Raw genomic sequence first — 42,376 nt, forward strand, 5'->3', positions numbered from 1 at the left:
CACCTGTCTATAGAAGAGAAGACTTACAACCAGGAGATTGTATTTTCAGTCCCGCGATCGTCGCGGAAGCCACGGGGACGAATATCGTCGAACCTGGCTGGCAAGCCGAAGTGACACAGAGAAATCATTTGGTGTTGAGCAGGGAGCAGGGAGCAGGGAGCAGGGAGCAGAGGGGCAGAGGGGCAGAGGAGCAGAGGAGCAGGGGAGCAAATACCAATTACCAACTACCAACTACCAACTACCAACTACCAGATCCAGTCATGTTGGAAATTTTCAATAATTTATTTCGGGCGATCGCGGAACAGATGGGTATAACGTTACAAAATACGAGTTCTTCGGTCAATATCAAAGAAAGGTTGGATTTTTCCTGTGCCATTTTCGATTCTCGCGGACAGTTGGTGGCAAACGCGCCTCACATTCCGGTTCATTTAGGTTCTATGAGTGAAAGCGTGACGGCGTTGATTGCCCAGAAAGGAAATAGCTTGCAACCTGGCGATGTCTACGTATCGAATAATCCTTATAATGGCGGAACTCACCTGCCCGATATTACTGTAATTACTCCTGTCTTCCCCGACTCCCCTGTACGGGCGGGTTTGGAACGAAGATTTCTGGTTGAGGCTGACAATCTATCCGACTCCCCTGTACGGGCGGGTTTGGAACGAAGATTTCTGGTTGAGGCTGACAATTTATTTGCTAAACCCGCCCCTACACCCATCTTCTACGTTGCTTCCAGGGGACACCATGCCGATATTGGCGGGATTACTCCTGGTTCGATGCCACCCAACAGCACAACTGTGGAACAGGAAGGGGTATTAATTAATAATTTTCTGCTGGTATCTCAAGGAGAGTTTCGCGAACCGGAGTTAATGCAACTCCTGTGTAACGGGTTGTATCCCGTCCGCAACCCGATGCAAAATCTTGCCGATCTCAAAGCCCAAATTGCTGCAAACGAACGCGGCGTGCAAGAACTCCACAAAATGGTAGAACACTACAGCTTGGAAACAGTCCAAGCCTACATGGGTTTTGTCCAAGATAATGCTGCCGAGTCGGTGCGAAAAGTTATAGAAGGACTCAACAGTGGAGAGTTTGCTTACCAACTCGACAATGGCAGTGTCATTCAAGTGGCGATCGCGATCCATAAATCTACCCGTAGCGCTCGAATCGATTTTACTGGCACTTCTCCCCAACTAGAAACCAATTTTAATGCTCCGGCTGCGGTGTGCAAAGCTGCGGTGTTGTATGTCTTCCGCACGCTGGTAGATGATGATATTCCTCTGAATGCTGGCTGTCTCGAACCTTTGGAAGTTATCATCCCTGAAGGCTGTATGTTGAATCCTCGCTATCCGGCGGCGGTGGTGGCGGGAAATGTAGAGACTTCTCAAGCAATCACCGATGCTTTATATGGTGCTTTGGGTGTGATGGCAGCAGCGCAAAGTACGATGAATAATTTTACTTTTGGTAGCGATCGCCATCAATATTACGAGACGATCTGCGGCGGTTCGGGTGCGGGTGCAGATTTTGACGGCACGGATGCGGTGCATACTCATATGACAAATTCCCGCCTTACCGATCCTGAAGTCTTAGAATGGCGATTTCCAGTCTTGTTAGATAGTTTTAGCATTCGTCCCCACAGTGGTGGTGAAGGCTTGCATCGCGGTGGTAATGGTGTAATTCGCCGCCTTCAGTTTCGCGAACCAATGACAGCTGCAATTCTCTCTGGACGTAGGGTTGTACCTCCCTTCGGCTTGCATGGTGGTAAGCCTGGGGTAGTGGGGAGAAACTACATTCAACGCCAAGATGGTACGTTGGAAGAATTAGGTAGTACGGCGATCGCACAGATGCAGCCTGGAGATATTTTTGTGATTGAAACTCCAGGTGGTGGTGGCTTTGGTGCTTCTAAGAGTCTTTAGGCGATCGCAAAAATCCCCTAAATTTAGCTACCACGCTATCTAAATCTCAACTACTGACAAAAGTAAGATTTAAAGTCAAATTCACATTATTCGTAATCTGTAAATAGATTGATGGCTGCTTGCTCGTTCGTAAAGATAATTAAACACTAATAGGGCAAGAAAATTTAAGCAGGAATAATTTTTTACTCATGTCTGAAGAATTTAAGCAAGGCGATAAAGTTGAGTGGAAAACATCTCAAGGTAAAACTACTGGTGAAGTAGAAAAGAAACTCACTTCTCCTACAGAAATTAAAGGACACCACGTTGCTGCATCGAAAGATAATCCTGAGTATCTGGTAAAAAGCGAAAAAACTGGGAAAGAAGCAGCTCATAAACCAGATGCTTTAGACAAAGTAGAGGAGTAGAATTGAGTTATGAGTCAAGATGTCAAATCTGCGATCGCAGACTTTCATCAAGTCGTCAATATGACTGCTCAAGAGCTTGAAGCTTGGTTAGAAACTGAGGAGTCACAAGCGGTAGGACAAAAAAAGGATGATGACGAATCAACCGGACATAAATCTGGACGACAAATCGTTGAGTTATTGCAAAAAAAAGAGGATGAATATACCGACGATGATATTTCTCATATGAAGAAAGTCGTCAGTTACGTCCACCGTCATAGCGCCCAAAAACCATCGCACAATCTTGAGAATTCGCGTTGGTATTATTCCCTAAAAAATTGGGGTCACGATCCGCTGAAGAAGTGATGTATATGGTAGGGTGCGTCAACAACACACCCTATTGTTAATAGATTCAGAAGTCCTATATATAGCTCGACAATTAAAAAATTATTTAAGCATTTGCAGACAAGAAAGGAATATTTTCAGCCAAAGCATCTTTCACAATTGTTCCTTGTTTGCTTGCCCAATATTGACTCAAAAAATGAATTTGTCTCAAACCGACAACTAAATTCAAGCCAGGTACAAATATCCACCAAACAGTTAGCGGTTCTTTCATTCCTGCTTCTCGATACAGCGCATTCACAGTTTTATACAGCTTGAACTGCACGATATAAATCCAAACCACCCCCAGCAGTGAAAACCAGCCGAACCAACCTGGTACGTCAGGATCGTAAATCCGTAACAATTGGGGAACGACAATCCCTAGTACAAAAGGTGCTAAGCACAGCGTCCCAGACCAGCCATAACCGTTGTAGCGGCGTAATTCCTCTTGAATAATCCATTTATACCAGCCGTAGTACAGCATCAGAGTAGCAACAGACAGTAAAATGACACGCCAAAGAGGACGGGGTTTACCTATGAATCGGTCAGACATATTAACGTAGAACTGATTATTTACATTTCTTCATAATAAATGAAATGATACTGTCTCGATCGCCCATTCTGAGCCAATTTGTGATGTCTCTTGTGTACTCTTGCTTGTTGCAACCGAAAATCTACTGAATATATCCCTTTGAGAGAAATCTAATAACTCGGTTTTTCCGTGAAATTACGGTTGGTCTCATCGTAGGCTAGCAGTATTACTATTTATCAACAAGACGACCAGCTCCGCTTTGCTATCAACTCGGTCGTGCTAGCAACCACTCGCAACACGGATTCCCAGTAAATCCAAGGTTTTGAGTGGTTTTGTCTTAGGGAGTTTGATTGAATAAAGTAAGGTGTTTCCTGCACTCTACGAAGCACGACGCACGAAAGGTAAAAGGTCTTGTAGAATATCTTCGGCAAAATGCTCTTGAGGATAATGCCCCGCTTTTTCAAGTTTGACAATCTCTGCTTGGGGTAGGTTGCTGGCAAATTTCTGTGCGATTTCAACAGGAAGCCAAGGATCGTTTACACCCCAGACAATTAAAAGTGGTTTCTTCCAGTCTTGAAAGCCATCAGCAATTTCTGTCATAGACGGGGACATTTTCAGATTGCGTACTGTCGTCATCAGCGATCGCCCCGCTTTTGAACTTTTCAAAAAAGGCTTGCGAAATACGTCTAAATCTGCATCTGAAATCTGGTAACGGCTACCACCTTCTAGAGTACGATCCACCAATAAAGGATCTTGCGTCGCCATGTCTCCCGCAAAAGGTAGTCCCCACTGTTGCATCTGCCAAGGTAGTTTAGCAGCCGTAGTCAAGGGAGTATTGAGAATGGCAATATTTTCAACGCGATCGCTATGGTGTAAAGCATACTGCAACCCTACCGAACCCAAAAATCCTTGTACGACCAAACAAAAGCGATCGATCTCCAAAGCTTGAATAAACTCATCTAATGCTTGAACAAAAGCATCGGGAGTGTATTTAAAATCCCGCACTTGAGGTTTTGCTGACGAACCAAAACCAATCAAATCAGGGGCGATCGCCCTAGTTCCCTGACTCCCCAAAGCAGGCATAACGTGTCGCCAACCGTAGCTATGGGAAGGTAGACCGTGTAACAGCACCACTGGCAGCAGATCGCTCATTCCAATGGGGGCAACCTCGCGGTAAAACCATTCTAGGGAACCAACATTAATTTGATGTTCTGCAATGGACACGATTTAACTAGGGGTAAGGGGTAAGGGGTAAGGGGTAAGTAAGGAATTAGGAATGAGAACCAACTACCAACTACCAACTACCACTCTTAACCAGAAGATAATATCATTTTGCGGATCGCTTGTGCGGTGGCAGGCGCAAGTAAAACACCGTTGCGATAGTGTCCAGTTGCTAAGAGGATATTGCTAAATCCTGACAGGTAGTCGATTATAGGAGCGGAACGACCTTCAGGACGGGGACGCAAACCAGACCAGGTTTTGATAATATTGGCTGTCGCTAAAGCAGGACAAAAAGCGATCGCCTGTTGCATGACTTCCTCTAACAAGGCTGGTGCTGCCTCGATTTCTCGTCCAATGGCAGGAAATTCCACCGTTGCTCCTACCCAATATTCAGTTGCTTGTTGACCCCTATTTAGAGGGACGATATGCACGTCGTTACCCGTGATGACGGGTTGAAAATCTGTGTTACCCAAAGGGCGATCGAGCTTGAGGTGAATAGCTTGACCTAGTACGGGTACGATGTCAAATTCTAGTTGAGGTGAAGTTTCAGTTGGCAGAGATGGTAACGAGCCTAATCCAGCCGATACAACTAGCCAATCAACATCCAAATGCGATCGCTCTCCAGAAATTGTTATTTGTCTGATGCGGCGATCGTCGGGCAAACCACCTTTAGCATAACTAGAACTGAAATGAGATTCCTCTATTTGCGTTCCAAAGTAGAATTTGACACCGTTGCGTTTTGCCCCCTCAACTAGAGCTAAAGTTAAACTCACCGGATCGACTTGCCGATCTTGGGGCGAGTAAATTGCCCAAGTCGAGGAATTGCAGTTAATTTGCGGACAATAAGACTTGACTTTTGCCCCATCCCAAATTTCTAAAGCTAAGCCTTGAGAGGCGCGAGTAGCGACGAGTTTCTCCCAAGAACCGAGTTCTGCTGCCACGCACAACATCAAAATTCCCTGCCGATTAAAAGGGATATGATGCCCTGTCAGTGCCTCTAATTCTGGAATGAGGGTGTCGTAGCGTTGGATACTTGCCTGTCGCAACTGCCACGCCCTACCCTTAGTTTTATGGCTGATAACACCCATCAAAACGCCCAAAGCCGCTTTTGTTGCTGCTTGCGCTGGCAATTGGCGATCGAAGACAGCAACCTGTAACCCTGGAACTTGGCTCAGTTCGTAGGCGATCGCTGCCCCCACTACACCGCACCCGATAATTACTACTTGAGTCATATGTGAGGAGTGAGGAGTGAGGAGTGAGGAGTGAGGAGTGAGGAGTGAGGAGTGAGGAGTGAGTGATTTGTCTCCCCCAACTTCCCCAGCTCAAGAGTAGCTCTCTTTTCCCGACTCCCGACTCCCGACTCCCTACTCTGCTGTTTGGGGAAGCAACTGAAGAAAGTTGTCGATGTCTGCTATGGCTTCTCTAGCGTTGAGCAAGGCTTTTTTCGCATCACCTTGTTGAGCAGCTTGATCGACCCCTACTAGGTTGTTGAAGAAGTCTCGCGTAATCTGCTTTGCTTTAGATTGATCTTGCGGCAGCAGATTGCGCGTCATGTAGTTCATGGTCAACCGCAGTTCTCCTAAAGGTCCGTGGACGAAATTACCGACATCGATCCAATCTTTTCTTTGTATTAAAGACGGAATTTCTCTGCTGGCGCGATCGCGCAAGCTTTGGATATCGGGAATGTACTGCTGGATCTGCTGAATTTGAGCCGAGCTGTAGGTCGGGGGTACTGTGGCAGTGCTGGGACTACTACAGCCGATGAGAAATGTTGCCAAAATTACCAAAATCAGGGATAAGAACGAGCGATGGCGCAACATAGAATCAATTGCTTGTAACTGCTACTAATCAGTGTCATTTTAGATCGCTAATGGTAACAATCAATCCTAGCTATGGGAGTGAATTCAAAGATTTTAGATTTAAGGCAGAAGGCGAGAGGTGAGAGGTAAGAGGTGAGAGGCGGTAAATCCGAGCTAGAGGGGCGTTGATTTAGCTGTAGTGCCAGCCCTGCCATGCAGCGCCAAGTATCTGACTGTCGATCTTTGCTAGTTCTCGTATCGGCATCTAATTGCCATTGGCTCTAGGGTCGTCAATTCCAGTAAGGTGAGGAGCGTGAATTTTGATTTACCGGAGAGGTCAACTAGTAAAAAATAATTGGAGATTACGTCAATTATTCTTTTTAAGAAAGTCGTTTTGAGTACAGCAGAAAAGCTTTTTGTGTCGAGGACAAAAAAGCTGCGATCGCAGTATACGACTCAGAACCCATACTGAGATTTCTTCAATAACCAAACCAGAAGCCTATATAACCTTCGCTGTAAATGAATGTTGGTGATTTTTGTTAGTACTTCTCTATATTTACCATAGAATAGCTTTATAGTAAAGATTAATTTTTTGCCCCCATAATTTGGTAAATTTCCTAATCGTTGGGTCTGTTGTTTGCTAGATTTTTTGCAAGTTAGTTTATTTTAATTTTGCAGATTTCCAAGTCAAAGCGAAATTAGGTCGTGCGACTACAAACGCAGCAAACATAGAAGTTTACTGTGCTGATTTCTCCTGTTTTATCAGGCAGAAATCAGCAGATATCTTTGATTGAGGTGCGGTAATGACTCGAAAAAATGGATTTGTTGGACGGCGCAATTTGCTCAAACTAGTGGGTGTAGGAGGAGCTAGTTTAGCTGCTACGAGTGCTGCTGGTAACTTTATTTGGGGCGCACAATCTGCTGTAGCGCAACCTGCAAAAATTGAAGACAAGCCTCAGCCAGTCGATCCTAATATGGCTTTGCAAAAGCTGTTAGAAGGTAATAAGCGATTTGTCAATGGCAAACGTCAAAATCCCAATCAATCTCATCTACGCTTGCAAGAAACAGCAGTAGCACAATATCCTTTTGCATCTATACTTGGCTGTGCTGATTCGCGGGTTCCAGCAGAAATTGTTTTCGATCAAGGGTTGGGAGATTTATTTGTCGTGCGCGTGGCTGGTAACGTTGCTAGTCAAACGGCTATCGGCAGCTTAGAATTTTCTACAGCAGTATTGGGTTGTCAACTGATTGTAGTTTTAGGACATAGCAAATGCGGTGCGGTACAAGCAGCAATTAAAGGCGATCCATTACCTGGTAGAATCGGCATTTTTGTTGAGGAAATTAAACCATCTGTAGAACTAGTCAGGCACAAAACAGGCGATATGGAAAAGAATGCCATCATCGCTAACGCACAACATCAAGCACAACAGTTGCGAGAATCATCAACAATTTTAGCTGGACTGATGAAGGAAGGTAAATTAAAAATTGTTCCTGGTCGCTACGATCTAGCAACTGGAAAAGTTACTCTTCTGACTTAGTTAGAGATTAGATAAGAGTGCGATCGCCTACTTTTTTTTGGCATAAACAGCTTCATCAGAACCAATAGAGCTGTTTATTCATCAATGGCGATCGCTCTCAGTAACATCATTTATAGGAAATGTCATGAAGGGCAAGCTTTAGCTGTATATTTAGTAACGAGCACTCTCCGAACGAGCGTCCTACGATTGCGATAAAACTGTTGGCTACTCGTGAATTATTTAGGATGGTTGTAGAATAATATACTTAATTTTAAATGCTGATTTGAAATAACTGTAACTCAAACTAACCGATGTTGAACCGAGTTATATATTATATCTAAATAAGAGTATAATCACTAACATTTATATTGTTACTGTGTAGAAATATTAAAAAATTCTTTAATTAGGTATACTGCGAAAATAATTATGGTAGAAATTTACGCATTACTATGCGTTAAACCTTTATGATTCATCCAGACACGGAGCTACGTCTTGTCAATGAAATTATTGGTTACGGTGTATTTGCTACCAAATTTATTCCTCAAGGAACGATAACTTGGGTAGTCGATGAACTCGATCGAAAAATTGACGAAGCTTATGTATTGTCTCTAGATCGACTTCAGCAAAATCACATTTTCAAATATTCTTTTCGTGACAGAAACGGTGACTACATCTTGTGTTGGGATATTGGTAGATATGTCAACCACAGTTTCCGCGCTAATTGTATATCTACAGCTTATGATTTTGAAATAGCTGTTAGAGACATTTATCCTGGTGAAGAATTAACCGACGACTATGCATGTTTTAATTTAGACGAACCTTTTGAATGCCTTCCAGAACCAGGGTTCGCTAAAACCAAAGTCATGCCTGACGATTTCTTGCTGCTATATCCAGAGTGGGATAGGAAAGTTGCTAATGCAATGAACTACTTCAATCGAGTTGAACAGCCATTGAAGAAGTTTATTTCAAGTAAGTTTATCGATAAAGTGAATGCAGTTGCCGCTGGAGACGAGCGACTTGACTCCATGCTTAATTGCTATTACAACCGTCATCATAAACTAGTGACCGCATAGAATTCATCAAATTATTACGTTGTTTTCTATGTTGCAAAAAAATCTCAAAATCTTACTTTACAGTAGTAACATCTGGTACTTGGGCGAGGGCATGTTTGCTCCAATTTTTGGTTTATTCACTCAAAAAATTGGAGGCAACATTCTTGATATTAGCGGAATTTGGGCTGCATATCTGGTTGCTACAGGAATTTTTACTATCCTAGTTGGAAAGCTATCAGACCGGAATATAAGTAAAGCCAAACTCATGATAATTGGCTATGCTTTAAATGCCATTTTCACATTTTGCTATCTATTCGTATCTTCTCAACTAAGTTTGTTTCTCGTTCAAGTAGGGTTGGGAATTGCTTCTGCTTTAGCAACTCCTACCTGGAATGCTTTATATGCACAATATGAAGATCGAGAAAAGGCAGGACAAATTTGGGGCATGGCTGACGGACAATCAAAAGTCATGACTGGTCTTGCTGTAGTGCTTGGGGGAGTAATTGTTAATTGGTTGTCTTTCAATACTTTATTTATCACAATGGGAACGATTCAAGTTATTGCTACCTTGTATTCCATTCAACTGTTAAGGCAACAGGGACGTGCAGCAACAACTACCGATCGAAAGCATTTGCTAAGAAGACATCAAATAAATCCAAGCGATTGACAAAAGCAAAAGATGATAAATTGCTAGATAACTAAAACTCAAACCACACGCCATAAATTGCCCAAACTGCCATTGCTCGCAAATAATAGCTTGCCCGAAAAGTACCAACAGATGTAATTGCTTCTGGAGTCCGGAATTGCAAGCCATTTTCATAGATTTGATTGACAACTGTTTCTGTTAATTGCAGTGCCTCAGCTTTCATTCCCATTTGCAAGAGAAAAGCCGCCAATCCGAAATTAATTCCCGTCCATACTTCTAATGGATGGGTAGCATTAGGATTTTCAGGAGAACCATTCAGTTTTAAACCGTTCGCTGCCCCAAATTTTCCCTGATGAAATTTCAAAAAGCAAGCATCGTATATAGTTTTGAGAGCAGATAAAGCACATTCTTGCGGTACAATGTCAGGTAGTTTTAATAAACGAGCGTAAAATTGTCCGCAGAGTTGATCTGCCATCACGACATCAGAACCGCTATTGCTATCTAAGCGATAATATTGTCCGTTCCAAAGTTTTTCTTGGTAGATTGGGCGCGATCGCGATAACCAAGTTTGATAAGTGTCGATTGTTTCTTGTAGAGACGTTACATGTAACGTCTCTACAGAATTGAGTAAAATTTTACCAATGGCGATCGCGGCTTCTAAAGCCGCCAACCACAATCCCCCACAATAAGCACTAACACCCTGCAACTTCCAATCATCAAAAGTTTGATCTGGCGCACCAGAATTTTCAGGAATTCCATCGCCATCTTTATCGAAAGTTTTCAAATAGTTGAGGGCTTGAACGATCGCCTCCCAACATGATGCTAAAAACTCTACATCAGTCGCACCTGTCAGTAAATAGTCTCGATATACCTGCAAGACAAAATCGCTGGGTAAATCCTTCCACAAATTGCAATCCTGATATGCCGTGTAATTTGTTTTTTCCCAGACGTGTTCGTTAGGTGCGCCTAAATCGTGAGGTGTTGCACCAGCAACTTTACGCGGTGCGAGGGGCATTTCTGCCCCGATGGTAAGGTAATATCCAATTAGGCGAGGATTGTTGTCACTAGCAGGAATAGCCCGTGCAAAAGCACGCATCACAGCCTTTTCTAACTCTGGAAATAAGATTAATAGAGCAAACGAACCGTAAAGCCGCACGTCAAGGCTTTCATACCAGCGATAATCAATACATTCTAAAATGGCAAACTGACCGATCGGATCGCGCTCTGTTGCCGCACTCCACAGCGTCCCACCGCTGGTAAGATCGTAAAGTTCGTTAAACAGTGCCATCTTAAACCAATCAGGCAGATCGGTTTTATTTAGAATTGGTTGCTGCCAAGCTTGAATTTGGGATTGCCAAGTTCGATCCGAATGTAAAGCTGTACGAGCGATCGCCCAAGCATTTTTACCCGTGCGATCGAAAAAATCTGTATAGCGACGATAATATTTGACCCCAGCAGCAAATTCCGTAACGGGAAAATCCCAAGTTAAGACAAAGGGAATCGTGCGAGTTTCCCCTGGTTGAAGTGTAAAACGAATGGCGATCGCACCTGCAATTTGTTCTCCCTCTACCGCTGGTGTCTCATCTTGTATGTTGGATAAAGCACCTGATTGAGCAAAACTTGTCCATATGTCTTCTCCCGTACCGACAGGATTCCAACGGGTATGATGAAAGACTTCTACACCAGGCTGTTTTGCCGTAGCAATGCACCACTGTCCGTCCCCTTCTTCTGCATCCTCGCTACGATCTCGCCCTAATACGCATCCGACAGACTCGGAATCTTCCACCAACCGATTAAAATTTCCTTGGCTTTCTTCCCAGCGCGATTTATATTCATACACTGGGCTACCATCATCTCTAATTTTTACTTCAGAAGATTTACTGGCATTGGTAAACCACCCCGTCATATTCTGCCAGGACAGCATAATACTCAGAGTTATAGGGGCATTAGTAGGATTATGGGCAGTCCAGACAAATACACCCACTGGATAGCTGCTTTCCTGATAGTTATTTGCCCAAATTGGCGAAAACTGTTCGCAGGTTAAATGAGATTGAAACACACCCTCATACACAAACCAGCTACGAGGATACAACGCATGATACGTGCCTGTGTGGGCGTGTTGTTCGCCCATACTTGGATACCACTGCCAATTCTGCAACTTTCCATCTTCAGGTGCTTCCGTACACAAAGCGTAAGCCTGACGAGATGCACTCTGTTCAAACACGCTTTCAAACACGCCAAACTGACAAGCAGGCATCGGCTGAAAAATATGCTCGCCGCCATCCACCTGCCACAAATTAAAATCACCTCTAGAAGACCGACCGATACAACCCGCACCAAAGCCCCCTAAAGGCATACCGTGCCAGGGACCATCATCTAAATTACTTGCGGTACGGACAGTATAAGGCTTATCCCAGCCCAGACCGATAGGGCGCTGCCAGGTACAGTTAGGAATGTTCATCATTAAGGTGCTGAATTGCATCCCATAGATTTTACTCTTGGATTTGGTAATTGGTAATTGGTAGTTGGTAGTTGGTAGTTGGTAGTTGTAAATTTTGACTCTTGTACAGGTGGGTTTTGACTAAAGATTTATTGCCTCAGTTGTCAATTTATTTGCTAAATCCGCCCCTACGACTTACGACTTATAGTCCTGCATACCACTCGTAGCCTTGGTCTTCCCAGTAGCCTTTGACGGGTAGGAGGCGATCGCTGAGGATGATGTTAGTGACCCATTTACTTTGCTTGTAACCTAGTTTAATTGGCGAGGCGAGACGTAAAGGCGCACCGTTATCTATCGGTAGAGGTTGCCCGTTTTTCTGATATGCCATCAACGTTTGCGGATGCATACACGAAGCTAAATCCCAGCTTTCGTAGTAGCCATCAGCGGATTTAAAATAAACGTATTTTGCCTCGGGTTTAGGTTGGGCAAGATTAATAATATCTCGCAATCGAACTCCACCCCACTGCACGATCGCCGCCCACCCTTCCACGCAGACGTGACGAATCACCATTGAGGCAAGGGGCATTTGTTGAATTTCTGTCATGCTGAGGCTGAGGAATTTATTGACTGCACCATCGACAACGAGGCGAAACTTAGTTGGATCGATTTTTGGAGTAAAGTTAAATGAGTTAACAATTAATGCTTCTGGTTCAATCTCGCTAATTGGAAATTCTGGTGCGAGTTTTTCAGAATTGAAAATTAAAGTTTCAACTTTTTGGTTCAATGGTTCGGAAACTTTACCGACTATATCTTCAAGTAAAGGCGTGCCGCACCCACCTAATAATAAACTGAAGCTGGAAAGCCCAGAAAGTTTTAGAAAGTGACGACGTAATAGTCTCTGGCGGGGGATTTGAATCTGATTCATATTATTATAAATAAGCTTACCAAAACATCGATTCTAAAAGGCGATCGCCACCCACTTTTCGTCCTAATAAGGCGTGGATTGTGGCAAAGACGATCGCGATTGGTACTGTGGTGAAGTGAACGATTCGCAACGCTTGCCAATCGCCAAAACAATCGACAATCCAATGAAATTGAGCGGGTTTGTACATACCCAAGCCGCTAAATATAGCAAGTAATAAAATGGGAACGATCGCCGTATAAGCGATCCGATGCCATGCATAAGCACGACGCTTTTGGTTTTGACTCAATTTCAGTGCTTTGATGTCTTTATCGCTGACAAATCGATGTTTCCAACGACGGGAAACGAGGATATAAATTCCATAAAACACCAAGTTGAGCGAAAACAGCCACATTGCAGCAAAATGCCAGTGTCTACCACCAGCCAGCCACCCTCCAAGGGTAAAAATTGGCGGAATATGCCAGCCTGCACGCCCGCCAAATACGGGGTTAGCATTGTATATTTGCAGTCCACTGGTCAGCATGATAAACAAGCTAACAATATTTACCCAATGAAAAATTTTGGCTGCAATATCTTGCCTGGGAAGTCGAGACAGAGATTTCATGTCAGTTATCAGTTATCAGTTATCAATTATCAATTATGACTTAACTACCAATGACCAATGACCAATTACTAATTACCAATTACTAATTACCAATTACCAATATTATGACCCTTCATCTAATAACAGATTTTATTGGCTTGGACTACGTTGCTGGTGACTCACCTGTCAGTTATTGGTATGAAGGTTATTGTCCTCAGACGGGTAAATTATTGACCCTACCCCGCACTCCTTTTGTAGAAGCGATCGCCTCTGGGTTGAGGCAACAGCTTGCTACTGACGCGCGGTATTCCCATGAGGGGAAAATGTATGGCGTGTTGCTTGTCGAGACTGCTGCTGGGGAACAGCGAGTGCTGAAAGCATTTTCTGGGCTTTTGCATGGTCGTAGCACGGTTGCAGGTTGGGTGGGGGCGATCGAGGGCAAAGAGCTGGCTTTAGAAGAAGCCCGTACCCTGGATATGTTAGCAGCAATGAAACAAGAGCTAATTGCCTTGCAACAAATCCCAGAGCGACAAGAGTATGCAACGTTAGTGCAGGATTTTGAAACGCGCTGGCAGCAACTTACAATCCTACATCGCGATCGCAAGCAACAAAGGCAATCTCAGCGCCAGGTATTTCAAGATACCCTCGCAGGCGTTGCTTTAGTAGAAGTGTTAGCGCAACTGGACGAACAAAGTCGTCAGGATGGGATCGATCGCAAGCTATTTAAGCGTCAACGAGATCGTCTGTTACAACCGCTCCAACAGGCGATCGAGCAAGCAGATAAGAGAACGCACGAGTTGAAACAACAGCGGAAAAGTTTATCTAGGCAGCTGCAAGCACTGATGCACGCTAGCTATAGGTTGAGCAATTTTGCAGGGGAGTCTCTGCCACTACAGCAGTTGATGGCGGGTTCGCTACCTACTGGAACTGGGGCTTGTTGTGCGCCAAAGTTGTTGCATTACGCAGCAACTCATGACTTGAAGCCACTGGCAATGGCGGAGTTTTGGTGGGGATCGCCTTCGACTAATGGCGAGAAAGTGCAGGGGGAGTTCTATGGAGCCTGTGCGGAGCGCTGTCAGCCGTTGATGGGGTTTTTGTTGTCAGGTTTACAGCGTCGATCCCCCCAACCCCCCTTACAAAGGGGGGCAATGAGATCCCCCCATCCCCCCGAAGATCGGGGGGCAATCAGATCCCCCCAACCCCCCTTACAAAGGGGGGCTAAGAACGGCTTTGTTTCTCCCTTTTCAAGGAGAATTAAGGGGGATCTTCAAGATCTGTGCATCCAAACCAAGGAATCTATTCTTTATGAAGACGAGTGGCTGATTGCTGTAAATAAACCGCCAGGACTGCTCTCCGTTCCTGGTCGTTACAGCGATCGCTACGATAGCGTCGTGTCTCGCTTACGTTATTTGCTACCTGATGGGATGGCGATCGCCGCCTCACATCGTTTAGATTTAGAAACATCAGGTATTTTGCTACTAACTCGCGATCGCGCCTCTTATCGTCATCTGAGCCAGCAATTTCAACAGCGGCGAGTGCGTAAAGTTTATGAAGCGGTACTTGCCGGATGCGTGAGGCAAGAAAGCGGTACGATTCAACTGCCACTTTGGGGAGATCCCAGCGATCGCCCTTATCAGAAAATTGATGCACGGGGAAAACCTAGCTTAACGGAATTCCAAGTCATAGCAAGATCGAAGGATTCTACTCGGATTCAGTTCTTTCCATTAACAGGACGAACTCATCAGCTTAGGGTTCATGCTGCCGATTCTAGAGGTTTAGGAATACCCATTTTGGGCGATCGCTTGTACGGTTGTCGCGCCCAAGTAGAGCGTTTACACTTACACGCGAGAGAACTTTGCTTCGAGCATCCATACTCAGGCAAAAGTATTTCTTTATATGCAGAAACTCCATTTTGACAGCTATCACTTATTAGTATGATTCGACCGATCGCACCAGATGAAATGACCGCACTGATTGCCCTAGCCGAGACGACCGGACTGTTCGAGCCGAATCAACTTGAGGAACTTAGCGAAATGCTGTCCGATTACTTCGGCGGTGACCGCAACAGCGATCGCTTCTGGATCGTCGATGACGACAATGGACTGGTGGGGGTCGCCTACTGCGAGATGGAACGGATGACTGATGGGACGTGGAACCTACAATTGATTGCTATCCGACCCGATCGCCAAGGACAAGGACGTGGTGCAACCCTGCTACACTATATCGAACAAATGTTGACGGCAAACGGCGGGCGCGTGCTGCTGGTGGAAACGTCGGGACTGCCGGACTTCGAGCGCACGCGAGCGTTCTACCGCAAGTGCGGTTATGACGAAGCAGCGCGAATCCGCGACTTCTACAAAGCAGGCGATGACAAGATTGTTTACCGCAAAGCATTATCCGCTCAAGTGTAGTAAGCTGGCGCAGTGGTTTCCCTCACTCCTCACTCCTCACTCCTCGCTCCTTACTTTTCACCCTGCTAAATCCTAGTAGGACTGCAAGAACGATCGCTGCTACTACTGCGGTTATTGAAATGGCAGGATTATTGAGAGATAAATGACGAATTGCGATCGCCACATACGCCCAAACAAATACCAGCGTAAAGGCGATATCTGCCCGTTGAATCGCAACTACAGAGGCGATCGCTGCACCGACAAGTAACATAATTACAGTCCATCCTAGAGGGCTTATGCCCCAACCATCCCAATTAGAGATATAAAGAGCAGAAGCAATATTGACAATTGTTGCCACAGAGATCCAACCTAAATAAATACTAAATGGGGCGTGTACCAGCCATTTGAATTCGCGCGATACTCTTGTGCCAATGTCTAATTGCAAGTAAGCTCCAATTAATGAGATTAGAATTGCTAGCATTGCTATTACTGAAAGCCAAAATAGCTGTAGGGTGAAGAGATATACCCAAGCAATTTGAGCTAGACAAGCAATAATTAGCAAGACATCAACTCGATGCAGAGTTGAATTTTGGCGCTGTGCTGGAAGAAACTGATAAATGCCATAGGCAATTAGTCCGAGATAAATTAATCCCCAAATGGCAAAGGCATAATTTGCTGGCGTAATTTGCACGCCTTGAAGAATGGTGTTGGCAATTTCACCAATATTTAATCCTCGAACTGGAAAGAAATTTGACAAGACGTTAACGCCGAGTGTCGCCAGGATAGCGAACAGCGTTGCTAAAGATAGTATGCCTTGCCTACCAGAACCTTGTGTGGATGCTTTCATAGATGTTTTCTCAAGCCTCGATCGCAGATGCACGCTCTTATACTGGCTCTCTTATACTGGCTTTATATTTGGAAAAGATTGCCCCTCTACGGTTGGATCGCTCGATCCTGCTACGGGTTGAATATCGCAGTGCGTGCTATTAGCTGCTATGTTAGCCACGATTTCTGCAACTACATCTGGTTGAGCAGATGAGACAAGCGTAGAAGGATAAACCGCTTTTCCCCAAGTTGGATGGACGATCGCGGCACACTGACCGCTACGATCGATTGTATAGCCCAGGGTAGCGCCAACAACTTTCACATCGCTCAACCGCACTTGACCAGGAGGAGAAGTCATAGGAAAACCAGTGCGTGGGTCAAACATATCTGCTAAGTATCCCATTGTTCCCAGTTGGGCAATGATTTGGCTGCCAAATTCTAGAAAATGTTGCCGAAATTCGTTCTTATAGATTTCTGTCTCAACTGTCCGTTCCAAGAAAGCAAATTGACACAGTTGTAAAACTACAACTACAGATAAAACTGGCAACGACCAACTCGGTAAAAGCCGGTTTAAATGAGTGCGAATGAATCTAGGAGCTGGGTGAACTGAGTATTGCAGCATTTAATCAATTAATATGCTTGCTGAATATCTTCTAGAGCTTTTTGTAAATCTGGTGCGTGCAGCCAACCAACAAAGCCTGCATACACACATTCTCCGGTAGGAGAGGCAACAAAGACACAATCAATACCAAATAAGTTCTTGCAAGTGCGAATAGTAGCACCATTTGGCAGTGCGATCGCAATTTGGGCTTTCTCAAAATCGCGGCGATGACCGTCTGTCATGCCTGGTACTGCCTGCAACCGTTGTACGATATCGTCATAGACGATCGCCTCACCGACATTAGCATCCATCCAAAAGTCTTGAATGATGGTGGCAACCGTAGGATAATTTCGCAAAACAGCATGAGCTAGCCCTGGCAAGCAGATAAACCGAGCATTTTGAAATTTGGTAGATTCTACTGGAACTGTGCCATCGCTACCACCATCAATGTCTCCGGCAATAACTAATGTGGGAATTATAGAGGCGATCGCGGCTGCAATTGGCTTACGATTTTTTCCCAGATCGCCAGCAATCCCAATTCCCCAATTTAAAGGATCGATCGCCCGTGCCAAATCTGCGCCACCGACTGGCGATGCAATCAAAACCAACGAGTGAATTCTAGACCACCACTCGGGATGACGGTGCAACACTTCCAACCAGATCAAACCACCCATTGAATGACCGATAATCTTCAGCGGTACGTCTGGATATTTGGCAATCTGTTCGCTAGCCAGCTTTTCCACTGCCTGAATCAAAGGCTCAATTCTCACCCAAGTTTGAACGTAACCCAGACTCGGCGCAAAAACTGGAATTGTATCTGTGACCAACCGACGCGCCAGTAGCATCATGGCACGGTTATCATCTGCCCAGCCGTGCTGCACGAATAAAAGAAATGCCGGATCGACCAATTACACCAATCCCCTACACGAATATGTCTGTAAGGGTGGGTTTACGGTAAAACAAAATTTTTGACCGATCGATACTTTAAACAAATCCACCCCTACCACTAACCACGACTTGCTGAATAATTGCAGCCTCCATCTCTGCTAGTTTAGCTCCCGCGATCGCGAGATTGTAGGGAAAAGGACGGGGACGAGGAATATAATCTCGCGGTTGCGTCGGACGATGGCGCAGAACGGCATTAACAATCGTGCAGGGTTCGGAATCTAGATTTATTGCACCGTGTAGCACGCCTGGGGGAATTTTAACAACTTGAGGCAGGCGATCGCTCAATGGAGTATAGCGATACTGCTTATTTTCTAAAGTCACGAGGGCTAAACGCCCTCTAACAACTAAAATCTGGTCTGTCTGAGATTTGTGAACGAACAGATCGTCAATCGTGTGCGGTGGAATTTGTACCAACATTGTCTCGTGGCTGGACTGGGGAGTATAAAACTGAGCCATTCCCCCTTGAATTGAAGCTAGCGGATAGATCTCAATACCCCGATGAGCAGCCATACCAAACCCGTTTAGACTAAGTGGTTCGCTCCTAATCTAACCCAGTTTTCTGTAAAAAAGTGTTGCGCCAGCAACAGACTGTAACCAAGTGTGATATAGAAATTGTCGAGACGTTACATGTAACGTCTCGACAATTCTCAATTGGCAGAAAACGTCAAACTATCAGGGTGGGCGGGATCTCCTTGCATTGTCACCCCTCTCCTATTTGCTTGCAGGTGGCGCAGAATTTTATAAATTGCCTCAATTTGGTCTGTGGCTGCGGCTTTCTCGGCAATTTGTGCCAGAGATAAAGGAGTTTTAGCCTCTTGCAGGACTTGCAAGACTTGTTTTTGCAAATCTAACACCACGGCGGCTGCTTTTTTGCCTGCTTCTACGCCAGGTTGGTGGTAGGCGTTAATATTCACTAGCGAACCATAAAAACCTACAGCTCGTTCGTAAAGGGCAATTAATGCGCCTACTGTGTGGGGGTTGACTTGGGGAATGGTAATGGTAATGGAATCGCGCTGTTTTTCATACAAGGCTTGGCGAGTTCCTTGGAGGAAGCCAGAGAGATAATCTCCAGCAGTTGCGCCTGGATCGATTTCTGGCGAGGACCCCGAACGGTCTTCCAAGACTTCGATAAAGGTAGCAAAGAAGTTAGGTACGCCTTCGCGCAATTGCTGGACGTAGGCATGTTGGTCGGTCGAACCTTTGTTACCATAGACGGCGATTCCTTGGTGGACGATGTTACCGTCAAGGTCTTTTTCTTTACCCAGAGATTCCATCACCAATTGCTGCAAGTAACGGGAAAATAGTAAGAGGCTGTCTTTATAGGGCAGCACCACCATATCTTTTTCACCGCGTCCGTTTCCAGAGTAATACCAACTGAGGGCAAGTAGGGCGGCGGGATTGGTTTTGAGATCGGCAACGCGGGTTGCTGCATCCATTTCTTTTGCGCCAGCCAGCATAGCGCGGATATCAATGCCCTGCAAAGCGGCTGGTAGCAAGCCGACGGCGGACAGTTCTGAAGTGCGTCCTCCCACCCAGTCAAACATGGGGAAAGTGGCTAGCCAGCCTTCTGATTTTGCCTGTCGATCGAGTTTGCTATCGGGAGTCGTGATGGCGATCGCGTGTTTGGTAAAGTCCAAATTGTGACCTGCATAGGCTGCTTTGAGTTCAATCGTGCCGTTACGCGGTTCTGGCGTGCCTCCAGATTTGGAAATGACGATAACTAAAGTGCTGGTGAGACGATTTCTCACCCGCGTTAACACGCGATCGATCCCCGCCGGATCGGTGTTGTCAATAAAGTGAATCGCCAGGGGGGGAAAATCAGGAGCCAAAGCTTCAGCGACAAATTCGGGACCGAGTGCCGAGCCGCCAATACCAATAGAGATAATATCAGTGTAGCGGGGTGCTTGGGGCGGATGAATTGCTCCGCTATGAATTTTTCGGGCAAAGGTTTCAATTTGGTCTACAGATTCAACAATCTCTTGTTTAATTTCTGGAGTTGGAGCCAGATCGGGATCGCGCAGCCAGTAATGTCCTACCATCCGATTTTCGTCAGGATTGGCGATCGCCCCTGCTTCTAAAGCCGCCATATCCGCAAATGCTTTCTCTAACTTGGGCTGCAACCCCTCTACAAATGCATCGTCAAATCGCATCCGACTGATATCTACGTAAAATCCGAGTCCGGCGTGATAATAGAGCCAGTCTTGATAGCGTTGCCAAAGTGCCGCAGCATCCATAACAATTCTCTACTTACTGTTTGCGCTAATAACAAGTTTTAGTTTAAAGGAAGCTGTTGCTTGCATTTTGCAGTCTTATATAGTTTTTAGTGTTGACTAGATAGCTGGCTTGCGGCGTACTCCTTTAGTTCGATTTCCCATCGCTACCAAAGTATTCTCTGTAGCTGCAAATTTTGTTCCCCCGCACAAAGATGCGATCGATACTGACTCCTGCCTTCGTTAGGTTAAAATCTTTTAGCACAAAAGCAAACATTCCCTAGTGTGGCGATTGGTTTAGCAACGCTTATGTTAGATTTAAATGCCCTGATGAACGACCCAGCAATTATCGGTTGGGTTGCCTATATCTTGTTTCTGACAGTTTCTACAGCAATTTTTGCCCTGTTTAGCTTGGGGTTAAACTTGCAATGGGGTTTAACGGGGTTAATTAACTTTGGTCTGGTTGCTTTCATGACTTTGGGAGCATACACGACTGTATTATTAAGCATGTATGGCGTGCCCCTAATAGTAGCAACGCTAGCCGGAGCTTTGGTAGCGGCTCTACTAGGATGGTTAATTGGTTTATCAACACTAAGGTTGCGAGAAGACTACTTAGCAATTGTCACGATTGGGGTATCGGAACTCATTCGCTTGGTGGTCAACAATCAAGATTTGCCAACTCCTAATACTCCCACACCTGGGGCTTTTGGATTGCAGGGATATCCTCTACCATTAACAGATTTTAACCCCGACACGGTGATGAAATGGATAATGGTAGGGCTACTAACATTAGTTGTTGGTGTGTGTTACTGGAAACTTTGGAAATGGGTGATTAAGGGGCGAGGAGTGAGGAGTGAGGGGCGAGAAGATAAGAAAAAGCTGTCGATACTAAATCTAGTCATGAGAATAATTATAGGTTTAGTGACGACGCTGTTAATTTTTGTTCCCTACGCATCTGGAGCTATTGGACTATACAACTTCACCGACTACGAAAAATCGGGATTGATGCTGATCTCTGTGTTGGTGTTAGCTTTTGTCGTGTGGCGGTTGGAAGTGCTAGCGCGATCGCCCTGGGGAAGGGTATTAAAAGCAATTCGCGAAGATGAGGAAGTTGCCCGCGCTTTAGGAAAAAACGTCTTTTGGTATAAATTGCAAGCGTTAATGTTAGGCGGGGCGATCGCTGGGATTTCTGGTGCTTTGTATGCATGGCAGCAAACTTCAGTTTACCCGAATGATTTTCAGCCGCAGACAACTTTCGATGCTTGGATTATGGTGATCTTAGGTGGTGCGGGTAACAACTTCGGTACGATCCTCGGTGCAGTTGTTTTCTTTGCTTACGACAGCGCTACCCGTTTTGTCTTACCTAAAATCGTACCCCTCGATGACGTGCGCCTGAGTGCGTTTCGGATTATGGTTATCGGCTTACTACTGATGATATTGATGATTTGGCGACCACAAGGAATATTAGGTAAGAAAGAAGAATTGACACTTGGAAAGTAGTCACTGGTCACTGGTCACTGATAACAGCTCCCTACTCCCTCACAAAAATGGAAGCAAAAGATATACAATCCCAACCAATGCCACTATTATCAGCTAGCGGTCTTACCAAAAGTTTTGGCGGGATTAAGGCTGTGGATAATGCCGATCTCGAAGTAGCGAAAGGAAGTATTACAGGATTAATTGGTCCCAATGGTGCGGGTAAGACAACTCTATTTAACTTACTGTCAAATTTTATTCGCCCCGATCGCGGCTGGGTAATTTTTGACGGCGCGCCAGTGCAGCAATTGAGAACCTATCAAATTGCCCTACAGGGAATGGTACGCACGTTTCAAGTCGCACGGACGCTTTCGCGGCTAACAGTCCTAGAAAACATGATGCTGGGGGCGCAAAAGCAAGACGGAGAGAACTTTTGGCGGTTGCAATTTCAACCTTGGGCGATCGCCAAAGAACAGCAAATCCTGCGAGAACAAGCGATGACGCTACTAGAGTCGGTGGGCTTGGCGCATATGGCGCACGAGTATGCGGGGGCGCTATCGGGAGGACAGCGCAAGTTATTGGAAATGGCAAGGGCGTTGATGACGCAACCCAAGTTAATTTTGTTAGACGAACCTGCGGCAGGTGTCAATCCGAAATTGATCGAACAAATTTGCGATCGCATTCTAACTTGGAACCGCGAAGGTATGACATTTTTGATTATCGAACACAACATGGATGTGATTATGTCCCTATGCGATCGCGTTTGGGTCATGGCAGAGGGGCGCAACTTAGCTCATGGTAGCCCAGAGGAAATGCAACAACATCCTCAAGTTCTAGAGGCATATTTAGGTAAATAATTCAATACTGTTTTCAAATTTCAAAGATTTGTATCGCTTCAGATAATCTCTCTTAAGGAGTATTCTCATTGAATGTTGAGATTTGTTAATGGTATTTGAGGTGGAAGGTTAATTTGAGCCACATTCTAGTCTCTGGCGCTCTAACTGCAATAGTCAGCTTTAGCCAGCGCCAGTTAACTTTTCTTATCGAGTTATGAGTTTGTGTTTTTTGACACAAAAAAGCGATCGAACAACGACATACAGTATGCACCCAGTAGTCACTAAATTTAGGTGCAAAAGGCAGCATTGATGTCGTTAGAGTAACAAGCCTGACTGACGTTTGCTGGTAACTTCCTCAATATTGATAAGCAAAGATAACTTGGTGGAGACAGCCAAAGAATGAGCAGCGATACAGATCGATTAGAACTACAACAACCACCTACGCCACAGTATACGGGTTGGCAAGCAGCGATCGCTCGTTTTTTTCAATTCGATCGTTATGGAACTAACTTCCGCATCGAGACGCTGGCGGGAGTAACTACCTTCATGACGATGGCATACATCCTCGTCGTCAATCCCCTAATTTTATCGGACGCGATTTTTTTACAACAGCCAAAAGATTTATTTGCCGAACAAGTCTTTGCTACCGCAGCGTCAGCGGCAATTGGGACGCTCGTAATGGCATTTGTTGCCAACTATCCCTTTGCCCTCGCCCCAGGCATGGGATTAAACGCTTTTTTTGCCTATTCTGTCGTTTTAACCCTAAAAATCGATTGGCGTTTGGCGCTAGCGGCTGTATTTGCCGAAGGATTGATTTTTATCGCCCTCACCCTCACCAGCGTTCGCAGTCAAATTGTCAATGCCATTCCCATGTCGCTAAAAACAGCAACATCAGTAGGGATTGGTTTATTTATTGCCTATATTGGGATATCTGGCGATCCGAAAACTGGAGGTGCTGGGCTAATTATTGCCAGCGAAGTGACAAAAACAACCCTCGGTAGCTTCAGAGAACCTAATACTCTACTCGCTGTTGCCGGAATTATTATTACTACAGCTTTTTTAGTGCGCCGCGTTAAGGGGGCATTACTCTGGGGAGTACTCGCCACCGCCTTACTTGGTTGGATTTTAGGTGTTACACCCCCGCCCAAAGGAATTTTCCAGATCCCTACTTTACCGACAGATCTCATCGGACAAGGCATTTTCGGTTTATCGCGATTAACCGCTAACAACTTTCTCGACTTTATTGCTGTACTTTTGGTGTTCTTGTTTGTCGATATTTTCGACACCGTTGGTACTCTGTCTGGAGTTGGCATGAAGGCAGGATACATTAAGGAGGATGGAAAACTACCGCGAGTCAATCAAGCACTATTTGCCGATGCAGTGGGAACAACAGCCGGGGCGCTGATCGGTACGTCTACAGTCACTACCTATGCTGAATCAGCCGCAGGCGTATCGGAAGGGGGGCGCACGGGTTTCACAGCTGCGATCGTGGGCGTATTATTTATCCTGGCGATCTTCTTAGTTCCTTTATTCGAGGCAATTCCCGCCTACGCCACTACGCCCGCCCTAGTCATTACAGGCGTGTTAATGATGACAGGTGTATCAGATATTCGTTGGGGTGACGTAGCTGAAGCTGTTCCAGCATTTTTGACAATTCTATTTATGCCCCTTGCCTACTCGATTGCCACTGGATTATCAGTTGGTTTTATTACCTATCCAATTGCCAAAGCACTGCAAGGTAAAGCTCACGAAGTTACGATCGCAACTTGGATTTTAGCCGCAGTCTTCGTGATTCGATTTGTGTTCATGACATTACGCTTCGGTACATCTGAATAAGTCGTAAGTCGTAAGTCAAAAGTTACTGACTACTCACAAATGACAAATGACAAATGACAAATGACTAATTTTTCACCATGAATTCATTCTTTTGCCAGATACCTAAAGCCGAGTTGCACATTCATATTGAAGGTTCCCTCGAACCAGAAATGATGTTTGCATTAGCCGATCGCAACAACATTCAACTACCCTATAAGTCGGTAGAAGAGATTCGCGCCGCCTACAACTTTCAAAACCTACAATCATTTCTCGATCTCTATTATGCAGGAATGAGCGTGTTGCAAACAGAACAAGATTTCTACGATTTAACTTGGGCATACATGCAAAAAGCGTCTGCCCAAAACGTGCGTCACACCGAAATCTTTTTCGATCCTCAAGGTCATACGTCTAGAGGGATTTCGTTTGAAACGGTTCATCGAGGAATTTATCGCGCTCTACAGGAAGCACAACAAGAACTCGGCATTTCTTCTTATTTGATTCTCTGTTTTCTACGACATTTAAGCGCTGAATCGGCAATGGAAGCTTTGGAACAAGCTTTACCTTACAAAGAGACAATTCCAGCCGTAGGCTTGGATTCTTCAGAAGTCGGAAATCCACCTTCAAAGTTTCAAAAAGTCTTTGATAAAGCCCGAGAAGAAGGATTTCGTACCGTTGCTCACGCAGGCGAAGAAGGACCACCAGAATATATTTGGGAAGCCATAAATCTTTTAGGCGTATCTCGTATCGATCACGGCGTACGCTGCATCGATGACCCGAAGTTATTAGAATATTTAATTGAGAAACAAATTCCCCTGACTGTCTGTCCGCTATCTAATATCAAACTTTGTGTTTTCGATTCGATGGCAAAGCACAACATTAAACAATTATTAGATATGGGATTGTGCGTAACAGTAAATTCTGACGATCCATCTTATTTTGGCGGCTACGTGGCTGAGAATTTACAGGAAATAGAATCAGCTTTAATTTTGAGCAGGCAAGATATTTATAAATTAGTGAAAAATTCCTTTCAAGCAACATTTTTGAGTCCGGAAGAGAAGCAGACTCGAATTGCTGAATTAGATGAGTTTATGGTGAAGTAAAATAACTATGGATAAAAAACTCGTTCCACTCATTTCTCAGTTAGAAATAGCAACAACAGTACAGCGATTAGCACGGGATTTGGATCGAGATTATCAGAATAACTTTCCAATTGTCATTGGTGTTTTGAAAGGATCGTTTATCTTTCTTGCCGATTTGATCCGGCAGATGCAAACTCCGATTTGTAATGTCGAACTGATCCGTTTATCTAGCTATGGTTGTTCTACCACTAGTTCGGGTGAAGTCAAAATGTTAATGGGTTTGGCTGAAGGTATTATTAACAACAAGGATGTTATTTTAGTTGAAGATATTGTCGATACTGGGTTGTCAACCTCAAAAGCAATAGAAATATTGAAAACTCATAATCCATCCTCGCTCAAACTTTGCGCTTTACTCGATAAACCCTCACGCCGCAAAGTTCAAGTTGAGATTGATTACTTGGGAATTGAAATTCCCGATCGCTTTATTGTTGGTTACGGTATTGACATGGACGAAAAGTATCGACAATTGCCAGCCATCTATGCGATCGAGGAATAAGCTTTGCTCACTACATTAGAAAAACGTCGGCATATTGTGAATGATTTAGAATTGCTATAAATTTAAGATATTAGTTATTGATGTAAGTTACTATATTTTTAATGATGAAGATTAAGGCTAATAGTTATGCTATCGATCGAGAGGCTTTTAGAAGAAGCATTATCCTTACCAGGTGAATCAAGGGCGCTTTTAGCAGAAAAATTAGTAGAAAGCTTAGAGTTTGATGCAGATCCAAGGGTTCAAGCAGCTTGGATTAACGAAGCGAAACAGCGGCGAGACGAAATCCAAAAAGGTACTGTTCTATCTATTTCGGGAGATGAAGCTTTAGCGCATGTGAGGCGGTTGCTGGAGTAATGAGATATGTATTTCACCCTGAAGCACTTGCTGAATATGCCGCAGCTGTTCAATACTATGCTGAGAATCGTACTGAAGTAGCGCAAGCGTTTATTGATGCTGTCGAGGACGCAATCTATAGAATTAGGGAATCACCTACTCGTTGGCGCGTTATTGATGAAGATATTCGGAGATGTCTGACGCGAAAATTTCCCTATGAATTCTTTACACAGTTGAGTCAGAATATATTCTTATCCTAGCTGTTATGCATTGCAGCCGAAAACCTGGCTATTGGAAAGAGCGCACGGAAACAAAACCTCTAGATGATTAAAATGAGTCATGGATATAGCCTGGAAACTATAGGTTATTAGTCACTGATAACTGATAACTATTCACTGATAACTGTGTGTCGTTATCGGTAGACAAACTGTAAAACAAGTCTTCCCTGGTTGCGATGCAAATGAAATTGTCCCTTGGTGGCGGTTCTCAATAATCCGCCGCACTGCATCTAAACCCAACCCCGAACCCGAACCTACAGGCTTTGTTGTATAGAAAGGCTCGAAAATTCGCGACTGAATTTCTACGGGAATTCCCGCACCAGAATCGGTAATTTGTACCTGGATATAATCGCCATTTTGAGCGGTAGCTAATTCAATTACTCCTTTCCCCGCAATCGCATCAACTGCATTATCAATTAAGTTCGTCCAAACTTGATTCAACTCGCTACCGAAAGCGAGAATTTTAGGCAAAGAGCGATCGTAATCCCGCTGAATTTCAATTCCTTGCTTGAATTTGTAAGCAAATAATTGCAATGTATCTTCAATTCCATCGTGAACGTCAACAATTTGTTGCGCGCCGCGATCCATGTAAGAATAGGATTTCATCGACTGGACGAGCTGAGAAATTCGCTGCGCTCCCCGCAAGCCACTCGAAACCGTACACATAACCTCAAAAGACAGCGCCAGCCAGCGCAACCCCATATCTTTTAATTCTGTCGGATCGTCCTTCCAGCGCTCCATCAGCTCGGTTAAAGTCTCTGTATCTACATTTCCAGCTGCTAATGGTTCGGCGAGTTTCCAAGCATCTTCTACGCCATAGTCTTCTAACCACTCAAGCAATTGTTCCTCGCGATCGCTAAATTCAATGGGGTTCATGCGACGGTTAACAACCGCATCCCAACCATCGTCACGCGCTTTGAGCCATTTTTCTGTATGTTCTGCCTCTACCTGGCGCTGTCCGTAAACAAAGTTCATCCGTTGGAGTTCGAGCAATGCTGGGGTAATATCTTGCAAAGCACGAATTACAGCCGCCGCCGGGTTGTTAAGTTCGTGTGCTAAGCCAGCCGCTAGCGTGCCTAGAGCTGCCATTTTCTCGCGGTTTTGAATAAAAGACTCTAAACCGCGCAATCGTTTCTGTACGGCTTGAAATATTAAACGCTCGAAGCCTCGGCAACTATGTAGTAGGGTACGAAAGTCATCGCCTGAGATTTCGTAGAGCCGACAATTAGAAAGAGCGCGTAATGTTACGGGGACTGGTTCATCAGTTAAAACTTGGATCTCGCCAAAAAAAGCAGGTGCTTGGTGCTGTCCGATCGGCATTTCGATCCCTTCGCTGATGCGGGTAATGCTCACCCGACCTGATAGCATGACATAAAAGCCGCGTGGCGGATCTCCCTGTTTGACAAAGACTTCGCCGCTAGATAGCTCCATTTCTTGAGCGCGATCGCAAACCCAGTGAATCTGCTCTTGGGAAAGCTGTTGAAACAACTCCAGCGTTAACAGTTCGTCTACACATAGCATGGTTGAATCTTCTCCACGCGAGTTGTACTGTTACTGTATCTGAGGATTTACAAAGAAGGGAAGCATGGGAATAATGATTTATTTGCTGTATTGAAAGATACTTTCCGTGAAAGTTTTTGTCGATGAGATGCGATCGAAGTAGCACAGGCGATCGCCTTGGGTAGATTCCTTACATGAAAAATATAGATATACTCTAGTTGTTTGCATCTAGTCGTGATGTCAACTCGATTGTTAGTTTAACCTTGCGGCTTGACTAACTAGACGGAGAAGAGAACAATGCTAGAAAGCGAGCAACAGCGACAGGAAGCGGAACGGGAACGGCAAAACGCCGAACAATATCGGCACGAGTCGGAAATAAAGCGAGGGATAAGTGCCGAGCAGCAGAAGCAAGCTGCATTGTACCAATATGTTGCCGAACAAGAGCGCATTCAGTCGGAGAAAGACCGTCAGACTTCTGAGGAGAGCCGAGAATTCGCGGAGGAGATGCGGCAGACAAAGGATGTTATGAGGCAGCAGGCTGAAGAGGCGCGGCGTGTTGCTGAAGAGGCACGACATGTTGCTGAAGAGGCGCGGCGTGATGCTGAAAAGGCACGACAGCAGGCTGTAGAAGCGCAAAGCATTGTGCAGGAGCAAAACGAGATCTTGGCGGAAATGGCGCAGTCTGTACAACTGTACCGAAAAGCGATGGCGCAATACGAAAAGCAACTAAAGTAGATGTTAGTTTGAAAGCGTACATATGTAATGTAGATATACAGCAAAGAGCGGAAAGATTAGGACAAATTAACTGACTAAAAGCTTGCGCTTGTGCTGAGACTTTTTCATCTACTCGTGCGCTCCCTACTCCCTGCTATATCATCTATATTCCCAATGCTTTTCGAGAAATTGTTAGAAAGTCCCGATCCGGCTACACGGGAAATAGGGATGATGATGCAACAATTTGAACCATGAGCTTATCCCTTCCAAGCTGGAAACTGCTTGCCACAATCTTTACACAAATAACGCTGCTTGCCGTGGCGATGCCCGTTTTTAGAGAGTCGTTCGGATTGGCAGTGAGGACATTTCATTACTTTCATTACCTTGTCCTGCAATACCTCATCACCGACATGAGGACTGAGGTAGGATACGAGTAAATCTTCAATCTGTTGAATGAGTTGCTGGCTGTGAGTTTCGCTGCTGCGTAGAGCAATTAGAATTAACGTATTGCTGCAATGAACGCAGACTTCGGCTAATAGGCTACACCGTCCGTCACTCAAAGTAGGATGGCGCTGTTTCAATAAACTAGCCATAAATGCGATCGCCTCTTGAGTCAAACTCTCGTCAATTGTTTGAAATATTTCTGGTGCGGTGAAAAATTGCACGAAAACAACACGAGATGTTGGTTGCTCGAACAGTTTGGCAACAGCGGCTACTAGCTGTTGAATCATCTGTCTCAGAGGTAACTGAATAATGCTAGGCGTGTTTACCTTAGCCCACATTGCTTTTACTCGTTCGACATGACGAATTTCTAGGGCGCGAAAGATCGCTGCTTTATCAGGGAAAAACTGGTAAAGCGAACCAACCGCTGTATTTGCCCGTGTTGCGATCGCATGGGTTGTAGCGGCTTCATAACCTACCTCAGCAAATACCTCAGCCGCAGAATCTAAAATTCTTTCTACCCTTTGCTTACCTCGTTGTTGCTTCGGCGAACGACGCATAGATTTTGTAGGTGACTCACCACCCTTGCTTGATAAACACGAACGTTCCGTCATATTTTCAAGAAATACGAATAAACCGTCATATATTTTAGGTCAATTTGTAGGTCAGTCTATGCATCCTATTCTCCCTGGTGCGCCTTGGTTGATTGCTCATCGCTCAATGCTAGGAGTCAATAAACCTCATAAAATTACTCTTAACGGTCGAGATTATGTACTGTGGCAAAATCAACAAGGTGAAGTCTTTGGCTTAGATAATATTTGCCCTCATATGCAAGCTCCTCTCTCCGATGGCTGGATTTGTCGAGAGCGAAATACTATTACTTGTCCGTTTCACGCTTTAGAATTTGACACGCAAGGACGGTTGTACCGAGAGGAAACAGTAACTCAACCTTTGTTAGAAAAATTAGATTTGACTGCGATCGGCGATAATATCTGGACGTATGGAGGATATGAGCCGAAAATTCCCATTCCCGAATTAATTGAAAGAATTACCCCTAGTTTTGAATTTGCTGGTGTAGCGGGTTCTAAGAGTATTCAAGGTGACTTCTTGAGCAATCTTTTAATTAATTATGACTACAACCATCAGAATGGTACGCATCGAGAAATATTTAGAATTAAAGCGATTGAGGTCAATGAATACCAGGAGAATGGCTACAGTACAAAACTCCTCCAGAAAGTTACTAGAGACAGTAACACGCTAGGAGAGCTTGCTAGCAATCCAGTTTTACTCACTGTTCCTAAAACATTTGTCAATCAATTTGAATATTCCTTTCCTTGTTTAACCTCATTTGTTGCTACAATTCCTGCCGGTCAATTTATTCAAATTCATTCTTTATATCCTGAAACAGAAAATTGTACTAAGACATTTGTTTTAGTTTTTGCCAAGATTCAGAATTTAGTTTTAAAAACCTTGTTAAAGAATTCGTTACTCAAAGCAGTAGATGAAGTGATTCGGCAGGATACAGAAACAATCGAGAATTTATATCCCAGGCAAAAACCAAAAATCCGCCTGCCAAACGAAGAAATTATGTTTTACGCCCAAAAACTATATCGAGAATGGTAACCGATCGCCTTGTCAGTTAAGCCCGCGCAGCATCTAGGATAGTCTCAGAATTTGGGCGATCGAGTCATTGTGGCAAGAATAGAAAGAAGTGGTAAATTGTACTCGTTCCCTGCTGACACCTGAGACAAGCCAAACAGCTACAAAGTGGAACGTTAATTCACTACTCTATTGACACCTAACCTTGAGTGTTAAAACTTAGATGCGTCGTTGGATTTTGACTGGGGATAATGCTAAGCATTGGAAATCTCAGCTGCATAGCCGAGCCGATTGGTTATGGATTTGGGGGCTGCTCTTGGCAGCACTACTTCTATATACTAAAAACTTGGGTGACTTACCATTGCGAGACTGGGATGAAGGCACGGTGGCGCAAGTCGCGAGAGAAATATGGCGATCGCCTGCAAACTGGCTTCACCCAAAAATTATAAACGGCGAACCTTATTTAAATAAACCACCCCTCATGCATTGGCTCATCGCTCTCACCTATACCATTGGTGGGGTCAATGAGCAGACATCTCGTTTACCAGGGGCATTACTAACTGCGCTTGGCATACCAATTTTATACAGTATTGGACGAGAAATCTTTCACTATCGCACGCCAGCGATTTTCTCGGCTTTGGTTTACCTAGTCATGCTACCCGTACTACGTCATGGCAGGCTGGCAATGTTAGATGGTGCGATCGTCAGTTTTTTTCTCTTTACAGTTTGGTGTTTGTTGCGATCGCGACGCAATCTGCGCTACTGCTTGGGCGTAGGCATCGGTTTAGGATTGATTGGACTAACTAAGGGTATGGTAGGGCTGTTACTCGGAGCGATCGCCCTGTTATTTCTCTTTTGGGATACGCCCCGCTTGTTAGGTAGTTGGTATTTATGGGGTGGAATCGCGATCGGGAGCTTGCCTGTAGCGGCGTGGTATGCTGCTCAGTGGTGGGAATACGGACATCAGTTTACCGATCGCGCTGTCGTCGATCAGTCCCTCAGCCGGATTTGGCAAGCGGTAGAAAACCACCAACATCCCCCCTGGTTTTATTTGCTTGAAATTCTCAAATACTGCTTCCCTTGGTTAATCTTTTTACCTAGCGGTCTGCTTTATACCTGGAATCATCGCAACTGGAGTTGGGCAAAACTGATTTTGGTTTGGGGCGGAGGCTACTTGCTAGCAATCTCGTTAATGGGAACTAAACTGCCTTGGTATGTTTTACCAGTTTACCCCGCGATCGCTTTGGCTGTAGGAGTCCAGTTAACTCAGTTTTGGCAGCAACCCTATCCAGCTAAATATCCCCGCTACGCGATCGCATTTTTAACTTTACTAGCGGTGGTGGCTTGGGCAGCTAGTCTCTACTATAGTTCTTGGAATACCGCGCCAGACTGGGAATTACAGTGGATTTTAGCAGCAGTAGCAGGCACGATGACTTTGAGTGCTTGGTTAGCTGTGAGGGGAGAAAGACAATTTATAATCGTACTTATTTGGGGCATGTACGTTGCCCTGCTACTCTTCGTCACCTCTCACCACTGGGTTTGGGAACTAGCAGAAGCCTACCAAGTCAAACCCGTAGCTGCTCTCATTCAAGCTCGCACACCTCCAAACCGAGAAATCTACACTTCCTTTGCCTATAATCGTCCTTCCTTAGATTTTTACAGCGATCGCCGCGTCATTAGTAGCAGCTTCAGCCAACTGCAACAACGTTGGCAGCAACCCCAACCTTTTCTACTATTAGATCGTTCTACCCTCAAGCGCTTGCAGCTACCATCAGTTAAATCTCTCGGTCAAGTCTCTGGCTGGACGCTAGTTACAAGGGAGAAGTCGTAAGTCAAAAGTCAAAAGTCAGAATTAACCAGTCATTAATAACTGGCAACTGCTCCCTGCTACGCGGCTCCGATGGCGAGGACACCTCGCCCTCTACCCGCTTCCCTGCTCCCTGCTCCCTGATAACTGACTCAATTTGCTATTTCCTTAACATCTTCCACCAATCTGTCCCAGGGAGATTGTTGTTTGTTGAGACTATCTAGACTGAAGATACTAATCCCTAACAAAAAGATACTACCCGCAGTTAAGACTGCTACAGGACGTTTGAGCGAACCAAGGTCGCGGATGATTCTTGCCCAAGGTCGGCTTTGACGACGTAGCGCGTGTGCTACCATAACTTGTTTTAAGCAATGGGGGTCGCGAACGTAATGACCGCTCCAACTAACAACTAGTTTTTCTTGGCAATAAGGACAGGTAAAAAGCCCGCGATTGCCTTTGATTGGCTTGAGTTGTTCGGTACGTTGACAAATCGGGCAAGTGAGAGAGTGGTTTCCAGTGTGAGTGTTCATCAGCGATAACCTAATGCGTCGAACCTGGGGATCGTGATAATAGTTGGCATAAGCAATTTAAAACTGCTAATTCTAGCCAATAAAGCGATCGCGATCGAACCAAACTAAAAATTTAGCTTTTGTCCACAAGTCGAGGGTGGGGACTGGCGGATGCAAACCACGGCAATAGGTAGCTCCTGCCAAACCTTTTTGACAAAACTGGTAAAAGTATATACCAGCCGCTCTGATATTAGCCCCTGTCTTTGAAAGTATTTGGGGCTTTACGAGTTTCTTCACGCCTAGAGCGTTCGATTACGTGAATCTATGAATTTTTATTTTTTCTATCTTAAACGCTAATTCAATATATCGTCTGATTTTATATGCATACTGAAAATAGTTAAGCTACAAGCTAGATGGTGTTTGTTGTCATTTGTCATTTGTGAGTGGCTAGCCACCAGCTCTCGTTGCTACCAACTCATATCGCCACTACTCACAACTCACTACTCACTTTACTCTAGTCATTTGTCATTTGCGGTTGCCTATGACGAACGCGAGAGGATGAGGGATTGCTAATTAGCTCTCAACCTACATTTAAGCACTCTTATAACTCTTTTTCGAGCGCGATCGCACTTGCTTAGCAAAGCTTCTTAAATAATCCCAACTATCTACTTGTCTGGCTTCAGAAAGATCGCTGAGAATGAGTAATAGTAGATTGTGAAAAAAATTTAACTTTATTTTTCGTTTTTTATCTCTAAATGACCGATCGTTCCCTGCCTGAGGTGAGTCAGCCACAATCTGGCGGGCTCGCTGCTACTTCTAACCCTATTGCCCACATTCTCAATCGCTTTCAGCCTTCTCCAGAAGCCGTTGTCTTACTTCTAGCGGTATTGATTGGCGGTGGTACGGGTATGGGTGTAGTGACATTTCACTATTTAATCGAACTCGTTCACTACGTTGCTTTTGTTAATTTGATGGGGACGCTCTCCGCTTGGGGTGCGTGGACGATTGCTCTGGTTCCAACTCTGGGCGGATTCATCGTCGGATTGATGCTGGCGCGCAGGCAAGATTTCGGTCCTGGGCTGTCTTCTTTAATTGCTGCTGCTTCTGGTAGTGCCACGCGACATGCTATTTTGCAGCGACTCCAGCCTGTAACCAAGATGGTAGCTGCTTCTGTATCTTTGGGTAGTGGTGCTTCGCTCGGTCCTGAAGGTCCCAGTGTCGAAATTGGAGCTAATTTTGGCGTGTTACTTGCTCACGTCCTCCAAGTCTCGCAGGAACGCCAGCGTCTACTTTTAAGTGCAGGGGCAGCAGCAGGTCTGGCAGCAGGTTTCAACGCTCCCATTGCAGGAGTATTTTTTGCTCTCGAAGTGGTGTTGGGAACGACATTTGCTAATTCGGCTGTTAGCGTCGTCTTGCTGGCAGCAGTTGTATCGGCGCTGGTTGCCCAAATTGGTTTGGGAGGACAGCCAGCTTTTGCTTTACCTGTATACGAGGTTCGCAGCCCCTTAGAGCTACCACTCTATGTCGGCTTGGGAATCGCTGCTAGCGTTATTTCAGTCGCCTACACTCAATTACTCATTTGGGGACGAGCCTGTTTTCGCGGACAAGTTAAGGGTTTTGCTTGGTTGGGTCGAGTTCCTTTACCAATACATCCAGTTATTGGTGGTGCTTGTGTCGGCTTAGTGGCTTTGCTCTATCCGCAGATTTTAGGCATTGGATACGAAACTGTGGAAGCTGTGCTTCAGGATGTCGAGTTTTCTTTGCTGCTATTGTTGATTCTGCTGGTGCTGAAGCTAGTGACTACGGCGATTAGTATGGGTAGCGGTTTGGTGGGCGGGGTTTTTGCTCCAGCAATGTTTCTCGGTGCTTCGTTGGGGGCAGCCTATGCCAAAATTTTAGCGGCATTGCTGCCACAAGTTGGCATGTATATGGCGGGTCCGCCGGCTTACGCGATGGTGGGAATGGCAGCTGTATTAGCTGGGAGTGCTAAAGCTCCTTTAACAGCAATTCTATTATTATTTGAATTGACGCGCGACTATCGCATTGTTTTACCGTTAATGGCGGCGGTAGGCTTAAGTGTCTGGTTAGTAGAACGGCTGAAAAAAAGCGTAACTCCTGAATCTAGCGCAAATTTACAGCAGTTGAATTTGAATTTAGTTGGAGACGAAGATCGAGAAATTGTGCAGCAAATATTGGTAAGAGAAGCAATTTATGAATCGCCTCTAATGTTGCCAGATTCTATGTCTGTATCTCAAGCAGGCTTATCCATGACTAACGCTCATTGTCGCAGTGCTTTGGTGGTCAATCCCGAACTGCAACTACTAGGAATTGTGACTTTAGAAGATATTAATCGAGCGATCGCAACTTGGGAAAATGCCGATACTCGTTTGGTCGATATTTGCACGACCGATTTACTTTATGCTTACACGGATGAACCTTTATCTGAGGCTCTATCTCGAATGGGAGCCAGGGGGTTACATCAGTTACCAATTGTCGATCGAGATCGACCAGAGCAAGTTTTAGGCTTACTCGAACGGGAACAAATTGCTTTAACGTGTAAACTAGCAACAACTCGCAAAGCGCTTCATCCTTATCTCAAAGTTTCACTACCTGTAGAAGAATTAGCGTTGCCAAAAAGTGAGTAGTGGCTAGTGCCTAGTGAGTAGTAGATTTAATTGTCAACGCCCTGTCAATCGCAAATTGAATTTGCGATCGATAATATAAGTGGCGGGCTTTATCAGTTCTAGTCAGGAAACCTTAACAATAAATTGCTTGCCTCTGGTGGAAAGATTGTTAAGCTGCGTTTTTCCAATGGGAACTCGATAAGTACCCGCCTAAGTAACTGAATAAAGTTATCGCGCTACTGCAAGTTGAACAGCTTAGTCTTTCACCCGCTAGCTTTACTTTTGGGTGAAAAACTAACTCTGCAACTCTCAAAAAGCGCTTTTCTAGCAAAACTTGAGGCACTGTTTGCTGGTGATAAAATTGAGCTTGAAGTCTGACGAAATAGCGGATCGATTTGGATGCGATCGCGTCCCCTAAATCTCAAGCTGTAGCCTCTACGTCTTCTTTTGCTCCATCTATTTGCTTGAGATGAATGTGTTTTTTCCCTAGAGTGATGACAAATTCATCTCCTTGTTGTAAACCCATTTGCTTCGTATATGCCGAACCAATTAGCAAATTACCGTTCGATTGAACGCTAATGCGGTAGCTGGCACTACGTCCGCCACGCCCATTCGAGTTGGAAGTACTATCTAATTCAATCCCTTCCGCATCTATTAGCGCGTTGAGAAACTTCATCATATTGACACGCTCTACACCATTTTTGGTAGTCGTGTAGTAGCCGCATTCCTTTGCCTTTTCTTCTTTACTCAGGCTATCTAGCTCTTTGACTTTCTTGAGCAGTGCTTCTCCGGCTAGAGGCTCGATCTTTTTCTTTTTATTCATCAACTTAGTTTTGTTTTGACTGGAGCAGGTGGTTTACAGTTTTGATTGTCAGCTAACTGAAGCTATGATTTAGTTTACTTTAGCTTTATATCAGCTTAGCTAACTATAATACACTGATTATAGTGATTCTTTCAGCTTTTCGATCTTAATTTTGAAAATTTTTTTGATTGAAAATAGTAGGAATCATCCTAATAACTGTCCGAGCTTTGTCAATCCCCGATCGAATCGAATCATCCTCAGGAAATAGCATTGGCAAAAACTGACTGAAGTACTGTTGGTTGTGTGGTAGCGATCTCGATCGCTATCTTCGGTAAAAATTATTCGTTCGGGAACGAGTGACGTTCGTCTATTTATCTACCCTCAGTAGGTAATTAAACTGAAAAATTGCTCTACCCCAGAAGACAACTACGTGATTTTTGCTGCACGCATCAATGTGTAAAGTAATTTTCTCTAAATATAAAAAGAGCGAGAATAGAAGTCGTAAGTCGTAAGTCGTCAGTAAAAAACCTCTTGCCTCTTGCCTCTTGCCTTACTGATAACTGATAACTGAGAAATGAAGCTGACAACTAGGGGTCACTACAGCGTTAAAGCATTGCTCGATCTGAGCCTGCAACCAAATTACACTCCGGTAGCAGTTAAAGCAATTGCCGCTCGGCAAGAAATTCCTGCTCCTTATTTAGAGAAATTACTGATTGAAATGCGACGAGCAGGATTAGTAACATCGGTGCGGGGAGTCCAAGGAGGATACAAATTAGCGCGATCGCCTGCGGCAATTTCATTAGGTGAAATTCTCGCTGCTGTCGGAGAAACTATCGAACCTTTGCCCCACCATCAACCAGAACCAGGACAAGCAGAAGATTGGGTCACTTTTACGCTCTGGCAACGATTGCATCAAAAAATGAGAGAAGCATTGTATAGTATTACTCTTGCCGATCTCTACTACGATGCCCGTAGTTGGCAAGCCGCTCAAGGAGAAGAAACAAATTTTGTTGTTTAGGAGCGAGGAGCGAGGAGTGAGGAGTCAGGGAATAATCAGGCGCGAGGAACAAGGAAATAATTCTGAATTTGGGAACGAGAAGTGAAGAATTTTTGGCTTTTGCATTTCCCCCTCAGCTCCCTCAGCTCTCTTCTCATCGCCGCAGTTTTAGACTACTTAATTGGCGATCCTTGGGATTTTCCCCATCCGGTGCGGGTGATGGGATGGTTAATTTCTCAGTTTAATTATTTCGCATTCAAATATTTGAGATCGGAGCGATCGCTCTACTGGGCAGGTGTGGTTTTAGGATTGGGATTAATTCTTGGCAGCGGTGCTGTTAGCTGGTTAATGGTTTACATTGCTAGCCAATTACATCCATTACTGGGTCTAGTTACAGATAGCATTTTATTAGCCAGCTGTTTTGCACTTCGCAGTCTGAGAACGGCAGCAGAAGATGTTTTGCAACCTTTGAAAGCAGGCGATTTAGTGCGAGCCAGAGCAAAATTAAGTCTTTATGTTGGTAGAGATACGCAAGAACTCTCAGCACCAGAAATTTTGAGAGCAGTCTTAGAGACAGTAGCGGAAAATGCGACTGATGGGGTCATGGCTCCCTTATTTTACGCGATCGCCTCTGCCTTCATACCATATACAAATGTGGCGTTTCTGCCCTTGGCATACAAAGCAGCAAGTACTCTCGATTCGATGGTAGGTTATCGAGAAGCACCATACACTCATTTAGGTAGATTTAGCGCTAAATTGGAAGACCGATTGACGTGGTTGCCTTGTCGTTTGACATTATTAACCCTCGCATTGCGATCGCTTCAGCCTATGTATGTGTGGCAAATGTGCCAGCGAGATGCAATTAAAGATCCTAGTCCTAATTCGGGTTGGAGCGAATGCGCCTATGCAGCTGTCTTAGGCGTGCAACTGGGAGGGACAAATTGGTATCGGGGAGTAGCCAAGCAAAAGCCTTTACTTGGAGATGCAATTTATCCCATCACAGCCGAAAAGATCCATCAAGCTCTACAACTGACAAGGTATTGTTTTCTCTTGTGGCTAGGTTTGGGAATCGGGGCGATCGCTTTAAGCCGTTGAGGGAAAGTCAAAAGTCAAAAGTCAAAAGTCAGAAGTTCTAACAGATCGCTGCTCCCTGCTCCCTGCTACAAATACTATTAACTCCGAAATAAGCGCGTATATTGAGTTTCGTGAGCCATGCTTGCCAGCGATAAACCCCAACTACAACTACTCAACTCGTCATCTGTTAAAACTAGCATCTTAGCAGTTGCATCAACTACAGAAGTTTGTAAATTGATTAAAATCTGTTGTCCGGCAGTTTGTCCCAAGGGAATCAGTTTAATTCCAGCAGTCACTAGATTTGTCGCCCAACTATGCAAATAACCTAAAACAGCTGCATCTTGGGGAATTTGCCAGCAATGCGCAGCCACTCCAAAGGCGATCGCATAATTCACTGAATGACCTACCGCATTAAATATAGATTCTAACTGTGGCTCAAGTTCCAACAACAACCGCACCAGCGATCGCCCCATTTGCCAACTAGAATTACGCAACTCTTCCGTTTCTCGCGCCGCCGATAGCCAACTATTCCAATAATTTAAATCTGTTAAATTGCTGGTCGCAACAGCATTGTATGCCCTTACCACCATCGCCGCTTCAATCCGAATTGCGCCAAAATGCAATTCCCGTTCCAACCAATGTTGCAAACTTTTAGCATCTGCGATCGCCCCCCATTCTACCAGCGTTTCTATACCCTCAGAATAACTATAAGCCCCTACAGGTAAAGCCGGACTCGCCAACTGCAATAAATTGAGAATACTCAATTGCTCCACATCCAACTACAAATGACGAATGACAAATGACAAATGACAAACTAATGATGTCCATATGCGCCAACTTCGGGCTGAAATGGAGCGTCTTCTTCTACTATCATGACTCCCAGATGTTCTAACATTGCTTGTAAAACTGGATCGGGAGATAAGCGAAGATAGTTAGTACCAATTTCTAGGGGTACGTGACGATTACCCAAATGATATGCAGCCCTAAGTAAATCTAAGGATGTGGCTGCTGTGACCGTCAAGACTGGCTCTGATTTTGCCTTGACTAAAATTAAATATTCGCCATTATCCGTTCGCAACATATCTCCATCCCGCAACACCGTTCCTCTGGGTAAACGTAAAAATACCGTTTCTCCTTCCTCAGTTTCAAAGCGATGGCGGCTTTTCTTACGTTCCTCTGCCGTCAGCACCAAGGTAAAAGCATTGACAGCACTATTAATAGCTGGTAAGCGATCGGTTATAGTTAACATCAGTTATCAGGGAGCAGGGAGCGCACGAGCAGTTAATTCTCTACTTACGACTTACGAATTACGACTTCGTTAAGGGCTGCCTTGTAATCGCAGCATTTCATCTTGAATTCGCTGTCTTAAATCGGGATTATTTTGGACTGTTTTGGTAATTTGATTAAATTCTTCAAAAGAACTAAAGTATTTTTTCACAATTGATTCATACTGCGAGCAATATCCTTTGGCAATACTGCGAGCGTTATCTGGTAGGTTAGAGATGCTATCTTCGCGATCGCACGCAATGCGGGGTAAATCTTCAGAACCCATACTTTGTTTGAGATCGGTTAAAGCAGTTTGGCGGACTGGTTCTGCCTCCAAAACAGCTCTAGCATAATTATTAACTTCGGCTTCGCTGAAGTCTTGGGCAGATGCGGCAGTGCTGAAGTTGAAATTGCTGAAGTTGTGCAGATCGGGTAGTCCAGCCACTACACTCAACGTGCTAATTGCGCCAATAAGCAGCGATCGCGATAACATCCGGTTGAAGTTGGTCAGTAAATAGAGATAGCAAAATTTAGTCATATTTTATGTTGGCAGAAAATGTCATACCGGAGGCATCAGTTCTTTTGAATCATTTTAAGAGTTAGAAGTTCCAGCCATGTCTCCCTGCGCTTTATTCCAGCTTACAGCTAGCTGTTAGATGATGAAAAAATCTGGCAAAGGGCGATCGCTTTTGTTTGTAGCGTCGTTATTTGTTCTGCACCTTGTTTCAAGCTCACTTCTAATTCCAGCAAGACGGGTAAAGCAGCGATCAGTTGCTGTGTAGAAATCTGCATCACTTCTCGCTTGAGAATAAATACTCGCTTAGGATTGCTAATTTCTGCTGCTTGAGCGATCTGTTGTTCCGAGTTTTCGCCTCGTTCTAACATTAGCTTCACCCATAGCCAAGTCCGAAACTGTCCGATCAACGTCGCCACGATTTTGAGTACGGGTTCGTTACGGCTGATTAACTGCCCGATGAGGATCAAAGTTTTGTTTGTATCTCCCTGACGAATTGCTTCTGCTAGCTTTAAACTATTTTGAGTATTGACTTTAACCAAGTCTGCTACAATCCTCTCGCCTATAGGTGGAGAATTCTCACCTGCATAGAGTTTGAGCTTTTCCAGTTCGTTATAAAGCAGTCGCGTATCATTTCCTACAGATTCAACGATCGCTTCTACTGCACTGGGAGTGAGCTTCACCCCTAAGTTTTGGGCGGCTTGTCGTACCTGCTGAAGCAGTAAATCGGTTTTCCACGGTGGAATCAGCGCAAATTCTTGCACTTCGGCATGTTCTTGGAAAAGTTTAGTCGATTTCAGCCTGCCATCCGGTTTATTGCGACTTGTCAGTAACAAAACTGAAGTCTCGGGAATAGCTGGTAGGGTGCGTTTTAGTTCAGCCAATAAGTCATCCGAACAATTTTGACAAACAGTTGTATCCACCAGCCAAACAAGACGACTACCCATTCCAAATGGTGGTGTCATCGCTTGATTGAGTCCCTGAATTACAGCGTCGGATTGTGTAGGCGGAATTTGCGTGTAGTTAAAACTCATCCAATTTGGATCGAGGAAGCGATCGCGCAAGCCATTAACTGCTTGTTGCAACGAAAACTCATCCTCACCCCAGTAGAAGTAGATTGGCATAATTTATCATTCGTCATTTGTCATTCGTCATTTGTGCTGTTTCCCGTTCCCTATTCCCCAATAACTGACATACTCTAGCATCTCGATCGCCTTGCATTGACTAACTCAAATTAGAAGTATAGTTTCAGTGGAGCAAACTTGTTTTATGGTGGAACTAGTGTAGGTCACCGATCGCTGACAACTGACAACCGATCGCTGTACGGGCGGGTTTTGAACGAAGATGATGGCTAAAGCCCGTGAATCTGCTTGCTAAACCCGCCCCTACTACGACAACCGATTACTGTACGGGCGGGTTTTGAACGAAGATGATGGCTAAAGCCCGTGAATCTGCTTGCTAAACCCGCCCCTACTACGACAACCGATTACTGATAACTGTGAACTTCCCTATCCATCCCATCATGACCCAGAGTTTTGCGGTTATCGATCGCGAAATTGGCACGCATAAAGATAAATTTAGTCCGGCTGAGTATGCGATCGTCAGACGGGTAATTCATAGTACGGCTGATTTTGAGTTTCAGCATTTGATTCGTTTTAGTCCCAACGCTATTGAAGCAGGAATTCAGGCAATTCGCGATCGCGTGCCGATTATTACTGATGTAGGAATGGTAAAACAGGGTGTAGTGAATTTGCTCAGAAAAACTTTTGATAATCCACTCATTAGCGCTGTAGAAGGAG

43 protein-coding genes and 2 pseudogenes are annotated in these 42,376 nt (G+C 44.7%); 22 read left to right on the top strand and 23 right to left on the bottom strand.

Annotation, left to right across the window (positions count from 1 at the left end):
• From ACRC32_RS23470 to ACRC32_RS23480, 3 genes are all read left to right on the top strand, one after another.
• Positions 1–1,910: hydantoinase B/oxoprolinase family protein (locus tag ACRC32_RS23470; RefSeq protein ID WP_438556242.1), on the top strand; the 1,910-nt coding region annotated here is incomplete at its 5' end.
• A 188-nt stretch (positions 1,911–2,098) separates the two neighbouring features.
• Complete coding sequence (locus ACRC32_RS23475) at positions 2,099–2,314, top strand: DUF2945 domain-containing protein (RefSeq protein ID WP_106546206.1); 216 nt, start codon at positions 2,099–2,101, stop codon at positions 2,312–2,314.
• A 9-nt stretch (positions 2,315–2,323) separates the two neighbouring features.
• Complete coding sequence (locus ACRC32_RS23480; protein ID WP_438556243.1) at positions 2,324–2,656, top strand: DUF3140 domain-containing protein; 333 nt, start codon at positions 2,324–2,326, stop codon at positions 2,654–2,656.
• 85 nt (positions 2,657–2,741) lie between these two features.
• Here ACRC32_RS23480 and ACRC32_RS23485 read toward each other — a convergent pair whose 3' ends face one another.
• The 4 genes from ACRC32_RS23485 to psbQ all read right to left on the bottom strand — a co-directional run bounded on the left by ACRC32_RS23485 (position 2,742) and on the right by psbQ (position 6,244).
• Complete coding sequence (locus tag ACRC32_RS23485) at positions 2,742–3,224, bottom strand: hypothetical protein (RefSeq protein WP_438556244.1); 483 nt, start codon at positions 3,222–3,224, stop codon at positions 2,742–2,744.
• Between the two features lie 357 nt (positions 3,225–3,581).
• On the bottom strand, positions 3,582–4,427 hold the full coding sequence (locus ACRC32_RS23490; RefSeq protein WP_438556245.1) for an alpha/beta fold hydrolase: 846 nt from the start codon (positions 4,425–4,427) through the stop codon (positions 3,582–3,584).
• Positions 4,428–4,513: 86 nt separating this feature from the next.
• Positions 4,514–5,656, bottom strand: coding sequence for an NAD(P)/FAD-dependent oxidoreductase (locus tag ACRC32_RS23495; protein ID WP_438556246.1), 1,143 nt, complete (start codon positions 5,654–5,656; stop codon positions 4,514–4,516).
• 132 nt (positions 5,657–5,788) lie between these two features.
• Positions 5,789–6,244: a photosystem II protein PsbQ gene (gene psbQ / locus ACRC32_RS23500; RefSeq protein ID WP_438556247.1), complete on the bottom strand. Its 456-nt coding sequence runs from the start codon at positions 6,242–6,244 to the stop codon at positions 5,789–5,791.
• A gap of 782 nt (positions 6,245–7,026) precedes the next feature.
• On the opposite strand from psbQ, the gene ACRC32_RS23505 reads away from it, so the two are divergent.
• The 3 genes from ACRC32_RS23505 to ACRC32_RS23515 all read left to right on the top strand — a co-directional run bounded on the left by ACRC32_RS23505 (position 7,027) and on the right by ACRC32_RS23515 (position 9,459).
• Positions 7,027–7,761: a carbonic anhydrase gene (locus ACRC32_RS23505; protein WP_438556248.1), complete on the top strand. Its 735-nt coding sequence runs from the start codon at positions 7,027–7,029 to the stop codon at positions 7,759–7,761.
• A 443-nt stretch (positions 7,762–8,204) separates the two neighbouring features.
• Entirely contained in the window at positions 8,205–8,813 is a 609-nt protein-coding gene (locus ACRC32_RS23510) for an SET domain-containing protein (RefSeq protein ID WP_438556249.1), read from the top strand.
• Between the two features lie 28 nt (positions 8,814–8,841).
• Positions 8,842–9,459 (top strand): MFS transporter, encoded by a 618-nt coding sequence (locus ACRC32_RS23515; protein ID WP_438556250.1) that lies wholly within the window; start codon positions 8,842–8,844, stop codon positions 9,457–9,459.
• 31 nt (positions 9,460–9,490) lie between these two features.
• Here ACRC32_RS23515 and ACRC32_RS23520 read toward each other — a convergent pair whose 3' ends face one another.
• The 3 genes from ACRC32_RS23520 to ACRC32_RS23530 all read right to left on the bottom strand — a co-directional run bounded on the left by ACRC32_RS23520 (position 9,491) and on the right by ACRC32_RS23530 (position 13,404).
• Positions 9,491–11,902 (bottom strand): GH116 family glycosyl hydrolase, encoded by a 2,412-nt coding sequence (locus ACRC32_RS23520; RefSeq protein ID WP_438556251.1) that lies wholly within the window; start codon positions 11,900–11,902, stop codon positions 9,491–9,493.
• A gap of 178 nt (positions 11,903–12,080) precedes the next feature.
• A complete protein-coding gene (locus ACRC32_RS23525) occupies positions 12,081–12,803 on the bottom strand; it encodes a molybdopterin-dependent oxidoreductase (protein WP_438556252.1) in 723 nt (240 codons plus the stop codon).
• A gap of 16 nt (positions 12,804–12,819) precedes the next feature.
• Entirely contained in the window at positions 12,820–13,404 is a 585-nt protein-coding gene (locus ACRC32_RS23530) for a cytochrome b/b6 domain-containing protein (protein WP_438556253.1), read from the bottom strand.
• A gap of 101 nt (positions 13,405–13,505) precedes the next feature.
• On the opposite strand from ACRC32_RS23530, the gene ACRC32_RS23535 reads away from it, so the two are divergent.
• Positions 13,506–15,299, top strand: a complete 1,794-nt coding sequence (locus ACRC32_RS23535) for an RluA family pseudouridine synthase (protein ID WP_438556279.1) — start codon at positions 13,506–13,508, stop codon at positions 15,297–15,299.
• Positions 15,300–15,317: 18 nt separating this feature from the next.
• On the top strand, positions 15,318–15,794 hold the full coding sequence (locus ACRC32_RS23540) for a GNAT family N-acetyltransferase (RefSeq protein WP_438556254.1): 477 nt from the start codon (positions 15,318–15,320) through the stop codon (positions 15,792–15,794).
• Positions 15,795–15,816: 22 nt separating this feature from the next.
• Here ACRC32_RS23540 and ACRC32_RS23545 read toward each other — a convergent pair whose 3' ends face one another.
• The 6 genes and pseudogenes from ACRC32_RS23545 to ACRC32_RS23570 form a co-directional block, all read right to left on the bottom strand.
• Positions 15,817–16,620, bottom strand: coding sequence for a tryptophan-rich sensory protein (locus ACRC32_RS23545; protein ID WP_438556255.1), 804 nt, complete (start codon positions 16,618–16,620; stop codon positions 15,817–15,819).
• A 51-nt stretch (positions 16,621–16,671) separates the two neighbouring features.
• Positions 16,672–17,220, bottom strand: coding sequence for a methylmalonic aciduria and homocystinuria type D protein (locus ACRC32_RS23550; RefSeq protein WP_438556256.1), 549 nt, complete (start codon positions 17,218–17,220; stop codon positions 16,672–16,674).
• Positions 17,221–17,228: 8 nt separating this feature from the next.
• Positions 17,229–18,107: an alpha/beta hydrolase gene (locus ACRC32_RS23555; protein ID WP_438556257.1), complete on the bottom strand. Its 879-nt coding sequence runs from the start codon at positions 18,105–18,107 to the stop codon at positions 17,229–17,231.
• Positions 18,108–18,183: 76 nt separating this feature from the next.
• Positions 18,184–18,657 (bottom strand): cupin, encoded by a 474-nt coding sequence (locus ACRC32_RS23560; protein ID WP_438556258.1) that lies wholly within the window; start codon positions 18,655–18,657, stop codon positions 18,184–18,186.
• 137 nt (positions 18,658–18,794) lie between these two features.
• Entirely contained in the window at positions 18,795–20,381 is a 1,587-nt protein-coding gene (locus tag ACRC32_RS23565) for a glucose-6-phosphate isomerase (RefSeq protein WP_438556259.1), read from the bottom strand.
• A gap of 124 nt (positions 20,382–20,505) precedes the next feature.
• A pseudogene (locus ACRC32_RS23570) lies at positions 20,506–20,598 on the bottom strand (nuclear transport factor 2 family protein); the annotation flags it as partial.
• 68 nt (positions 20,599–20,666) lie between these two features.
• Here ACRC32_RS23570 and ACRC32_RS23575 point away from each other — a divergent pair.
• From ACRC32_RS23575 to ACRC32_RS23605, 7 genes and pseudogenes are all read left to right on the top strand, one after another.
• The gene (locus tag ACRC32_RS23575; RefSeq protein ID WP_438556260.1) at positions 20,667–21,857 is read left to right on the top strand and encodes a branched-chain amino acid ABC transporter permease; all 1,191 of its coding nucleotides are present in this window, start codon (positions 20,667–20,669) and stop codon (positions 21,855–21,857) included.
• A 47-nt stretch (positions 21,858–21,904) separates the two neighbouring features.
• Positions 21,905–22,690, top strand: a complete 786-nt coding sequence (locus ACRC32_RS23580) for an ABC transporter ATP-binding protein (protein ID WP_438556261.1) — start codon at positions 21,905–21,907, stop codon at positions 22,688–22,690.
• Positions 22,691–23,068: 378 nt separating this feature from the next.
• The gene (locus ACRC32_RS23585) at positions 23,069–24,505 is read left to right on the top strand and encodes an NCS2 family permease (RefSeq protein WP_438556262.1); all 1,437 of its coding nucleotides are present in this window, start codon (positions 23,069–23,071) and stop codon (positions 24,503–24,505) included.
• A 77-nt stretch (positions 24,506–24,582) separates the two neighbouring features.
• The gene (locus tag ACRC32_RS23590; protein WP_438556263.1) at positions 24,583–25,584 is read left to right on the top strand and encodes an adenosine deaminase; all 1,002 of its coding nucleotides are present in this window, start codon (positions 24,583–24,585) and stop codon (positions 25,582–25,584) included.
• Positions 25,585–25,591: 7 nt separating this feature from the next.
• Positions 25,592–26,119, top strand: coding sequence for a hypoxanthine phosphoribosyltransferase (gene hpt, locus ACRC32_RS23595; protein WP_438556264.1), 528 nt, complete (start codon positions 25,592–25,594; stop codon positions 26,117–26,119).
• Between the two features lie 126 nt (positions 26,120–26,245).
• On the top strand, positions 26,246–26,473 hold the full coding sequence (locus ACRC32_RS23600; protein ID WP_039713124.1) for an addiction module protein: 228 nt from the start codon (positions 26,246–26,248) through the stop codon (positions 26,471–26,473).
• Positions 26,473–26,783 (top strand): annotated as a pseudogene (locus tag ACRC32_RS23605) (type II toxin-antitoxin system RelE/ParE family toxin). Before ACRC32_RS23600 ends, ACRC32_RS23605 begins: the two are co-directional and overlap by 1 nt.
• Before the next feature lie 61 nt (positions 26,784–26,844).
• Here the strand turns inward: ACRC32_RS23605 and ACRC32_RS23610 are convergent.
• Entirely contained in the window at positions 26,845–28,251 is a 1,407-nt protein-coding gene (locus ACRC32_RS23610) for a sensor histidine kinase (RefSeq protein ID WP_438556265.1), read from the bottom strand.
• A 276-nt stretch (positions 28,252–28,527) separates the two neighbouring features.
• Here ACRC32_RS23610 and ACRC32_RS23615 point away from each other — a divergent pair, with 276 nt between their 5' ends.
• Positions 28,528–28,965, top strand: coding sequence for a hypothetical protein (locus ACRC32_RS23615; RefSeq protein ID WP_438556266.1), 438 nt, complete (start codon positions 28,528–28,530; stop codon positions 28,963–28,965).
• Positions 28,966–29,201: 236 nt separating this feature from the next.
• On the opposite strand, the gene ACRC32_RS23620 is transcribed toward ACRC32_RS23615, so the two are convergent.
• The gene (locus ACRC32_RS23620) at positions 29,202–29,999 is read right to left on the bottom strand and encodes a TetR family transcriptional regulator (protein ID WP_438556267.1); all 798 of its coding nucleotides are present in this window, start codon (positions 29,997–29,999) and stop codon (positions 29,202–29,204) included.
• 58 nt (positions 30,000–30,057) lie between these two features.
• Here ACRC32_RS23620 and ACRC32_RS23625 point away from each other — a divergent pair, with 58 nt between their 5' ends.
• Together ACRC32_RS23625 and ACRC32_RS23630 are read left to right on the top strand one after the other, a co-directional pair.
• Entirely contained in the window at positions 30,058–31,008 is a 951-nt protein-coding gene (locus tag ACRC32_RS23625; protein ID WP_438556268.1) for a Rieske 2Fe-2S domain-containing protein, read from the top strand.
• Between the two features lie 199 nt (positions 31,009–31,207).
• The gene (locus ACRC32_RS23630) at positions 31,208–32,815 is read left to right on the top strand and encodes a glycosyltransferase family 39 protein (RefSeq protein WP_438556269.1); all 1,608 of its coding nucleotides are present in this window, start codon (positions 31,208–31,210) and stop codon (positions 32,813–32,815) included.
• 128 nt (positions 32,816–32,943) lie between these two features.
• On the opposite strand, the gene ACRC32_RS23635 is transcribed toward ACRC32_RS23630, so the two are convergent.
• The 3 genes from ACRC32_RS23635 to ACRC32_RS23645 all read right to left on the bottom strand — a co-directional run bounded on the left by ACRC32_RS23635 (position 32,944) and on the right by ACRC32_RS23645 (position 34,092).
• On the bottom strand, positions 32,944–33,321 hold the full coding sequence (locus ACRC32_RS23635) for a hypothetical protein (protein ID WP_438556270.1): 378 nt from the start codon (positions 33,319–33,321) through the stop codon (positions 32,944–32,946).
• A gap of 72 nt (positions 33,322–33,393) precedes the next feature.
• Positions 33,394–33,597, bottom strand: a complete 204-nt coding sequence (locus ACRC32_RS23640; RefSeq protein WP_438556271.1) for a hypothetical protein — start codon at positions 33,595–33,597, stop codon at positions 33,394–33,396.
• A gap of 294 nt (positions 33,598–33,891) precedes the next feature.
• Positions 33,892–34,092: a hypothetical protein gene (locus tag ACRC32_RS23645; RefSeq protein ID WP_438556280.1), complete on the bottom strand. Its 201-nt coding sequence runs from the start codon at positions 34,090–34,092 to the stop codon at positions 33,892–33,894.
• On the opposite strand from ACRC32_RS23645, the gene ACRC32_RS23650 reads away from it, so the two are divergent.
• Complete coding sequence (locus tag ACRC32_RS23650; protein WP_438556272.1) at positions 34,056–35,945, top strand: chloride channel protein; 1,890 nt, start codon at positions 34,056–34,058, stop codon at positions 35,943–35,945. The two genes, ACRC32_RS23645 and ACRC32_RS23650, sit on opposite strands and share 37 nt — an antisense overlap.
• A gap of 400 nt (positions 35,946–36,345) precedes the next feature.
• On the opposite strand, the gene ACRC32_RS23655 is transcribed toward ACRC32_RS23650, so the two are convergent.
• Positions 36,346–36,747: an AbrB family transcriptional regulator gene (locus ACRC32_RS23655; protein ID WP_015156902.1), complete on the bottom strand. Its 402-nt coding sequence runs from the start codon at positions 36,745–36,747 to the stop codon at positions 36,346–36,348.
• Positions 36,748–37,300: 553 nt separating this feature from the next.
• Here ACRC32_RS23655 and ACRC32_RS23660 point away from each other — a divergent pair.
• Positions 37,301–37,744, top strand: a complete 444-nt coding sequence (locus ACRC32_RS23660) for an Rrf2 family transcriptional regulator (RefSeq protein WP_015156901.1) — start codon at positions 37,301–37,303, stop codon at positions 37,742–37,744.
• A gap of 81 nt (positions 37,745–37,825) precedes the next feature.
• Positions 37,826–38,818, top strand: coding sequence for an adenosylcobinamide-phosphate synthase CbiB (cbiB, locus tag ACRC32_RS23665; RefSeq protein ID WP_438556273.1), 993 nt, complete (start codon positions 37,826–37,828; stop codon positions 38,816–38,818).
• A gap of 77 nt (positions 38,819–38,895) precedes the next feature.
• Here the strand turns inward: cbiB and ACRC32_RS23670 are convergent, their stop codons facing one another.
• The 4 genes from ACRC32_RS23670 to holA form a co-directional block, all read right to left on the bottom strand.
• Positions 38,896–39,561, bottom strand: a complete 666-nt coding sequence (locus ACRC32_RS23670) for an urease accessory protein UreF (RefSeq protein WP_438556274.1) — start codon at positions 39,559–39,561, stop codon at positions 38,896–38,898.
• 50 nt (positions 39,562–39,611) lie between these two features.
• Positions 39,612–40,046 (bottom strand): urease accessory protein UreE, encoded by a 435-nt coding sequence (gene ureE, locus ACRC32_RS23675; RefSeq protein WP_438556275.1) that lies wholly within the window; start codon positions 40,044–40,046, stop codon positions 39,612–39,614.
• Positions 40,047–40,115: 69 nt separating this feature from the next.
• Positions 40,116–40,601, bottom strand: a complete 486-nt coding sequence (locus tag ACRC32_RS23680; RefSeq protein WP_438556276.1) for a DUF4168 domain-containing protein — start codon at positions 40,599–40,601, stop codon at positions 40,116–40,118.
• A 107-nt stretch (positions 40,602–40,708) separates the two neighbouring features.
• Positions 40,709–41,701: a DNA polymerase III subunit delta gene (gene holA / locus ACRC32_RS23685; RefSeq protein WP_438556277.1), complete on the bottom strand. Its 993-nt coding sequence runs from the start codon at positions 41,699–41,701 to the stop codon at positions 40,709–40,711.
• A 398-nt stretch (positions 41,702–42,099) separates the two neighbouring features.
• Here holA and ACRC32_RS23690 point away from each other — a divergent pair.
• Positions 42,100–42,376, top strand: a 277-nt coding sequence (locus ACRC32_RS23690; RefSeq protein ID WP_438556278.1) for a precorrin-8X methylmutase, incomplete at its 3' end; no start/stop codon positions are given.

Origin of the sequence: Chroococcidiopsis sp. (assembly GCF_051657925.1) — a bacterium.
GTDB lineage: Bacteria > Cyanobacteriota > Cyanobacteriia > Cyanobacteriales > Chroococcidiopsidaceae > Chroococcidiopsis.

What these genes read in the sequence shown, in the direction of transcription:
- ACRC32_RS23565 (WP_438556259.1), bottom strand. Translation starts at nt 20,381, where the DNA reads ATGGATGCTGCGGCACTTTGGCAACGCTATCAAGACTGGCTCTATTAT.
- ACRC32_RS23650 (WP_438556272.1), top strand. Translation starts at nt 34,056, where the DNA reads ATGACCGATCGTTCCCTGCCTGAGGTGAGTCAGCCACAATCTGGCGGG.
- ACRC32_RS23590 (WP_438556263.1), top strand. Translation starts at nt 24,583, where the DNA reads ATGAATTCATTCTTTTGCCAGATACCTAAAGCCGAGTTGCACATTCAT.
- ACRC32_RS23610 (WP_438556265.1), bottom strand. Translation starts at nt 28,251, where the DNA reads ATGCTATGTGTAGACGAACTGTTAACGCTGGAGTTGTTTCAACAGCTT.
- ACRC32_RS23530 (WP_438556253.1), bottom strand. Translation starts at nt 13,404, where the DNA reads ATGAAATCTCTGTCTCGACTTCCCAGGCAAGATATTGCAGCCAAAATT.
- ACRC32_RS23545 (WP_438556255.1), bottom strand. Translation starts at nt 16,620, where the DNA reads ATGAAAGCATCCACACAAGGTTCTGGTAGGCAAGGCATACTATCTTTA.
- ACRC32_RS23600 (WP_039713124.1), top strand. Translation starts at nt 26,246, where the DNA reads ATGCTATCGATCGAGAGGCTTTTAGAAGAAGCATTATCCTTACCAGGT.
- hpt (WP_438556264.1), top strand. Translation starts at nt 25,592, where the DNA reads ATGGATAAAAAACTCGTTCCACTCATTTCTCAGTTAGAAATAGCAACA.
- ACRC32_RS23540 (WP_438556254.1), top strand. Translation starts at nt 15,318, where the DNA reads ATGATTCGACCGATCGCACCAGATGAAATGACCGCACTGATTGCCCTA.
- ACRC32_RS23680 (WP_438556276.1), bottom strand. Translation starts at nt 40,601, where the DNA reads ATGACTAAATTTTGCTATCTCTATTTACTGACCAACTTCAACCGGATG.
- ACRC32_RS23625 (WP_438556268.1), top strand. Translation starts at nt 30,058, where the DNA reads ATGCATCCTATTCTCCCTGGTGCGCCTTGGTTGATTGCTCATCGCTCA.
- ACRC32_RS23495 (WP_438556246.1), bottom strand. Translation starts at nt 5,656, where the DNA reads ATGACTCAAGTAGTAATTATCGGGTGCGGTGTAGTGGGGGCAGCGATC.
- psbQ (WP_438556247.1), bottom strand. Translation starts at nt 6,244, where the DNA reads ATGTTGCGCCATCGCTCGTTCTTATCCCTGATTTTGGTAATTTTGGCA.
- ACRC32_RS23620 (WP_438556267.1), bottom strand. Translation starts at nt 29,999, where the DNA reads ATGACGGAACGTTCGTGTTTATCAAGCAAGGGTGGTGAGTCACCTACA.
- ACRC32_RS23510 (WP_438556249.1), top strand. Translation starts at nt 8,205, where the DNA reads ATGATTCATCCAGACACGGAGCTACGTCTTGTCAATGAAATTATTGGT.
- ACRC32_RS23550 (WP_438556256.1), bottom strand. Translation starts at nt 17,220, where the DNA reads ATGCTGCAATACTCAGTTCACCCAGCTCCTAGATTCATTCGCACTCAT.
- ACRC32_RS23520 (WP_438556251.1), bottom strand. Translation starts at nt 11,902, where the DNA reads ATGATGAACATTCCTAACTGTACCTGGCAGCGCCCTATCGGTCTGGGC.
- ACRC32_RS23615 (WP_438556266.1), top strand. Translation starts at nt 28,528, where the DNA reads ATGCTAGAAAGCGAGCAACAGCGACAGGAAGCGGAACGGGAACGGCAA.
- ACRC32_RS23525 (WP_438556252.1), bottom strand. Translation starts at nt 12,803, where the DNA reads ATGAATCAGATTCAAATCCCCCGCCAGAGACTATTACGTCGTCACTTT.
- ureE (WP_438556275.1), bottom strand. Translation starts at nt 40,046, where the DNA reads ATGTTAACTATAACCGATCGCTTACCAGCTATTAATAGTGCTGTCAAT.
- holA (WP_438556277.1), bottom strand. Translation starts at nt 41,701, where the DNA reads ATGCCAATCTACTTCTACTGGGGTGAGGATGAGTTTTCGTTGCAACAA.
- ACRC32_RS23630 (WP_438556269.1), top strand. Translation starts at nt 31,208, where the DNA reads ATGCGTCGTTGGATTTTGACTGGGGATAATGCTAAGCATTGGAAATCT.
- ACRC32_RS23475 (WP_106546206.1), top strand. Translation starts at nt 2,099, where the DNA reads ATGTCTGAAGAATTTAAGCAAGGCGATAAAGTTGAGTGGAAAACATCT.
- ACRC32_RS23585 (WP_438556262.1), top strand. Translation starts at nt 23,069, where the DNA reads ATGAGCAGCGATACAGATCGATTAGAACTACAACAACCACCTACGCCA.
- ACRC32_RS23485 (WP_438556244.1), bottom strand. Translation starts at nt 3,224, where the DNA reads ATGTCTGACCGATTCATAGGTAAACCCCGTCCTCTTTGGCGTGTCATT.
- ACRC32_RS23515 (WP_438556250.1), top strand. Translation starts at nt 8,842, where the DNA reads ATGTTGCAAAAAAATCTCAAAATCTTACTTTACAGTAGTAACATCTGG.
- ACRC32_RS23660 (WP_015156901.1), top strand. Translation starts at nt 37,301, where the DNA reads ATGAAGCTGACAACTAGGGGTCACTACAGCGTTAAAGCATTGCTCGAT.
- ACRC32_RS23580 (WP_438556261.1), top strand. Translation starts at nt 21,905, where the DNA reads ATGGAAGCAAAAGATATACAATCCCAACCAATGCCACTATTATCAGCT.
- ACRC32_RS23560 (WP_438556258.1), bottom strand. Translation starts at nt 18,657, where the DNA reads ATGGCTGCTCATCGGGGTATTGAGATCTATCCGCTAGCTTCAATTCAA.
- ACRC32_RS23655 (WP_015156902.1), bottom strand. Translation starts at nt 36,747, where the DNA reads ATGAATAAAAAGAAAAAGATCGAGCCTCTAGCCGGAGAAGCACTGCTC.
- ACRC32_RS23575 (WP_438556260.1), top strand. Translation starts at nt 20,667, where the DNA reads ATGTTAGATTTAAATGCCCTGATGAACGACCCAGCAATTATCGGTTGG.
- ACRC32_RS23480 (WP_438556243.1), top strand. Translation starts at nt 2,324, where the DNA reads ATGAGTCAAGATGTCAAATCTGCGATCGCAGACTTTCATCAAGTCGTC.
- ACRC32_RS23505 (WP_438556248.1), top strand. Translation starts at nt 7,027, where the DNA reads ATGACTCGAAAAAATGGATTTGTTGGACGGCGCAATTTGCTCAAACTA.
- ACRC32_RS23635 (WP_438556270.1), bottom strand. Translation starts at nt 33,321, where the DNA reads ATGAACACTCACACTGGAAACCACTCTCTCACTTGCCCGATTTGTCAA.